This window comes from Rhodococcus sp. NPDC079359 (assembly GCF_040702585.1).
Taxonomy (GTDB): domain Bacteria; phylum Actinomycetota; class Actinomycetes; order Mycobacteriales; family Mycobacteriaceae; genus Rhodococcoides.
In genome coordinates this window covers 168113-224758 of the sequence record NZ_JBFBLH010000003.1, presented here as the reverse complement: position 1 = coordinate 224758, position 56646 = coordinate 168113, and the positions used below count along the sequence as shown (strand labels likewise).

At 64.5% G+C, this 56646-nt stretch carries 60 protein-coding genes (2 of these 60 only partly in view); 37 read left to right on the top strand and 23 right to left on the bottom strand.

The features are described from left to right. From AB0362_RS09310 to AB0362_RS09290, 5 genes are all read right to left on the bottom strand, one after another. Positions 1-746, bottom strand: partial view of an AAA family ATPase gene (locus AB0362_RS09310; RefSeq protein WP_366235498.1) — the 5' end (the start) only. The gene continues 1429 nt to the left of window position 1, outside the view; the window shows 746 of its 2175 coding nt (coding positions 1-746); the start codon lies at positions 744-746; its stop codon lies off the left edge, out of view. A 33-nt stretch (positions 747-779) separates the two neighbouring features. Beyond that, on the bottom strand, positions 780-1634 hold the full coding sequence (gene pssA / locus AB0362_RS09305) for a CDP-diacylglycerol--serine O-phosphatidyltransferase (RefSeq protein ID WP_068048120.1): 855 nt from the start codon (positions 1632-1634) through the stop codon (positions 780-782). An 8-nt stretch (positions 1635-1642) separates the two neighbouring features. Next, a complete protein-coding gene (locus AB0362_RS09300; protein WP_300522710.1) occupies positions 1643-2359 on the bottom strand; it encodes a phosphatidylserine decarboxylase in 717 nt (238 codons plus the stop codon). 132 nt (positions 2360-2491) lie between these two features. Beyond that, complete coding sequence (locus tag AB0362_RS09295; RefSeq protein ID WP_068048126.1) at positions 2492-2758, bottom strand: GlsB/YeaQ/YmgE family stress response membrane protein; 267 nt, start codon at positions 2756-2758, stop codon at positions 2492-2494. 88 nt (positions 2759-2846) lie between these two features. Further along, positions 2847-3311 carry an SRPBCC family protein gene (locus tag AB0362_RS09290; protein ID WP_068048129.1) on the bottom strand — a complete coding sequence of 155 codons (465 nt, stop codon included), beginning with the start codon at positions 3309-3311 and terminating at the stop codon, positions 2847-2849. A gap of 169 nt (positions 3312-3480) precedes the next feature. Between AB0362_RS09290 and AB0362_RS09285 the strand changes: the two genes are divergently transcribed. Then, on the top strand, positions 3481-3876 hold the full coding sequence (locus AB0362_RS09285; RefSeq protein ID WP_366235497.1) for a hypothetical protein: 396 nt from the start codon (positions 3481-3483) through the stop codon (positions 3874-3876). Beyond that, positions 3873-4067: a helix-turn-helix transcriptional regulator gene (locus AB0362_RS09280; RefSeq protein WP_068048135.1), complete on the top strand. Its 195-nt coding sequence runs from the start codon at positions 3873-3875 to the stop codon at positions 4065-4067. The genes AB0362_RS09285 and AB0362_RS09280 overlap by 4 nt, the downstream gene beginning before the upstream one ends. A gap of 87 nt (positions 4068-4154) precedes the next feature. On the opposite strand, the gene AB0362_RS09275 is transcribed toward AB0362_RS09280, so the two are convergent. Beyond that, a complete protein-coding gene (locus AB0362_RS09275; protein WP_149406577.1) occupies positions 4155-4952 on the bottom strand; it encodes a DUF1206 domain-containing protein in 798 nt (265 codons plus the stop codon). Between the two features lie 424 nt (positions 4953-5376). On the opposite strand from AB0362_RS09275, the gene AB0362_RS09270 reads away from it, so the two are divergent. The 6 genes from AB0362_RS09270 to AB0362_RS09245 are packed head-to-tail and all read left to right on the top strand — an operon-like array spanning position 5377 to position 10543. Further along, positions 5377-7032 (top strand): FAD-dependent oxidoreductase, encoded by a 1656-nt coding sequence (locus AB0362_RS09270; protein ID WP_300522721.1) that lies wholly within the window; start codon positions 5377-5379, stop codon positions 7030-7032. Beyond that, on the top strand, positions 7029-8489 hold the full coding sequence (locus AB0362_RS09265) for an ATP-binding protein (protein ID WP_366235496.1): 1461 nt from the start codon (positions 7029-7031) through the stop codon (positions 8487-8489). Before AB0362_RS09270 ends, AB0362_RS09265 begins: the two co-directional genes overlap by 4 nt. Then, entirely contained in the window at positions 8486-8830 is a 345-nt protein-coding gene (locus tag AB0362_RS09260; protein WP_094641005.1) for a UBP-type zinc finger domain-containing protein, read from the top strand. Before AB0362_RS09265 ends, AB0362_RS09260 begins: the two co-directional genes overlap by 4 nt. Further along, entirely contained in the window at positions 8827-9246 is a 420-nt protein-coding gene (locus AB0362_RS09255) for a DUF1801 domain-containing protein (protein ID WP_269595072.1), read from the top strand. Before AB0362_RS09260 ends, AB0362_RS09255 begins: the two co-directional genes overlap by 4 nt. After that, the gene (locus AB0362_RS09250) at positions 9243-9929 is read left to right on the top strand and encodes a GPP34 family phosphoprotein (protein ID WP_366235495.1); all 687 of its coding nucleotides are present in this window, start codon (positions 9243-9245) and stop codon (positions 9927-9929) included. The genes AB0362_RS09255 and AB0362_RS09250 overlap by 4 nt, the downstream gene beginning before the upstream one ends. Positions 9930-9937: 8 nt before the next feature. Then, positions 9938-10543, top strand: a complete 606-nt coding sequence (locus tag AB0362_RS09245) for a DJ-1/PfpI family protein (RefSeq protein WP_068048154.1) — start codon at positions 9938-9940, stop codon at positions 10541-10543. Here AB0362_RS09245 and AB0362_RS09240 read toward each other — a convergent pair. Continuing rightward, positions 10523-10870, bottom strand: a complete 348-nt coding sequence (locus AB0362_RS09240; protein WP_366235494.1) for a DoxX family protein — start codon at positions 10868-10870, stop codon at positions 10523-10525. The two genes, AB0362_RS09245 and AB0362_RS09240, sit on opposite strands and share 21 nt — an antisense overlap. A gap of 79 nt (positions 10871-10949) precedes the next feature. On the opposite strand from AB0362_RS09240, the gene AB0362_RS09235 reads away from it, so the two are divergent. After that, the gene (locus tag AB0362_RS09235) at positions 10950-11279 is read left to right on the top strand and encodes a helix-turn-helix domain-containing protein (protein ID WP_094641009.1); all 330 of its coding nucleotides are present in this window, start codon (positions 10950-10952) and stop codon (positions 11277-11279) included. Between the two features lie 43 nt (positions 11280-11322). Here the strand turns inward: AB0362_RS09235 and AB0362_RS09230 are convergent, their stop codons facing one another. Further along, the gene (locus AB0362_RS09230; RefSeq protein WP_317810897.1) at positions 11323-13185 is read right to left on the bottom strand and encodes a BCCT family transporter; all 1863 of its coding nucleotides are present in this window, start codon (positions 13183-13185) and stop codon (positions 11323-11325) included. A gap of 289 nt (positions 13186-13474) precedes the next feature. On the opposite strand from AB0362_RS09230, the gene AB0362_RS09225 reads away from it, so the two are divergent. Genes AB0362_RS09225 through AB0362_RS09215 form a run of 3 tightly spaced genes read left to right on the top strand, consistent with a single transcriptional unit; the run spans position 13475 to position 15160 of the window. Further along, entirely contained in the window at positions 13475-14389 is a 915-nt protein-coding gene (locus AB0362_RS09225; RefSeq protein WP_094687872.1) for a serine/threonine-protein kinase, read from the top strand. A 46-nt stretch (positions 14390-14435) separates the two neighbouring features. Next, the gene (locus AB0362_RS09220) at positions 14436-14810 is read left to right on the top strand and encodes a helix-turn-helix domain-containing protein (protein ID WP_366235492.1); all 375 of its coding nucleotides are present in this window, start codon (positions 14436-14438) and stop codon (positions 14808-14810) included. After that, a complete protein-coding gene (locus AB0362_RS09215) occupies positions 14807-15160 on the top strand; it encodes a PH domain-containing protein (protein ID WP_068048169.1) in 354 nt (117 codons plus the stop codon). The genes AB0362_RS09220 and AB0362_RS09215 overlap by 4 nt, the downstream gene beginning before the upstream one ends. Positions 15161-15197: 37 nt before the next feature. Here AB0362_RS09215 and AB0362_RS09210 read toward each other — a convergent pair whose 3' ends face one another. Then, entirely contained in the window at positions 15198-16673 is a 1476-nt protein-coding gene (locus AB0362_RS09210) for an amino acid permease (RefSeq protein WP_366235491.1), read from the bottom strand. A 416-nt stretch (positions 16674-17089) separates the two neighbouring features. Here AB0362_RS09210 and groL point away from each other — a divergent pair, with 416 nt between their 5' ends. Together groL and AB0362_RS09200 are read left to right on the top strand one after the other, a co-directional pair. Continuing rightward, positions 17090-18715: a chaperonin GroEL gene (groL, locus tag AB0362_RS09205; protein ID WP_094641012.1), complete on the top strand. Its 1626-nt coding sequence runs from the start codon at positions 17090-17092 to the stop codon at positions 18713-18715. A gap of 140 nt (positions 18716-18855) precedes the next feature. Next, complete coding sequence (locus tag AB0362_RS09200) at positions 18856-19758, top strand: alpha/beta hydrolase (protein ID WP_317810893.1); 903 nt, start codon at positions 18856-18858, stop codon at positions 19756-19758. Here the strand turns inward: AB0362_RS09200 and AB0362_RS09195 are convergent. Genes AB0362_RS09195 through AB0362_RS09180 form a run of 4 tightly spaced genes read right to left on the bottom strand, consistent with a single transcriptional unit; the run spans position 19755 to position 22983 of the window. After that, positions 19755-20078, bottom strand: coding sequence for a putative quinol monooxygenase (locus tag AB0362_RS09195; protein ID WP_149406589.1), 324 nt, complete (start codon positions 20076-20078; stop codon positions 19755-19757). The genes AB0362_RS09200 and AB0362_RS09195 overlap by 4 nt on opposite strands. 46 nt (positions 20079-20124) lie before the next feature. After that, positions 20125-21150, bottom strand: coding sequence for an NAD(P)-dependent alcohol dehydrogenase (locus AB0362_RS09190; protein ID WP_317810904.1), 1026 nt, complete (start codon positions 21148-21150; stop codon positions 20125-20127). A 5-nt stretch (positions 21151-21155) separates the two neighbouring features. Continuing rightward, the gene (locus tag AB0362_RS09185; protein ID WP_366235490.1) at positions 21156-21938 is read right to left on the bottom strand and encodes an iron-sulfur cluster assembly protein; all 783 of its coding nucleotides are present in this window, start codon (positions 21936-21938) and stop codon (positions 21156-21158) included. A 1-nt stretch (position 21939) separates the two neighbouring features. Then, positions 21940-22983 carry an amidohydrolase family protein gene (locus AB0362_RS09180; RefSeq protein ID WP_366235489.1) on the bottom strand — a complete coding sequence of 348 codons (1044 nt, stop codon included), beginning with the start codon at positions 22981-22983 and terminating at the stop codon, positions 21940-21942. Positions 22984-23136: 153 nt separating this feature from the next. Here AB0362_RS09180 and AB0362_RS09175 point away from each other — a divergent pair, with 153 nt between their 5' ends. Together AB0362_RS09175 and ligD are read left to right on the top strand one after the other, a co-directional pair. Next, positions 23137-24597, top strand: coding sequence for a helix-turn-helix domain-containing protein (locus AB0362_RS09175; protein WP_366235488.1), 1461 nt, complete (start codon positions 23137-23139; stop codon positions 24595-24597). An 18-nt stretch (positions 24598-24615) separates the two neighbouring features. Next, positions 24616-25572, top strand: coding sequence for a non-homologous end-joining DNA ligase (gene ligD, locus AB0362_RS09170; RefSeq protein WP_366235487.1), 957 nt, complete (start codon positions 24616-24618; stop codon positions 25570-25572). A gap of 72 nt (positions 25573-25644) precedes the next feature. Here the strand turns inward: ligD and argG are convergent, their stop codons facing one another. Both argG and AB0362_RS09160 read right to left on the bottom strand, forming a co-directional pair. Beyond that, positions 25645-27060, bottom strand: coding sequence for an argininosuccinate synthase (gene argG / locus AB0362_RS09165; RefSeq protein WP_366235486.1), 1416 nt, complete (start codon positions 27058-27060; stop codon positions 25645-25647). A gap of 53 nt (positions 27061-27113) precedes the next feature. Further along, on the bottom strand, positions 27114-27821 hold the full coding sequence (locus tag AB0362_RS09160) for a FadR/GntR family transcriptional regulator (protein ID WP_068048192.1): 708 nt from the start codon (positions 27819-27821) through the stop codon (positions 27114-27116). A 99-nt stretch (positions 27822-27920) separates the two neighbouring features. Between AB0362_RS09160 and aspA the strand changes: the two genes are divergently transcribed. From aspA to AB0362_RS09145, 3 genes are read left to right on the top strand one after another with little or no spacing between them, the layout of a single operon-like run. After that, entirely contained in the window at positions 27921-29360 is a 1440-nt protein-coding gene (aspA, locus tag AB0362_RS09155; protein WP_149406593.1) for an aspartate ammonia-lyase, read from the top strand. A 4-nt stretch (positions 29361-29364) separates the two neighbouring features. Continuing rightward, positions 29365-30804, top strand: coding sequence for an amino acid permease (locus AB0362_RS09150; protein WP_269595087.1), 1440 nt, complete (start codon positions 29365-29367; stop codon positions 30802-30804). Further along, positions 30797-31720, top strand: a complete 924-nt coding sequence (locus AB0362_RS09145) for an asparaginase (protein ID WP_366235484.1) — start codon at positions 30797-30799, stop codon at positions 31718-31720. Before AB0362_RS09150 ends, AB0362_RS09145 begins: the two co-directional genes overlap by 8 nt. 192 nt (positions 31721-31912) lie before the next feature. Here the strand turns inward: AB0362_RS09145 and AB0362_RS09140 are convergent, their stop codons facing one another. After that, positions 31913-32719: an MOSC N-terminal beta barrel domain-containing protein gene (locus AB0362_RS09140; RefSeq protein WP_366235483.1), complete on the bottom strand. Its 807-nt coding sequence runs from the start codon at positions 32717-32719 to the stop codon at positions 31913-31915. A 21-nt stretch (positions 32720-32740) separates the two neighbouring features. Here AB0362_RS09140 and AB0362_RS09135 point away from each other — a divergent pair, with 21 nt between their 5' ends. Beyond that, entirely contained in the window at positions 32741-33313 is a 573-nt protein-coding gene (locus AB0362_RS09135; protein ID WP_366235482.1) for an isochorismatase family protein, read from the top strand. Here AB0362_RS09135 and AB0362_RS09130 read toward each other — a convergent pair. The 3 genes from AB0362_RS09130 to AB0362_RS09120 form a co-directional block, all read right to left on the bottom strand. Beyond that, positions 33310-33645, bottom strand: coding sequence for a cupin domain-containing protein (locus AB0362_RS09130; RefSeq protein ID WP_366235481.1), 336 nt, complete (start codon positions 33643-33645; stop codon positions 33310-33312). The two genes, AB0362_RS09135 and AB0362_RS09130, sit on opposite strands and share 4 nt — an antisense overlap. Further along, a complete protein-coding gene (locus AB0362_RS09125) occupies positions 33642-34883 on the bottom strand; it encodes a globin domain-containing protein (protein WP_366235480.1) in 1242 nt (413 codons plus the stop codon). The genes AB0362_RS09130 and AB0362_RS09125 overlap by 4 nt, the downstream gene beginning before the upstream one ends. Positions 34884-34966: 83 nt before the next feature. Continuing rightward, positions 34967-35569: a hypothetical protein gene (locus AB0362_RS09120; RefSeq protein WP_366235479.1), complete on the bottom strand. Its 603-nt coding sequence runs from the start codon at positions 35567-35569 to the stop codon at positions 34967-34969. 49 nt (positions 35570-35618) lie between these two features. Here AB0362_RS09120 and AB0362_RS09115 point away from each other — a divergent pair, with 49 nt between their 5' ends. Together AB0362_RS09115 and AB0362_RS09110 are read left to right on the top strand one after the other, a co-directional pair. After that, positions 35619-37031, top strand: a complete 1413-nt coding sequence (locus tag AB0362_RS09115; RefSeq protein ID WP_317548348.1) for a glucose-6-phosphate dehydrogenase (NADP(+)) — start codon at positions 35619-35621, stop codon at positions 37029-37031. Between the two features lie 146 nt (positions 37032-37177). Continuing rightward, complete coding sequence (locus AB0362_RS09110; RefSeq protein ID WP_156516122.1) at positions 37178-37324, top strand: hypothetical protein; 147 nt, start codon at positions 37178-37180, stop codon at positions 37322-37324. A gap of 68 nt (positions 37325-37392) precedes the next feature. On the opposite strand, the gene AB0362_RS09105 is transcribed toward AB0362_RS09110, so the two are convergent. Further along, complete coding sequence (locus AB0362_RS09105; protein WP_269595093.1) at positions 37393-37599, bottom strand: PspC domain-containing protein; 207 nt, start codon at positions 37597-37599, stop codon at positions 37393-37395. A gap of 283 nt (positions 37600-37882) precedes the next feature. On the opposite strand from AB0362_RS09105, the gene ppk2 reads away from it, so the two are divergent. From ppk2 to AB0362_RS09090, 3 genes are all read left to right on the top strand, one after another. Further along, positions 37883-38827, top strand: coding sequence for a polyphosphate kinase 2 (gene ppk2 / locus AB0362_RS09100; RefSeq protein WP_283347786.1), 945 nt, complete (start codon positions 37883-37885; stop codon positions 38825-38827). A 957-nt stretch (positions 38828-39784) separates the two neighbouring features. Continuing rightward, positions 39785-40618 carry an alpha/beta fold hydrolase gene (locus tag AB0362_RS09095; protein ID WP_366235478.1) on the top strand — a complete coding sequence of 278 codons (834 nt, stop codon included), beginning with the start codon at positions 39785-39787 and terminating at the stop codon, positions 40616-40618. Positions 40619-40739: 121 nt separating this feature from the next. Beyond that, positions 40740-41810: an alpha/beta hydrolase family protein gene (locus AB0362_RS09090; RefSeq protein WP_366235477.1), complete on the top strand. Its 1071-nt coding sequence runs from the start codon at positions 40740-40742 to the stop codon at positions 41808-41810. A gap of 3 nt (positions 41811-41813) precedes the next feature. On the opposite strand, the gene AB0362_RS09085 is transcribed toward AB0362_RS09090, so the two are convergent. Further along, entirely contained in the window at positions 41814-43847 is a 2034-nt protein-coding gene (locus AB0362_RS09085) for a prolyl oligopeptidase family serine peptidase (protein ID WP_366235476.1), read from the bottom strand. 115 nt (positions 43848-43962) lie between these two features. On the opposite strand from AB0362_RS09085, the gene lpdA reads away from it, so the two are divergent. From lpdA to AB0362_RS09030, 11 genes are all read left to right on the top strand, one after another. After that, positions 43963-45378 (top strand): dihydrolipoyl dehydrogenase, encoded by a 1416-nt coding sequence (lpdA, locus tag AB0362_RS09080; RefSeq protein ID WP_366235475.1) that lies wholly within the window; start codon positions 43963-43965, stop codon positions 45376-45378. 224 nt (positions 45379-45602) lie between these two features. After that, on the top strand, positions 45603-46418 hold the full coding sequence (locus AB0362_RS09075; protein WP_366235626.1) for an ABC transporter permease: 816 nt from the start codon (positions 45603-45605) through the stop codon (positions 46416-46418). A 94-nt stretch (positions 46419-46512) separates the two neighbouring features. Then, positions 46513-47292 (top strand): ABC transporter permease, encoded by a 780-nt coding sequence (locus AB0362_RS09070; protein WP_366235625.1) that lies wholly within the window; start codon positions 46513-46515, stop codon positions 47290-47292. Between the two features lie 2 nt (positions 47293-47294). Then, positions 47295-48332 (top strand): MlaD family protein, encoded by a 1038-nt coding sequence (locus AB0362_RS09065; protein ID WP_300521118.1) that lies wholly within the window; start codon positions 47295-47297, stop codon positions 48330-48332. Further along, the gene (locus AB0362_RS09060; protein ID WP_068048013.1) at positions 48329-49336 is read left to right on the top strand and encodes an MlaD family protein; all 1008 of its coding nucleotides are present in this window, start codon (positions 48329-48331) and stop codon (positions 49334-49336) included. Before AB0362_RS09065 ends, AB0362_RS09060 begins: the two co-directional genes overlap by 4 nt. Further along, a complete protein-coding gene (locus AB0362_RS09055; RefSeq protein ID WP_366235474.1) occupies positions 49333-50343 on the top strand; it encodes an MlaD family protein in 1011 nt (336 codons plus the stop codon). The genes AB0362_RS09060 and AB0362_RS09055 overlap by 4 nt, the downstream gene beginning before the upstream one ends. Next, complete coding sequence (locus AB0362_RS09050; RefSeq protein WP_366235473.1) at positions 50343-50954, top strand: MlaD family protein; 612 nt, start codon at positions 50343-50345, stop codon at positions 50952-50954. The genes AB0362_RS09055 and AB0362_RS09050 overlap by 1 nt, the downstream gene beginning before the upstream one ends. Next, on the top strand, positions 50942-51451 hold the full coding sequence (locus AB0362_RS09045; protein ID WP_366235472.1) for a hypothetical protein: 510 nt from the start codon (positions 50942-50944) through the stop codon (positions 51449-51451). Before AB0362_RS09050 ends, AB0362_RS09045 begins: the two co-directional genes overlap by 13 nt. Next, positions 51442-52476, top strand: coding sequence for an MlaD family protein (locus AB0362_RS09040; protein ID WP_366235471.1), 1035 nt, complete (start codon positions 51442-51444; stop codon positions 52474-52476). The genes AB0362_RS09045 and AB0362_RS09040 overlap by 10 nt, the downstream gene beginning before the upstream one ends. After that, positions 52473-53417: an MlaD family protein gene (locus AB0362_RS09035; protein ID WP_366235470.1), complete on the top strand. Its 945-nt coding sequence runs from the start codon at positions 52473-52475 to the stop codon at positions 53415-53417. The genes AB0362_RS09040 and AB0362_RS09035 overlap by 4 nt, the downstream gene beginning before the upstream one ends. Before the next feature lie 16 nt (positions 53418-53433). Then, complete coding sequence (locus AB0362_RS09030) at positions 53434-54012, top strand: hypothetical protein (protein ID WP_366235469.1); 579 nt, start codon at positions 53434-53436, stop codon at positions 54010-54012. On the opposite strand, the gene AB0362_RS09025 is transcribed toward AB0362_RS09030, so the two are convergent. Both AB0362_RS09025 and AB0362_RS09020 read right to left on the bottom strand, forming a co-directional pair. Then, positions 54009-55142, bottom strand: a complete 1134-nt coding sequence (locus AB0362_RS09025; RefSeq protein WP_366235468.1) for a DUF4873 domain-containing protein — start codon at positions 55140-55142, stop codon at positions 54009-54011. The genes AB0362_RS09030 and AB0362_RS09025 overlap by 4 nt on opposite strands. Next, positions 55139-55921, bottom strand: coding sequence for a TetR/AcrR family transcriptional regulator (locus AB0362_RS09020; protein ID WP_366235467.1), 783 nt, complete (start codon positions 55919-55921; stop codon positions 55139-55141). The genes AB0362_RS09025 and AB0362_RS09020 overlap by 4 nt, the downstream gene beginning before the upstream one ends. Before the next feature lie 165 nt (positions 55922-56086). Between AB0362_RS09020 and AB0362_RS09015 the strand changes: the two genes are divergently transcribed. After that, positions 56087-56646 carry the 5' portion of a diiron oxygenase gene (locus AB0362_RS09015; protein WP_366235624.1) on the top strand. It continues 373 nt past the right edge of the window, so only the first 560 of its 933 coding nucleotides appear in the window; it begins with the start codon at positions 56087-56089; its stop codon lies beyond the right edge, outside the window.

The window sequence follows — 56646 nt, the reverse complement described above, 5'->3', positions numbered from 1 at the left end:
GGCGATGCGCCGAGCGTCGCCAACAATTCCGACTCGTCCAACGCCAGCCGCAGCCACTCGGTCAGCTTGGCCGCCTGCGCGCTCACTCCCACCAGATCGGCTGCGCTCACTCTCGGTATCGTGGCTTTCGGTGGCGCTGACACAGGTGCGGATGCCGAGGCAGCGACGGTGCCGGAGCCCCACCCGACCGCCGAATTGGGTTGCACACTCACCGGCCCACCCGACGGGTCGACGGCTGAGACCGTCAACAGCTCGGTGGTCCACGCGACCCCGAATGTCCTCGACAGCGCCTGCGTCGCAGATGTCGTCGAGGTTCCGGGGCCGAGATCACGGGGGAGAAGTGAGACGGTGTCGCCCACCGTCAGTACCTTGCCGAGCAACGCCTGTCGCAGGGTCGCGTCGGAGATGGAACCGGTGGCGAGTGCGGAGCCGGTCACGGTCACGGCCTTGGCCCCGTAGACGGTGACGGGTCCGACTGCGACAGAAGCATTTTCGCGAAGGCCGGTGTTGGAGAGAGTCACGTCGTCCAGCAGTGCGGTGCCCTGAGGTGATCCCTCGGGAGCCACGGCGACGACGGCGGCTGTACGACGAGAACCGATGAGCGACACCGCATCCCACTCACGCAGGCCCAGAGCCGCGAGGACTTCCGGATGCAGGCGCACGACGCCGCGTCGGGCATCGGCCGCCGAGGTGTTGAGGCGGGCAGTGAGAACGAGCTCAGGCGTCGTCGAGCGAGATTCGGTCACCACAGCCACACTAACGGGTCGGCTGCGCGCGGATCAGCTGCGAGGCCGACGCAGTCCCAGACGAGCCTGCGATCGGCGCGCATTTCCCGGAGCTCGTCGGATGGCCCGACGCTCGGCGCGGCGCTCGGCCGGCTTGGCGTCCCAGGTGTACGGACGTGCGGCGGTCCACCGCTGCGAGCGCACCGCGAACGGGATGTGCACCAGGTAGGCCAGTACCAGGCCCATCAGCAGGATCAGCGGGAAGGTGATGAGCGCGGCTGCGAGCAGTGCGACGAGCACCAGCAGGATCGCGGCCAGTCGCGGCGGCACCGAGACCGTCTTGAGCGCGAGCGTGGGGATGCGGCTGACGATGAGACCGGCGGTGAGGATCGCCCATCCGGCGACGACGTAGAACGAGGCCCACCAGCCGTCGCCGAACTGCTCGAAACCCGCGATCGGTGCCATGGCGATGAGCGCCCCGGCCGGTGCGGGAACACCGGTGAAGTACTCGCGCGCGTAGGCAGGAGTGTCGTCCTCGTCGAGCAGAGTGTTGAAACGCGCGAGGCGGAGCACGATGCTCACCGCGTAGACCAGCGCCACGATCCAGCCGCCGCTGCTGCCCTCGAGCAGTGTCACGTACAGCACCAGCGCCGGGGCGACACCGAACGAGATGGCGTCGGACAGCGAATCCAGTTCGGCGCCGATCTTGCTGGTGGCGTCGAGCAGTCGGGCGATGCGACCGTCCAACGCGTCGAGGATCGCAGCGGCACCGATCATGGCGAGCGCGGTGCCGAGCTGGCCGTCGAGGGCGAACTTGACCGCGGACAGGCCGGAGCACAGCGCGAGAATCGTGACGACGGACGGGAGCAGACGAATGGCAGCAGGTGGCTTGGCGCGTCTGGTGATCATGTCGGTTTCTACTGCGAAAGCTCGGCGAGCACTGTTTCGGCACCGACGGCCCGCTGGCCGCGTTCGACCAGCAGGGTGGTGCCCGCCGGGAAGTAGGTGTCCACGCGGGAACCGAATCGGATCAGTCCGTAGGTGTCGCCGATCGACAAGGTGTCGCCGACCTTGGCGTTGTTGATGATGCGTCGCGCAATGAGGCCGGCGATCTGCACGACGGCGACATCCTGACCGGAAGCGGTTCTGATGTGCATGCTGTTGCGCTCGTTGACCTCGCTGGCCTCGGCGAGGTCGGCGGATTTGAACTGACCGCGACGGTGCACCACTTCCACGACTTTTCCGCCGACGGGAACACGCTGTACGTGGACGTCGAGGACGGAGAGGAAGATGCTGACGCGCGGGACCGGCTCGGAGCCGAGAGCGAGCTCGGCCGGAGGAACGGCAGTGTCGACGAGTGTGACCAGGCCGTCGGCGGGAGCGACGACGACGCCGGGGCGATTCGGCGGCACTCGCGACGGGTGGCGGAAGAAGGTGGCGCAGGCTCCGGCGGCAACGAGGCCGGCGTTGCGGACCCACTTGGAGCGTCGACCGAGAACGGCGACGGCCAGCGGACCGCCGACGAACGGCAGCCCTGCGGGGTGTAGCGGTGGAATCGTTTCACGGACCAAGTCGACGATGTGAGCCGCTCCGGTGCGGGGCGGTTGACCAATCGGGGCGGGACGGCGTGCCACGGTCTCCTCTAACTTTTGTCGGACAGGTGTCGGCAGGTCGTGGTGCTGCGAGCGAATCGTGCGTCAACACGCGACTGCCGGAGCCATCACAGCGTACGTGAGGGCCCCGGCAGTCGAGAGGTGCGAGTGAGATCAGACGCGGCTGCGGCCCGTCACGAGCTTGACCAGGAACAGCAGGATGCACGCGCCGAGCAGGCAGGTGATGAAGCTGAAGATGATTCCGCCGCCCTCGACGTCGAGGAACGTGCTGAGCAGGAATCCGCCCAGGAGGCCGCCGACGATGCCGACGACGATGTTCAGGATGATGCCCATCTGAGCATCCGTCTTCATGATCTTGCTACCGATCCAGCCGGCGAGTCCGCCGATGATGATCCAGCCTACAAATCCGAGTCCCAACATAGGGTGCCCCCACTTTCCGTTCGTGTTTGTTGCTTGTCGAAACGACGGATGCCCGCGGGAAACAAACCTGAAACATTCCTGAGAAAAGTTATTTCTGGCTGGACTTCTCGCTCTCGGCCTTGATTCGACGCAGGGTCTTGTTCATGCCCTCGACGAGTTCGACGTCGAACTCGTCGATGCCCCCGAGGATGCGCTTGACCAGCAGTGACGACACTGCCGTGGTGCCCGTCGGTGCCTCCCGCTTCTCGACGACGGTCGTTCCGGTCGCGGTGGGAGTGAGCGTGTAGGACCAGATCGTCTTGTTCTCCACGACGCGGAACGCGAGTTCGCGGTTGGGTTCGAAGGTGACGACCTTGGCGGTGGTCGGCCAGACGAGCATCCCCTTGCGGTTGACGTTGAGCGTCTTGGTGCCCTTGCCGACCGGTCCGCCGAAGACCTTCATCTTCTTGCACTGCGGGCTCCACTCGCCCATGCGCTGCAGGTCGGAGACGATCGACCAGACGGTCTCGGGGCTCGCGGCGATGTCGATCGTGGCTTCGAGAGTCTTGCTCAACGTGGGCCTCCAGGTACGTGTGACTGAACGTTACGACAAATCGGTCACAGCATATGTGTGTCCGAGCTCATAGCGAAACGAGACGAAGGGGAATGTAAGAGAAGTTTGACATCGGAATCGAGTGGGGGTGAGATATGTCAAAGAACTCGTACACGCACGGGAGGTTGTCATGAGGGTCGCACTGTCACGAGTCCCCGCAGTAGTTCTCGGAATTGCCCTCGCCGCCGGTGTCGGGATCGTCGCCGCATCGGTGAGAGAAGACGGCGGGTGGCAGGTAGGTCTGGTGTTCGCCGCGGCGGTGGCCCCTGCCCTCGTCGGAGCGACGTGGACATTGGTTCCGCAACGATCACCGAAGATGCCGGAGAATCCGGAGGATTCCGTCGAGTTCCAGTGGTTGCAGCACGCGTCGTCCGGTGCCTTCTTCGACCTGATGATCGCACTAGGCCTCGCGTCGGCTGCCTCGGCGATACTCGACACGGAGTTGGTTCCGGTAGTCGCGTTTCTGGTGTTGGCCATGGTCGACGTGGCCGTGCGGTACCTGGTCGTCTCGCGTACGCAGCGGTGACTTCGAACCACGTGCACCGGCTGCGCACTGCTGCCGGTTTGTCACAACAGCAGTGCGCCGACGCGGTCGGCGTCAGCAGGCAGACGATCATCTCGATCGAGAAGGGCCACTTCGACCCGCGGCTCTCTCTCGCGTTCCGCCTGGCCCGGCTGTTCGAGGTCAGCGTCGACGAGTTGTTCGATCCACGGTGATCGAGCAACCCCGCACAGGTGAACGGAAACTCGTAGCAGGCTACGAACTACTGCTCACCTGGGTCGTTCCGCAGGCTCCACTCCCGCTCACATGCGAGCGAAGCGAGCCAACACGAAGGCATAGAGCCCGTAGAGCGCGATGCCCACGCCGGCGAGGATCAGCAGGACCTGACCGTACGGCTGCGAGCCGAGAGTCTTGAGAGCACCGTCGATGCCGGTGGCCTTGGACGGATCGGACTGCAGAACTGCCACCACGACGAGGAGTCCGGCTCCGACGAGTGCAGCGCCCTTGGCGGCGTATCCGGCGATGCCGAGTTTGACGACGGCCCCGCTCTGGTGTCCTTCGAGATCGTCGAGGAAGTTCTTCGAAACGCCCTTGTAGACGTGGTATCCGCCGACTCCGATGACGACCAGCGCGACGGCGATGAGCACGAGCTTGCCGCCGCCGGATTCCATCAGTCGCGCGGACCAGCCGGCGTTCTGTTGTCCGCTGGACTTGCCCGAGCCGGTGGCGAAGCCGTAGGTCGAGAAGGCGAACGCGATGTAGACGACGGCCAGCGCGCCTGCTTTGAGACGGTCCATGGCACTCCCGGCGCCGGCATCGGATTTCTTGCCGACGATCGCTTCGACGATGCGCCACAGCGCCAGCGCCACGAAAGCCACCACCGCGACCCAGAGCGCGATCTTTCCGCCGGGCTTCTCGGCCAGCTCGGCGAGTGCACCGGACTGGTCTGCGTTGCCGGCCTGGCCGAAGGCCAACCGGACGGCGATGTATCCGATCAGAATGTGCAGCACTCCGCTGACGAAGTGACCGGCTCGCGCTGCTTTCTCGAATGCTCCGTTGTTCTGCACGGAACTGGCCACAGAATTTCCCGACGTGTTCACGAACGTTCCCCGATCAGTTGATTTGGGCAGCCGTTTACCCCGACCGTAAGCGCAGGAAACTGTCTCGAGCTGCGAAACGCCGCACGAGATCCCACCGAGGCGTTAACACCGGGCGGACACTGATCGATGTAGCAAGCGGAGTGTCGGGACCAACGAAGAAATTGTTCGGAGTGATCCACCGTGAAATTACAGTCGATAATGCGTCGTACCAGCAGTGATCTCCCTCTGTTGAAAACCGCCAGGATGAGCGGCAGCCCGCGTACGTGGCCCGCCGAGAAGCTCGAACGGCTCCTCACCCCGCAGGAACTCGACCTGATTCGACGCGGCCGAATCTGACCCCGCTCTTTCCAGGCCCGCTTGCCTCCCATTCGGGGTGACGCGGTGGCATGCTCATGTCGTTGATGAGCACCAGTTCTGGAGGGTCATGAAACCGGTCATTCTCAGCGTCGACGACGACCCAGGAGTGTCGAGATCGGTCGCCCGCGACCTACGTCGGCGCTACGGGGAGCAGTACCGCATCGTGCGGGCGGAGTCCGGTGCAGGCGCTCTCGACGCGTTGAAAGAACTCGCGCTGCGCGGTACTCCCGTCGCCATTCTGTTGGCCGACTACCGCATGCCGCAGATGAGCGGCATGGAATTTCTCGAGCAGGCCATGGACATCTTTCCGACGGCCCGTCGCATTCTTCTCACCGCATACGCGGACACCGACGCCGCGATCGACGCGATCAACGTCGTCGATCTCGACTACTACCTGCTCAAGCCGTGGGATCCGCCCGAGGAAAAGCTCTACCCCGTGCTCGACGCCCAGCTCGAGGCCTGGTGTGCGTACGACCACCGAGCCGTCGAGGACACCAAGATCGTCGGCCACCGCTGGTCGGCGCGTTCGTCGGAGATCCGCGAGTTCCTCGCTCGCAACCAGCTGCCGTATCGCTGGTACATGTCCGACGAGGCCGAGGGGGCGCGGCTGTTGGCCGCGGCAGGTGTGGACGACGGACGGTTGCCGGTGGTCATCACCACCGAGGGTGCCGCGTTGATCGAGCCGTCCGATGCCGAACTCGGTGATCGGCTCGGTCTGACCGTCTCGCCGTCGGAGGAGTTCTACGATCTGGTCGTCATCGGGGGCGGTCCGGCCGGACTCGGAGCCGCGCTGTACGGCGCGTCCGAAGGCCTGCGGACCACCCTGATCGAGCGGACCGCGACGGGCGGTCAGGCCGGACAGAGTTCACGGATCGAGAACTACCTGGGTTTTCCCGACGGGGTCTCGGGAGCTCAGCTCGCCGAGCGGGCTCGTCGTCAGGCACTGAAGTTCGGTGCCGAGGTGGTCACCACCCAGGACGTCGTCGGCCTCGAAGCCAACGGTGCCGCGCGAACAGTGCGATTCGCCGACGGCCGCAGCATCAGCGCGCAGACGATCATCCTGTCCACCGGTGTCGCCTACAGGCGTTTGGACGCACCCGGAATCGACGACTTCACCGGACGCGGCGTGTTCTACGGATCGGCGATGACGGAGGCCGCGCGCTGCGCCGAGCAAGACGTCTACATCGTGGGAGGGGCGAACTCGGCCGGTCAGGCGGCGGTGTATCTCTCGCGCGGGGCAAAGTCGGTCACCATTCTGATCCGGGCCACCTCGCTCGAAGCGTCGATGTCGTACTACCTGATCAAGCAGATCGAGGAGAACCCGAAGATCAGCGTGCGGCCGTGCACCGAGGTCGTCGGCGTATCGGGAGACGGTCACCTCGAGTCGATCACGCTGCACAACCGAGCGACCGAGGAGACGACGACGGTCGACGCGCAGTACCTGTTCCTGTTCATCGGCGCGGCACCGCGCACCGAGTGGCTCGACGGGGTCCTCGTGCGGGACGAGCATGGATTCGTGGTCACCGGGCCGGATCTCGTCGTCGACGGGCGCGGGCCTGCCGGGTGGACGCCCGCCCGTCTCCCACACCACCTCGAAACGAGTGTGCCCGGTGTGTTCGCTGCCGGTGACGTGCGATCCGACTCGGCCAAACGCGTCGCGTCGGCGGTGGGAGAGGGAGCGATGGCCGTGATGTTGGTGCACAGATATCTGGCGAACCCATGACCGAGCAGACGCAGAACACGCCCGCGTGTGATCCGGAAGAGTTACGGACGCTGTTCCTGTTCGAGCAACTCACCGACGCGCAGCTGGCGGAGCTGTGCCGAGACGGGCGCATCGAAACGATCGAGCCGGGGCCGGTGTACGCGGAAGGCGAGCCGGCGACGTGCTTCTACGTTCTGATGGAGGGGGCCGTCGTGCTCTCGAAACTTTCCGGTGGCGAGGACCTGGTGGTCAATCGCACCTCGCAACGCGGGGTGTACGCGGGTGCGTGGCAGGCGTACCTGGGCGATCGGGTGCCGCAGACGTACCAGGGTTCGATGCGGGTGACCGAGCCCTCCCGGTTCTTCGTGCTCGACGCCGAGTGCTTCGCGTCCATCGTGCGGGAGTGGTTCCCGATGGCGTTGCATCTGCTCGAGGGACTGTTCTTCGGCAATCAGAACACCAAGCAGATAGTGGAGCAGCGAGAACGCCTGTTGGCGTTGGGTTCTCTGTCGGCCGGGCTGACGCACGAACTGAACAATCCGGCGGCGGCTGCGGTGCGGGCGACGTCGGCGTTGCGAAATCGGGTGGCGCACATGCGGCAGAAGTTGGCGATGATCGCCGGCGGCACTCTCGATCGCGGCAGCTTGGCGCATCTGGTCGGACTGCAGAACGAGGCCGTGGAACTGGTCGCCAAGGCTCCGAAGCTGACCGCGATGGAGGCGTCGGACCGCGAGGACGAACTGGGAGAGTGGTTCGAGGACAAGGGCATCGGTGACGGCTGGGATCTGGCTCCGACGTTCGTCTCGGCCGGTCTCGACGTGCCGTGGCTCGATCGGGTTTCCGCGACGGTCGACGATCCAGCGTTGCTCGAGGGCGCAATTCGGTGGCTCAACTACACCGTCGAAACCGAGTTGCTGATGAACGAGATCTCGGATTCGACCACGCGCATCTCCACGCTCGTCGGTGCAGCGAAGCAGTATTCGCAGATGGATCGTGCGCCGTATCGAACGGTGGATGTGCGCGAACTGCTGGACAGCACCCTGATCATGTTGGGCCGCAAGATCGGTGACGACATCACGGTGGTCAAGGACTACGACCCCGCGGTGCCGCCGATCCCGGCCTACGCAGCCGAACTCAACCAGGTGTGGACCAATCTGATCGACAATGCCGTGCAGGCGATGGCGGCTACCCCCGAGGAGAAGGGGGTGCTGACGGTGCGGACGTCGTTGGACGAGGATCAGGTCCAAATCGAGATCTGCGACACCGGAACCGGTGTGCCGCAGGAGATTCGGTCGCGCATTTTCGAGCCTTTCTTCACCACCAAGCCGGTCGGCGAGGGCACGGGGCTCGGCCTGGACATCTCGTGGCGCATCGTGGTGAACAAGCATCAGGGTGAGCTGCGGTTGGTGTCCGAACCCGGTGACACACGATTCGTCGTGCGGTTGCCCGTCGACCCTGCAATCGAGGAGGAACCATGACCATCGAAGGCATCGACCCGAAGATTCCGCCGTCGGGACCGGGTTGTGTGGAGTGCACGCAGACGCAGGGGTGGTGGGTACATCTGCGGCGGTGCGCGCAGTGCGGGCACATCGGATGTTGCGATTCCTCGCCGTCGCAGCATGCCAGTAAACATGCAGAGTCCACCCGGCACCAGTTCGTGCGAAGCTACGAGCCCGGCGAGGAATGGTTCTACAACTACGAGGACGAGCAGATGTACGACGGGCCGGAACTGGCTCCGCCGCAACATCGTCCACTCGATCAGACGGTTCCCGGTCCGCGCGAGCGGGTGCCGTCGAACTGGCAGGCCCTGATCAATTGAACGAGAATCTGACGCGACCCACCGACGTATCGGCCGAGGATTTCCTGGCGGCTGTGGAGCACCCGGTTCGCCGTGCGGACGGGTTCGCGCTCGCCGAGATCATGGGCCGCGTCACCGGGCAACCGGCGGTGATGTGGGGTCCGACGATGGTGGGTTTCGGAAGCTATCGATACACGACGGGCAGTGGCCGCCGGGGAGAGTATTTCGTCGTCGGGTTCTCCCCACGCAAGGCGAATCTGTCGGTGTACGGCGCCACGTACGCCCCGGAGTCGGAGAGCTTGCTCGAACGGCTGGGAAAGCACAAGCGAGGAGCGGGTTGCCTGTACGTGAACAAGCTCGCCGATGTGGACATAGCGATTCTCGAACAACTGCTGGCATACAACTACCCGTACATTCTGAGTAGCCTCGCGTCATGACCTTGATCGCGGAGGACCTGCTGTTGCTGTTGCTCGACGACGGCTCGGGCAAGCCGCTCGCCGACAGCACGAAGTTGCCACGGGTACTGGCAGGTGCGCTGGTCGTCGAGCTCGCCATGATCGGGTCGCTGCGCATCACCGGCCCGGACGAGCAGATCAAGAAGGATCACGTGGTCGTCGCAGGCTCCACGACCGAAGCGCCGAGTGACCCGGCGTTGCGTCGAGTGTTCGATCTGGTCGCGTCGGCGTCGCGGCCGATGAAGCCACAGAAGGTGATCGAGAAGTCGCAGAAGAATCTGGCGAAGGAACTGGCTGCGCGACTCGTCGCACAGGGTTTCGTCACGGAGAAGAAGGACAAGGTGTGGGGGTTGTTCCCGACGACGACGTGGCCTGCCCAGGACACCTCGCGTGAGAAGGTGCTGCGAGACGCGCTACGCAGCGCGCTGGTGGACGGGACGACGCCGTCGCCGCACACGGCTGCGTTGATCTCGTTGATCTCGGCGGTGGATCTGACACACAAGGTGATCGAGGATGCGGACAAGAAGCTGCTGAAGCGGCGCGCGAAGGAGATCGCCGAGGGGGAGTGGGCCGGCGCGGCTGTGCGCAAGGCCGTCTCGGACGTCAATGCCGCAGTGATGGCCGCGGTCATGGTGCCCGTCATCGTCTCCACCACGAGCAGTTGAGGAAGAAAATGACCAGAAGCATTGCCATTCTGTTGTTCGACGATGTCGAGGTACTCGACGCGTGCGGCCCGTTCGAGGTGTTCTCGGTGGCCAACCGGGTGGCCGAACGTGCAGGCAGCGCAGCGCCGTTCGAGGTGACGCTCGTCGGGATCGACGACAGGGCAGCTGTTGCTCGGGGCGGAATGAGAATCGGCGTCGACACCACGATCGACGACCCACGGCCCTACGACCTCGTCCTGGTACCCGGTGGCGTCGTGGACGCAGTCGAGGCGAACGGCAGCGTTCTGCAGTGGCTGCAGGGTCTTCGGCCCACCGCCGAGTTGGTCGCGTCGGTGTGCACCGGTGCGTTCGTGCTCGCGGCTGCGGGACTGCTCGACGGTCGTCCGGTCACCACGCACTGGGAGGACTTGGAACTGCTGCGCGAACGGTGGCCCGCGCTCGTCGTTCACGAGGGTGTTCGGTACATCGATCACGGCGACCTGGCGACGTCGGCTGGTATCAGTGCCGGTCTGGATCTGGCGCTGCATCTGGTCGCGCGGTGGTCGGGAGCCGATCATGCTCTCGCCACCGCGGGCCAGATGGATTACGACTGGTCAGGCGCTGAGCACCCGTAGAACCAGCGCGACGACGGAGAACATGGCCAGTCCGGCGGCGGGTGCGAAGTCTTTGTCCCCGGCGCGCAGGTGCGCGACGACGGCTCCGACGAAGTAGAGGATGACGCCGACGGCGGCAGCGACGCCGATCGGCCAGACGACCAAGCCGACCAGGAGGCCGACGGCACCGAGGATCTCGAGGTAGGCGAGCCACGGGATCTTGTCGGCGGGAACCCCGACCTGCTCGAGCATCGGGACGACGGAGGGATTCTTCGTCAGTTTTCCGATCGCGGAGAACGTGAGTGCGACAGCGAGCAGAACCGAGACGACGAGGGTTGCGATGAACATGTGCCCTGCTTTCATTTCTGAGGCCACTAGTAATTGCGAAGTAGCAAGGCGGACTCTAGCACCTCGGTAGGGTGGAGGCATGGTCTCGAACGAGCAGCCTCACGACCCTCGTGCCTGTGATGGAGCGCTGACCAAAGCATTCGGCTTTCTCGGCAAGAGATGGAACGGCCTGCTGCTGGCGACTCTGATGAACGGGCCGATGGGATTCTCGGACCTCCGCCGCGCCGTCGGCGGGATCAGTGACTCGGTGCTGTCCGAGCGCCTCGGTGAGCTGGGCAGAGCAGGGCTGGTGGCACGGGCCGTCACGGAGGGGCCGCCCATCTCGGTGGAATACAGCCTGACGCCGTCGGGAGAGGCACTGCTGCCGTCGCTGGAGGCTCTCACCGACTGGGCTTCGAAAAACCTCTGACCCCCGCGAAAGTTCGCGAGGGTCAGAGAGTGGTGAAAACGGCTCAGCTGGGGTTGTTCTGGTTCTGCCCCTCGGCCGATTCGGCGAACTCCTGAGTGTCGAAGACCTCTCCACCCAGGGGGTCGACCGGAGCGTTGTCGCTCGAGTACTCGACGGCTCCCGTCTCGGGATGGACTTCGAGCTGCTCGGTGGAGACCTCGTGCACTGCGAGTACGACGGTTCCGCCGGAAGCAGCCGAGGTCAGCCCCTCCTGTGATGGCGTCAGGCCGGAGAACGTGCTCGAGATACCCGACGTCGCCTTCTTGCGTGGAGTCGGCCGAGCGGGGGCGTCCGTGTCGTCCCCGGTGACCTCCGAGGTGGTGGTCACCCGCACGTACCGCGGAGTGGTGGCGACGTCGTAGCGGAACGCCTTGAGCATCGACACACACGCCAGCGCCAACACCACGGAGAACGGCACGGCCGTGGCTATCGACATCGTCTGCAACGCCGTCAGAGAGCTGGTCCCGCCGACGAGCAGCAGCACCGCTGCGGCGATGCCCTGCAGCACGGCCCAGTAGACGCGGGTGATCTTCGGGGTTTCCAGTTGGCCACCCGTCGAGAGAATGTCGATCACCAGCGAGCCCGAGTCCGAGGACGTCACGAAGAAGAACACGATGACCGCGATGGCGATGACACTGGTGATCGCGGCGATCGGGAGGCCGTCGAGCACCTGGAACAGGCTGGTGTTGGTGTTCACTGCCCCTTCGGCGTCGAGCAGGTCTCCCTCGTTGCGCTGCCGCAGGATGCCGGTGTCACCGAAGATGGTGAACCACAGCGACCCGACGATGGTCGGAGCCAGCAGCACGCCGAACACGAATTCACGGATGGTGCGGCCACGGGAGATACGCGCGATGAACATGCCGACGAACGGTGCCCAGCTCATCCACCAGCCCCAGTAGAAGATGGTCCAGCCGCCGGCCCAGCCGTCGTCGGAGAACGGCGAGGTGCGCAGCGCCAGCTCGGGCAGAGCCTGGACGTAGCCGCCGAGGTTCTGCACCCAGGACTGCATCAGGAACAGTGTCGGTCCCAGGAGCAGCACGAACAGGGCGAGCGAAGCCGCCAGCCCCATGTTGATGTTCGAGAGCCACTTGAGTCCCTTGGAAACTCCACTGACCACCGAGAAGGTGGCGATACCGGTGATCACGGCGATGAGCACGATCACGAACAAGTTGGTGGTCTCGACCCAACCGAGGTAGTCGAGGCCGGCCGAGATCTGCTGAACGCCGAAGCCGAGCGAGGTCGCGACACCGAACAGGGTGCCCACGATTGCGACGGTGTCGATGGCGTGGCCGATCGGACCTTCGATGCGCTTGCGGCCGAGCAGCGGCTCGAGCAGCCAGCGGACGGTCAGCGGGCGACCCTTGCGGTAGGTCATGTACGCCATGCCGAGTCCGACGACGACGTAGATGGCCCAGGCGTGCAGGCCCCAGTGGAAGAGGGTGAGCTCCATCGCCTGGCGAGCAGCGGGGTCGGTGCTACCGGGAACGCCGCCCGCCTCGGGTGGCGTCACGTAGTGCGAGAGCGGCTCGGCGACGCCGTAGAACACCAGGCCGATGCCCATGCCGGCGCTGAACAGCATGGCGAACCAGGACAGGACGCCGAACTCGGGCTTCTCGTCGTCGCGGCCGAGGCGGATGTTGCCCACTCGGCTCAGGCCGCAGTACAGGGCGAACAGCACGAAGCCGGTCGCGGCCAGGATGTACCACCAGCCGACGCCTGCGGTGATGGCTTCGTTGAGCGTCTCGAACGAATCCGCCGCTGTGCTCGCATAGACCACGGAGAAGGCGATCATCACGAAGATGATGATCGATGCGGGGATGAAAACCGGCTTGAGCAGGCCACCCCAGGCTTCTTTTATTGCTTTCACTTAACTTGACTTCCTTACAACTCGAGTCACCGTAATCGGCTGACCACTATCGGCTTGCCGTTCTTTTTCTCTTGTTTCGGTCAAGTACCGGTAATCACCATAAACGACATCGGCCCAGGTGGCGAAACGTGCGAGGGCGGCCGAACTGGGAAATGGGCGTGGGTGCGCACTCTGTCGAGTCGCCTCGAACAGTCGAACGGACTACAGTTCTGCCGATGCTGCGGACGTGTCCGATTGTGTCACCCCTCGTATTTTGCGGCGTGAAAAATGTTGTGCAGCAGGTGATTCGGTGACCAGTCGATTGCAGCCGGGTTCGGAGTTCGCCGGATTCCGGGTCCAGCGCCGCCTCGGGGTCGGCGGTATGAGCGAGGTGTATCTGGTTCTCGGACGGGGCCACGATCGGTACGAGGCCCTCAAGATTCTGGACCGGGAGGCGTCGCGATCTCCGAGGTTGCGCAACAAGTTTCGGATGGAAGCGGCCGTCGCCGCACAGTTGGTGCACCCGAACATCGTGTCGGTGCACGAGCACGGTGAGTTCGAGCACCAGCTGTGGATGTCCATGCACTACGTGGACGGCTACAGTGCTGCGCGGCTCGTCGCCCGCGGACAGATCGCCCTCGACGTCTCTCGGGTGGCGCGCATCGTCGCCGAGGTGGCCAAGGGACTCGACTACGCCCACTCGCAGGGCGTCGTGCATCGGGACGTCAAGCCCGCCAACATTCTCATCTCCACCGAGCGATTCGACGGATACGAGCAGGTATTGTTGTCGGACTGGGGAATTGCGCGCCTGCTGGATGATTCCACGCCGCTGGTGGCAGGCGGGACGGTGATGGCATCCATCCCGTACGCGGCACCGGAACTGCTTCGCGGGGGAGTGCTGAGCGCGCAGACCGACGTCTACGGCCTGGGGGCGACGCTCGTCGAACTGGCGACCGGCCGCACTCCGTATCCACTGGCCACGCCGTTGGCCATCACCGCCGCGCATCTCACGGCCGAGCCGCCGTCGGTGACCCGTCGTCGACGGTCGTTGCCGCGGGGGCTCGACGCGGTGGTTGCGAGGGCGTTGGCGAAGGATCCATCGGACCGTTTCCGAACCTGCGTAGAGCTCAGCGACGCCGTCGCGGCTGCAGTGGAAGCAGGGGTTCCGGAACCGCCGCCGCGACGCTCGCCGTTCACGAGGTCGCGGTGGCTCAAGTTTTCTTGACCGATCGTTCTTGACCGATCGGTCATCAATCTGCCATGCTCGGTGCATGGGACGAACCAGAAGCTTCGACGAGGCGACCGTCGTCGCGTCGGCCGCCGAGCAGTTTCGATCCAGCGGCTACGAAGGAACGTCCCTGGACGATCTGCTGCGCGTCACGGGACTGCATCGCGGCAGCCTCTACCAGGCGTTCGGCAGCAAGCGAGGATTGTTTCTCGCTGCGTTGACCAGTACTCGATGGGACGTGGATCTGCTGCTGGTGGCGTTGTTGGAACTTGCGCCGTTCGACGATCATGTCCGCGAAATCTGCGCGAGCAGCCTTGCTTCCGGTGCCACCGAGGACGTCGCGCGCGCCCTCGGCGAACGGTTACTGGTGCGCGCCGGTATCGACTCGACCATTGCTATCGAAGGAGAACTCAGATGAATTCCGTGACCGTCGTCGACGGCACCCTGGTGGTGGAGCCGCAGGGGCTGGACAAGGTGTGGTCGTTCACTCGGAAGCTCGAGATCCCGCTGAGCAGCGTACGCGGAGCTACCCACGATCCGGGAGCAAGCAAGGAGCCCAAAGGAATTCGAGCACCGGGGCTCGGTCTGCCGGGAAAGACCGCTGGCACGTTTCACCGCGACGGCGTCAAGACGTTCTACAACGTCACCGGCAGTGCCGACACGATCGTCATAGAGCTCGAGCAGCAGGAGTATCAGCGGCTGATTCTGACGGTGGAGGATCCGCGTGCGGTGGTGCAGCTGATCAACAACGCCGCCGCGGCCGCGTGACGGGGCACCGGTCTTCGGGCCCCGTCACGCGAATCGGCTACTCCTCCGGTTCGGTCGGGCGGTTGGCCACCACCGGGTACTGGCCGGTGTAGCCGAGGCGTTCCTCTGCCACCGCGAGCACCTTGGTGCGCACCAGGAACCAACCACCGATCAGTGCGGGGACGATGACCACAAGAGTGGCGATGGTCCAGCTGCCGATCGGGGCGTCGAAGGCCATCAGCACCAGCACTCCGAACAGGAACACCAGGGTCGCGTAGCTGGTGTACGGCGCTCCGAACAGCTGGAACTTGGGCCGCTCCACGATGCCCTTCTGGGACCAGCGGAACAGCTGGATCTGGCACAGCACGATGGTGGCCCAGCTGGCGATGATGCCCAGTGCCGACATGTTCAGCACGATCTCGAAGGCCTCGCCGGGGGCGATGGCGTTGAGCGCGACACCGAACAGCGTGATGAAGCAGGTGAGCAGAATGCCGCCGAACGGAACGCCGCCCTTGGTCATCTTCTTGGTGAACTCCGGCGCACTACCGTTCATCGCCATCGACCGCAGGACGCACCCGTACAAGCCGGCATTGAGGCTCGACAGTGCCGCGGTGAGCACGACGATGTTCATGATGGTGCCCGCGCCGCCGAGGCCGATGCTCGAGAAGAACGTCACGAACGGCGACGTCCCGGACTGGTACGCGGTGTACGGCATCAGTAGGGCGAGCAGCACCAGCGAGCCGACGTAGAACAGTGCGATACGGGCGATGACCGAGTTGATCGCCCGCGGCATGATCTTCTCCGGGTTCTCGGTCTCACCGGCTGCGGTACCCACCAATTCGACTGCTGCATAGGCGAACACGACACCCGAGATGACGATGACCAGCGGCCATGCTCCGGATGGGAACAAGCCGCCGTTGTCGGTGATGAGACTGATGCCCGGCATCTGGGTGCCGACGGGGATTCGGCCCGCGAGGAACACCACGCCCACGATCAGGAACGTCACCAACGCGATGACCTTGATGATGGCGGCCCAGAATTCCATCTCACCGAACCACTTGACCGACACGAGATTCAGGCTCATGACGATGACCAGCGCGATCAACGCGATGACCCACTGCGGAATCACCTCGAAACTGCCCCAGTAGTGCATGTACGTCGCAATGGCGGTGACGTCCACGATGGCCGTCATCGCCCAGTTCAGGAAGTACATCCAGCCCGCGACGAAAGCGGCCTTCTCGCCGAAGAACTCGCGCGCGTACGAGACGAAGCTGCCCGACGACGGACGGTGCAGCACCAGTTCGCCGAGGGCCCGCAGGATGAAGAATACGAAGATTCCGCAGAGCGCGTAGGCAAGGAACAGGCCGGGTCCGGCGCTGGCGAGGCGTCCACCCGCGCCGAGGAACAGGCCGGTGCCGATCGCGCCGCCGATCGCGATCATCTGCAACTGCCGAGGTTTCAGGCCCTTGTGGTAGCCCTCCTCCTCGTGGTCCATCGCCGAGTTGTCGTACGAGGTGTCGACCGTATCGGACATGTTTCGATCCTTCTTGTCGTTTTTGTAGGGTTTTGTCCGAATTTTTGGCGTCGAAGCTGTTGTCGCTCAACGGTATTAGCGCCGATGGTTCGATGCACAGTATTCGGATGTTAACAACGCGTACAGATGTGAACAGTGCGTGAAGGACCCTCGCGAAGGTGAGCATCCGCTCGCGGCTGTCGCCGCGCGGTGGCGTCGGGCATGGGGGTGGCGGTGGTTCGCCCCTCGGCTTGCATGAATGGTCGACCTTGCACTCGCCATGGTCGAGTGCTAGAAATGCAGTTGGCACTCTCGATACGTGAGTGCCAGGTCGGGACACGGTGAGGCCGGGGAATCAACGACACCCCTGGTCGTCCGTCGCGGGCACCGAGCTCGGCCAGCAATGTGTCACCCCCAATCCGGAGGATCACTTCGCAATGGCCAAGATCATCGCGTTCGACGAAGAGGCACGCCGTGGCCTCGAGCGAGGCCTCAATGCCCTCGCCGACGCAGTAAAGGTGACGTTGGGCCCCAAGGGTCGCAACGTCGTACTCGAGAAGAAGTGGGGAGCTCCCACGATCACCAACGATGGTGTTTCCATCGCCAAGGAGATCGAGCTCGAAGATCCCTACGAGAAGATCGGCGCCGAGCTCGTCAAGGAGGTCGCCAAGAAGACCGACGACGTCGCAGGCGACGGCACCACCACCGCTACCGTTCTCGCTCAGGCACTCGTCCGTGAAGGCCTGCGCAACGTCGCAGCCGGCGCGAACCCGCTCGGCCTCAAGCGCGGCATCGAGAAGGCTGTTGCAGCCGTCACCGAAGCCCTGCTCGCGTCCGCCAAGGAGATCGACACCAAGGAGCAGATCGCTGCTACCGCTGGCATCTCCGCAGGCGACCCGTCCATCGGCGAGCTCATCGCCGAGGCAATGGACAAGGTCGGCAAGGAAGGCGTCATCACGGTCGAGGAGTCCAACACCTTCGGCCTGCAGCTCGAGCTCACCGAGGGCATGCGCTTCGACAAGGGCTACATCTCGGCGTACTTCGCCACCGATGCAGAGCGCCAGGAAGCCGTCCTCGAAGACGCGTACATCCTGCTCGTCAGCTCCAAGATCAGCACCGTCAAGGACCTGCTGCCGCTGCTGGAGAAGGTCATCCAGTCCGGCAAGCCGCTCGTCATCATCGCCGAGGACGTCGAGGGCGAAGCTCTCTCCACCCTCGTGGTGAACAAGATCCGTGGCACCTTCAAGTCCGTCGCCGTCAAGGCTCCCGGATTCGGTGACCGTCGCAAGGCGCAGCTCGCCGACATCGCCATCCTCACGGGCGGCGAGGTCATCAGCGAAGAGGTCGGCCTCTCCCTGGAGACCGCCGGACTCGAGCTGCTCGGTCAGGCACGCAAGGTCGTCATCACCAAGGACGAGACCACCATCGTCGAGGGCTCGGGAGATTCCGACGCCATCGCCGGTCGCGTCAACCAGATCCGCGCCGAGATCGAGAACTCCGATTCCGACTACGACCGCGAGAAGCTGCAGGAGCGCCTGGCCAAGCTGGCCGGTGGCGTTGCAGTCATCAAGGCCGGAGCGGCTACCGAGGTCGAGCTCAAGGAGCGCAAGCACCGCATCGAAGATGCCGTGCGCAACGCGAAGGCAGCCGTCGAAGAAGGCATCGTCGCCGGTGGCGGCGTGGCACTGCTCCAGGCAGCGCCCGCACTCGACAACCTCAAGCTCGATGGTGACGAGGCAACCGGCGTGAACATCGTTCGCGTCGCACTGTCCGCCCCGCTCAAGCAGATCGCATTCAACGCAGGCCTCGAGCCCGGCGTCGTTGCGGACAAGGTCTCCAACCTGCCCGCAGGCCACGGCCTCAACGCCGCGACCAACGAGTACGAGGACCTGCTCGCTGCAGGCATCAACGACCCGGTCAAGGTCACCCGCTCGGCACTGCAGAACGCAGCGTCCATCGCGGCTCTGTTCCTCACCACCGAGGCCGTCGTCGCCGACAAGCCCGAGAAGGCCGGAGCGCCCGCAGGCGATCCGACCGGTGGCATGGGCGGCATGGACTTCTGAGTCCAGCCCCTCGCTGAAAAAGCCCGGCACCTCTCGAGGTGCCGGGCTTTTTCGTGCTGCGGGGCTTCGAATCGGGTGCAATGGGCCGCGCTCAGCGCGGTCGGCTGCACCCGATTCGCAGTCGTGTAAGCATGGACTTCATGATGATTCGCGCAGGTGTGTTGGACGTAGTGTTCGACCGCCACGGTGATCCGTCCGGACGTTCGGTGGTGCTGCTGCACGGGTTTCCGTACGACCCGCGCTGCTACGACGACGTCGCGAGGCTGCTCGCCGATTCCGGTTACGACGTGGTGGTGCCCTACCTGCGCGGTTTCGGTCCTACCCGGTTCGTCGACGCGGCCACGATGCGCTCCGGTGAGCAGGCTGCGATCGGCCATGATCTCCGTGAGCTGATCCTCGCCCTGGAGCTGAACGAGCCCATCGTCGCCGGTTACGACTGGGGTGGGCGAGCGGCCTGCGTCGTTGCCGCGATGTGGCCGGAGCTGGTGTCGGGCTTGGTGAGCGTCTCCGGCTATCTGATCCAGGACATCGCCGCGGCGGTGTCGACGCCGGTGGCCCCGCACCTGGAGAAGCGGTACTGGTATCAGTACTACCTGCACTCCGAGCGGGGTCGGGCCGGGCTCGCGGAGTACCGCGCAGAGATCGCACAGACACTGTGGACGGACTGGTCGCCCACCTGGCGGTTCGGGGACTCCGAATTCGCGGCCACCGCACCGTCGTTCGACAACCCCGACTTCGTCGACGTCTCCGTGCATTCCTACCGGCACCGCTACGGCATCGAGGCGGGGGACGCGGCCTATGCCGCGACCCAGGAGTTGCTGACACAGCAACCGAGGATCACGGTGCCCACGATCGTGATCGATCCGACCGAGGACACCGTCGCCTCGCTGTACGGGCGCCCGGACCACGCGGCGCACTTCGACGATCTGATCGACGTTCGTCAGGTCGATTGTGGCCACAACCCGCCTCAGGAACTACCCGGGCAGTTCGCCGACGCCATCGTGACGCTGGGCCAGGTGGTCCGGGATCGCGGCTCGAACTAGTCGACCGCGAGCTCGCCCAGTTCGTTCCAGCCGGTGCCGTCCACTTCCTGGCTGATGATCTTCGGCGTCTCCTGCAGGTACGGCGGGAGATCCTTCTGTGCCTGCTTGAAGTGATCCGAATTCACGTGCGTGGCACCGGCATCGGGGTCCTTGAAGGCCTCCACCAGGACGTACTCGGTGGGGTCGTCGAGAGTGCGCGACCAGAAGTACCAGAGGCACCCTTCCTCGGCCTGGCACGCTTCGGTGAAGTCGCGTGAGATCTCGGGCCAGTTGTCGGCGTGCTCGGGCTTGATCTTGAACTTGGCGGTGATGAAGATCAACGGTGCTCCTCGTGGTCGAAGTGATGGTTCTTGCTATTACCCGTTTCTACGGTACGAGAATCGCGCGTCCGCGAACACGTCCGTTGTCGAGGTCGTCGATGGCGCTCTGGAAGTCGTCCAACGCATAGGTCTGCGTATGCAGGTTCACCGCGCCTCGCGCGGCGAGCGACATCAGATCGCACAGGTCGTTGTACGGCCCGACGAGGTTGCCGACGATGTTCTTCTCCTCGGAGATCAGGTCGATCGTCGGTACATCGATGTTCTCGCCGTATCCGACGACGTGGTAGTCGCCGGCCCGTCTTGTCATCGCCAATCCTTCTGCGGTGGAACCACCTTCGCCGACGAAGTCGAGCACCACCTCGGCACCGAACCCGCCGGTGAGCTCCATGATCTGGTCCACCTGACTGCCGTCGGCGACCACCGCGTGGTCGGCACCCAAGGTGAGAGCAAGTTTCACGGCATCGGCGTTGCGGTCGATGACGATCAGTTCAGCGGGGGAGAGCGCCTCGAGAACCTGGATGCCGATGTGGCCGAGGCCGCCTGCACCGATGACGACACACTTGTCGCGTGGTGTCAGCCGTCGGGCCGCCTTTGCCGCCGCGTGATAGGCGGTCAGGCCGGCGTCGGCGAGTGCGGCCACCGCGGACGGCTCGAGCGAGTCGTCGATCTTCACCACTGTCCTGGCGTTGGTCCGCAGGTAATCCGCGTACCCACCGTTGGTGTCGATTCCCGGGAAATCGCTTGTCTCGCAGTGCACGTCGTCGCCGGATCGGCAGGCGCGGCACAGTCCACACGTGACCAGCGGATGCAGAATCACCTTGTCGCCCTCGGTGACGTTGGTGACGGCCGATCCCACCGCATGCACCCAGCCAGCGTTCTCGTGGCCGATCGTGTACGGCAATGTGACACCGGACTTTTCGGCCCACTGGCCTTCGAGAATGTGCAGATCGGTGCGGCACACGCCTGCTCCGCCGATCTTCACGATCACGTCCAGGGGACCCTGCACTTCGGGAATCGGGACCTCGGTCATCTCCAGCTTCCGGTGGTAGCCGACAACCTGGACGGCGCGCATCGTGCTCATCGTGAATGCTCCTGTGTAGTGCGTTGTGGGACAGCGACAGTGGTCAGGGGAATGAATGCGCCCTCTGCGCGTGGGACTTGCTGTTCCTCGGCACCGGGGTATCGGGTCTGCAGCAGTCCGCGGCAGAAGTGCGCGTTGCCGTCGATCGACACGCGGGTGGCGCGGGCTCGCCGCATCACCATCGTCAGGTCCCCGGTGTGCGGGCGGCCGGCGTGATCGACCAGAGCCGAGGCGGCCGGATCCGTGCGAAGTCCGAGTGCCTCACGGCGGCGGAGCAATGCGTTCGACGTTCGGTCGTCCGCAAGATCCCCGAGCACGACCGTCGACAGATCGTTCTCGGTCGCATCGGGATTCGCCCGCAACCATGCTTTGAGCGAGCGTTCCATCGCAGCTACGTACGCTTTGCGGCGGAACGTCGCTCGTAGCTCGTCGAGGTTCTCCTCGGCTTCGTGTCCGAAAGTGCCGCGGTAGCCGGCGTCGGCGGCAAGGCCGGCGTTGATCTTGTCCGAGTCGTGGTGATCGTCGAGTTCGACCAGCACTCGCTCGGTCCACGGCAATGCCGTCAGCACGTCCTTGGCGTCTCCCGCCATCAGATACGCGAAGTTCGGTGAACAGAACGACGTCGGCAGCCGGAGATGAACATGCACGACGCCGTCGTCGACCTCGAGGGATCGGACGAACCCGAGATCGGTGATGGGCTCGTCCAATTCGGGATCGAGGACGAGTCCGAGAGCGGCGAACGCCTCGTCGTTCCTCGACAGGGTTGCAACTACCGACACGTCACACCCCCGCGAGGTCGGCGCGTTCGGGTTGACGCGGTCCGGTCTCGGTTTCGTCAGCGTCGGGCAGCTGCAGCTCGGCGGGCACCGGGATGTCGTACATCTTCGCGGCGTTGAGCCCGAGCACCTTCTTCTTCTGCTCGATCGTGATGGGCGCGTATTCGTCGAGGGACTCGTGGATCTGGAAATCGACGAATCCTTCGACCAACCACTTGGGCGTCCACAGCGCGTAGTCGGAGGAGAAGAAGATGCGGTCCTCGCCCAGCCAGTACAGCAGCTCGCCCATGATTTGCCCGAAGTACTTCGGACGCGTGTGCATGAACGGAATGGCCACGGCAAGTCCGGCATACACGTTCGGTTCCTGGGTGGCGATCCAGCAGAAGTCTTCGAGCCGCGGCAGTCCGCAGTGCTCGACGACGAAGTTCAGGTCCGTGAAATCGGTGGCCACGTGGTCGACGTCCGCGACGTCGAACGCATCTCTGTCGAGCGGGCGGATGGTCGGGCCCTTGTGTACGTGGATGTTCTTGATGCCGACCTCGCGGCACACTTCGAGGTAGCGCCGCGTCCAGTCGTCGTCGAGCTTGTAGCCGCGGGAATCGCCGTTCCACTCGGCTGTGTAGAGCTTGACGCCTTTCAGCCCGAATCGTTCTGCGTCCGCGCGTAGCTGGTCGAGGCCACGCTCGCCGTTGCGAGGATCGAAGTGGTGGTTGTAGGTCAGCTTGTCCGGGTTGGCCGCAGCCAGTGCCGATGCTTCGTCGGTCTGGCCGAAGCCGCGGTAATAGAACTCGCCGAGGTGGGCCGGCTGGAAGATGGCGTGATCGACGTAGCCGATCTCGAACAGGTCGTGCATCAGCCGCTCACCGCCCTGGTAGAGGTACTCCTCGTAGCTCCACAGCTCGGATTCGGGGGACAGGTTGCGGTGGTAGTCGTAGAAGCAGTCGATGAACTGCTTGCCGTGGATGTTGCGCTGGTTCTCCGCGCGCGCATCCCACAGGGCGATGTGGGCGTCGACGATGAAGTAGTTCTCGCCGTTTTTCGTGTACATGCGATGGGCCTCCCGAATTGCAGTGCGTGACGTGGGTCACGTTGATCTGTGCACGACGGTAGGGCTGTGGGGCCGCCTCGAGGGCCCCGCGACGTCTCAATTCGAGACGATCGGCGGGGTGAGATTGCGACATGCGAATGTAACGTGGGTCACATGGCTGAACCGGAGGGTCTCGTGCGAGCCCGACTCCACTCCGAGCCCCTCGCTGCCGTCTCCCACCGCCTTCTGGCGTCGTGGCATCGCAGCCAGCGGTACGGGGTCTCGCTCGACGAGGTTGCTCCCGTCTTCTCCGGAACGTACGACGGCGAATCCCTGTTCTATCGCTGCGGCCGGGAGGTGCTCGACGGTCTGCGCGACACGCTGGCGAACGAGCCGGTATCGATGATGCTGACCGACGCCGACGGTCTCGTACTGGATCGCGTCAGCGCGGACCGCGAGTTGCTGGCCGCGCTCGATCGCGTTCACCTGGCACCCGGGTCCTCCTACGCCGAGGATCAGACCGGCACCAACGGACTCGCACTCGCGCTGGCGGATCGGGTACCTGCGGTGGTGAAGGCGGACGAACACTACTCGCTCTCGTTGGCCGGGTACACGTGTGCGGCCGCTCCCGTTCTCGATCCACTGACCGGCCGGGTGGAGGGGTGTGTGAATCTCACGACGTGGTCGCAGTCGTCGTCGGATCTGCTTCTGGCCCTTGCTCAATCGGCGGCCGGAAACACCTCGGCGATGATGCTCGCACGGTCGCAGGGCCAGCAGCCCAGGCCCGCACCGCGCGGTGAGGTCTTCCGGGTCGAGACCGCGCACAGCGGAGCAGGATCCGGCATCGTCGACGACCTCTCGCCGGCCTGGCGCAGTGCACTGGGCTCGGCGACATCGGCGCTGGCCGATCACGGTTCGGTGCTGATGGTCGGCGAGGCGGGATCAGGACGAGCTACCGTCCTGGCCCGAGCGCTGCGGACATCTCGACCCCGCGGCCGCATCCTCAGCGCCGGTGCGCCCGCTGCCCGTGACGTCGAGGCCTGGCTCGACCTGTGGACCCCCGAATTGCCGAAACCCGATACCGCCGTGGTCATCCGCGACGTCGACAGGCTGCCCGCCCGTGCGGCAGACACGTTGGCGGAACTGCTTCGTCGTGCAGGGGCAGGTGTGCCGGTGACCGTCACGGCATCGAACTACGACGACGTTCCGCATGCACTCGCCGGATTGCTGCGCACAGTCGTCGAATTGCCTTCCCTGCGACATCGGCCCGACGACATCGCGCCGCTCGCCCTGCACCTCGCGGGCCGGGTACGCGGCCGGGCCGTCAGGCTGACCACCGCCGCCGAGCGGGCGCTGCGGGAGTACGCCTGGCCGGGAAACGTCGCGGAACTGGCGACGGTCATGCATCGGGCCGCGATCCGCGCAGACGTCATCGGCATCGAACACCTGCCGCCGGAGGTGCTGTCGCACACCACCCATCGACTCACCCGCATCGAGACATTCGAGCGCGACGAGATGATTCGCGTGCTCTCGCAACCCGGCATCACGATGAACGACGCGGCCGAGGAACTCGGCATGAGCCGAGCGACCATCTACCGCAAGCGAGACCGATACGGCATCACGCTGCGTTCGTGATCGCCTACGCTCGATCTCATGGCCAGTAGCTCACCGTCGATCGAGTTGCCGGTCGGCGACCGCAGCGTCCGCATCTCCAATCCCGATCGGGTGTATTTCCCCGAGAGCGGTGCCACCAAGCTGGATTTGGTGAACTACTACCTGAGCGTGGGCGACGGCATCGTGCGGGCACTGAGGGAGCGGCCCTGCATGATGCACCGCTTCCCCAAGGGTCTCGCCGGAGACAAGGTGCACCAGAAGCGCGTACCCAACGGAGCGCCGCCGTGGCTCGAGACGGTGCAGGTGACCTTCCCCCGCTACAACCGCACTGCCGACGAGCTGTGCGTGACCGAACTTGCGCACGTGGCCTGGGCAGTGCAGATGTCGACCGTCGAGTTCCATCCGTGGAACAGCCGCCGCGCCGACGTGGAGATGCCCGACGAGTGGCGCATCGACCTCGACCCGATGCCCGACTGCCCCTTCGACCGAGTGCGACGCGTCGCCGGGGTCGTTCAGGAGGTGTTGGAAGACCTCGGAGCCGTCGGCTGGCCCAAGACCTCCGGCGGTCATGGACTGCACATCTACGTGCGCATCGACCCGGCCTACGGATTCAAGGATTTACGAAGGGCAGCACTGGCTTTCGCGCGTGAGGTCGAGCGTCGCGCACCCGAAGACGTGACCACGACGTGGTGGCGCAAGGACCGCGACCCGTCGAAACTGTTCGTCGACTACAACCAGAATGCCCGCGATCACACCATCGCCAGCGCGTATTCGGTGCGCGGAAATCAGCAGGCGACGGTGTCGACGCCGATCTCCTGGGACGAGGTCGCGAGCGTCGACCCGCGCGAGTTCACGATGTTCACGGTGCCTGCCAGATTCGCCGAGTTGGGTGACCTGCACGCCGGCATCGACGACGCGGTGTTCGCCATCGATGAGCTACTCGAGTGGGCGGAGCGGGACGAGCATCAGGGCTTGGTCGAGCCTGCAGAAGACTGACCCCGCCGAACTCGCAGTTATGCAAGGAAATGCACGGAAATCCGTGCATAACTGCGAGTTGCGCAAGCAGTTCTAGTCGGTGCCGGACTCGATGGCGGCGTGGTCGAGTGCCGAGGAGTCGACGGAGCTGTCGGGGCCGCTTGCTGCGATGGCGTCGGCTCCGCCTGCGGGCAGTTCGCCGATCAGGTCGCCCCAAGCGGTGAGTTGATTCTGCGCGGCGTATTGCTCGAGTTTGCTGCGTGAATCGGCGATGTCGAGGTTGCGCATGGTGAGCTGGCCGATGCGGTCGCCGGGGAAGAATGCCTGGCCCTGGCTGCGTTCCATCGACAGCTTCTCGGGGTGGTAGCTGAAGTTGCTGCCCTGGGTGTCGACGATGGTGAAGTCCTGGCCGCGGCGCAGTCGCAGTGTCACGCTGCCGCTGACGACGTTGCCGACCCACCGCTGCAGGCCCTCACGGAGCATCAGCGCCTGCGGATCGAACCAGCGTCCCTCGTACAGCAGACGCCCGAGTCGACGGCCCTCGTTGTGGTACGACGCGACGGTGTCCTCGTTGTGGACGGCGTTGACGAGTCGCTCGTAGGTGATGTGCAGCAGCGCCATGCCGGGGGCCTCGTAGATGCCGCGACTCTTGGCTTCGATGATGCGGTTCTCGATCTGGTCGCTCATGCCGAGACCATGGCGACCGCCGATGGAGTTGGCCTCCATGACGAGGTCGACAGCGCTGTCGAAGGACTTGCCGTTGATGCGGACCGGGCGGCCGCGTTCGAACTCGACGGTGACCTCCTCGGCGGCGATCTCCACCTCGGGGTCCCAGAACTTCACGCCCATGATGGGGTTGACGATCTCGAGCGAGGTGTCGAGGTATTCGAGGCTCTTGGCCTCGTGGGTGGCACCCCAGATGTTGGCGTCGGTGGAGTACGCCTTCTCGGCGGAGTCGCGGTAGGGGAGCGTGCGCTGGCTGAGCCACTGCGACATCTCGTGCCGGCCGCCGAGCTCGGCGACGAATGCCTCGTCGAGCCAGGGCTTGTAGATCCGCAGCTGCGGATTGGCGAGCAGGCCGTAGCGGTAGAACCGCTCGATGTCGTTGCCCTTGTACGTCGATCCGTCGCCCCAGATCGAGACGCCGTCTTCCTGCATGGCGCGGACCAGCATCGTGCCGGTGACCGCGCGGCCGAGCGGGGTGGTGTTGAAGTACGTCTGCAGCGACGAACGAATATGGAATGCGCCGCAGGTCAGTGCAGCCAGGCCCTCCTCGACGAGCGGCTCGCGGCAGTCGATGAGCCGCGCCTGCTCGGCCCCGTAGGCCAGGCCGCGCTCGGGCACATCGGACAGATCCGGCTCGTCGTACTGACCGATGTCGGCGGTGTAGGCGTACGGCACTGCGCCGTGCTCGCGCATCCATGCCACGGCCACCGAGGTGTCGAGACCGCCGGAGAATGCAATGCCGATTCGTTCACCGACCGGGAGAGAGTTCAATACCTTCGTCACGGCAGCAGCCTAGTAGGGGTCGTTCCGCAGGCTCCACTCCCGGCCTAGTCGTACTACTGATCCGGCCGATCGGCGAGCGACTCCACTGCACCCCGGACCGCATCGAGATGCACGGTCATGGCGCGGGCTGCCGCGTCGTATTCGCCGGATCTGATGCCATCGACTATCGCGTCGTGTTCGACGTTGGATTGCTGCTGCCGATGTGCGACGAGGTTGAGGGTCTCCGACTGCCGCGTCAACGCATCCCGAATATCGACGATGATCGCCTCGAATACGCGGTTCTTGCTCGCTCGCGCGATCGCCGTATGGAACTGCGCGTCGAGCAGTACCCAGGCCTCGTGGTCGTCCTCGGAGCGCATCTCGTCGGCCAGACCGGCGAGCACCGTCAACTCCTCGTCGGTGCGACGCTCCGCGGCCCAGCCAGCAGCGGGAATCTCCACGTGGGGGCGGGCCTCCATGAGCTCGCGGGCGGCGTAGTTGCCGATGTCGAGGTCGTTTCCGACGCGGTCGCGAACGACGAAAGTGCCCAGGCCCGTTTTGGTTTCGGTCAGGCCGAGGGCATGGCAGGAACGCAGCGCCTCACGGATGACCGAGCGGCTGACGCTGTGCCGGGTGGCGAGCGCGGCCTCGGAAGGCAACTTCTGCCCGACGGGGAGATCGCCCGACGCGATCGCCGAGCGGAGGTCGGCGAACACCGCCTCGGCTGCGCTCATTCGGGCATTCGTGGGCGCACTGACTGCCCAGCTGTCCGACAGGTTCATGACGCAATCCTAGCCTGGGGTTGACCGATGAGGTGTTCTGCGCCACACTCTACCTGTCAGACAGCCGGACAGCTGGACACCCCATCAAGGAGCGCAACCGTGGCCGATACCCGCATCGAGAAGGATCTTCTCGGCGAACGCGACATCCCGACGACTGCGTACTGGGGGATCCACACCCTGCGCGCTCTCGAGAACTTCCCCATCACCGGGCGTCCGATCTCCACCAACGCGCACCTCGTTCGCGGACTCGCAGCGGTGAAGTGGGCGGCTGCGTCGGCCAATCAGGATCTCGGAATTCTCGACGCCACCCGCGGGGAAGCGATTCGCACAGCGTGCCAGGAAATTCTCGACGGCCAGTGGCACGAGGAGTTCGTCGTCGACGTCATCCAGGGCGGTGCGGGCACCTCGACCAACATGAACGCCAACGAGGTCATCGCCAACCGTGCGCTGGAAATCCTCGGGCACGCCCACGGCGAGTACAGCATGCTGCACCCCAACGAGCACGTGAACGCGTCGCAGTCCACCAACGACGTGTACCCGACGTCGGTGAACATCGCGACCATCTTCGCGGTGCACGAGCTCATCGCCTCGATGAAGGTGCTGCGAGATTCGTTCGGCCGCAAAGCAAGCGAATTCGCCACCGTCGTCAAGATGGGCCGCACACAGCTGCAGGACGCGGTGCCGATGACTCTCGGTCAGGAGTTCGGCACCTACGCGATCATGATCGACGAGGACTGCTCGCGGCTCGAGGAAGCAGCACTGCTGGTGCACGAGATCAACCTCGGAGCCACCGCCATCGGCACCGGACTCAACGCTCCTGCCGGATACACCGAATCGGCCGTCGCACATCTGCGGACCATCACCGGTCTGCCGCTGGTGACGGCAACGGACCTGATCGAGGCAACGCAGGACGTCGGTCAGTTCGTGCACCTGTCCGGTGTGCTCAAGCGGGTTGCGGTGAAACTGTCGAAGATCTGCAACGATCTGCGGCTGCTGTCGTCCGGTCCGCGGGCGGGCTTCAACGAGATCAATCTGCCTCCGATGCAGGCGGGTTCGTCGATCATGCCCGGAAAGGTCAACCCCGTCATCCCCGAGGTGCTCAATCAGGTCGCCTACGAGGTGATCGGGCACGACGTCACGATCACGATGGCGGCCGAGGCCGGACAGTTGCAGCTCAACGCATTCGAGCCGATCATCGTCAAGTCCCTGTCCGACGGTATGGCGCATCTGAGTGCCGCATGCCGCACCGTCGCGCATCGCTGTGTCGACGGCATCACCGCCAACGTCGATCTGCTGCGCGAGCGCGTCGAGAACTCCATCGGCCTGATCACCGCGCTGAGCCCGTATCTCGGATACGTGGAATCGACTGCGATTGCCCAGGAAGCGTTGGTCAGTGGGCGCAATGTGGTCGACCTCGTACTCGAGAAGGGGCTGCTGGCCCGGGACGAGCTCGATCGGCTCCTGAGTCCCGAGCACCTCGCCAACCTTCGAGTGGCGCCGGTCGAGCATGCAGATGCTCCCGAGACGTCGACGAGGTGACGCGATGAGCACCGAGAACAGGAGTGTCGATACCCGCAAGGCCTTCACCGAAGAAGATCCCGGTTATCGAAAAGAGCTGGCCCCACGTCAGATTCAGATGATCGCCATCGGCGGTGCCATCGGGACCGGGCTGTTCATGGGAGCCGGTGGCCGCCTCCGCGACGCAGGTCCGGCGCTGGTACTGGTGTATGCGCTGTGCGGATTCTTCGCCTTCCTGATCCTGCGCGCTCTGGGCGAACTGGTGATGCACCGGCCGACCTCGGGCTCGTTCGTCTCGTACTCGCGCGAATTCTTCGGCGAGAAGGTCGCTTTCGCGGCCGGCTGGCTGTACTGGATGAACTGGGCGATGACGGCGGTCGTCGACGTGACGGCCGTGGCGTTGTACATGAACTTCTTCAAGAAGTACTGGGCCCCGCTCGGCGACATCGACCAGTGGGTGTTCGCACTCGGGGGCCTGCTGCTCGTTCTCGGTCTGAACCTGGTGTCGGTGAAGGTGTTCGGTGAGCTCGAGTTCTGGTTCGCGCTCATCAAAGTCGTTGCACTGGTGACGTTCCTGTTGATCGGTACCTACTTCGTCATCTTCGGAACGCCCATCGACGGGCAGGAGCCGGGGTTGAGCGTGCTCACCGACAACGGCGGACTGATCCCCAACGGGCTGTTGCCTGCAATCGTGGTGATCCAGGGCGTGGTGTTCGCGTACGCCTCGATCGAGCTGGTCGGCACCGCTGCCGGGGAGACGCAGAACCCCGAGAAGGTCATTCCCAAGGCGATCAACACCGTCATCATCCGTATCGTCGTGTTCTACGTAGGCTCGGTGCTGCTGCTCTCGTTGTTGTTGCCGTACACCAGTTATCAGGCCGGTGAGAGTCCGTTCGTGACGTTCTTCGGAGCCATCGACGTCGAGGGTGCCGACGCGATCATGAACCTCGTGGTCCTCACTGCGGCACTGTCCTCGCTCAACGCCGGCCTCTACTCCACCGGACGCATCCTGCATTCGATGGCGATCGCCGGTTCGGCTCCCGCATTCGCTGCGCGGATGAACAAATCGGGTGTGCCGTACGGCGGAATTGCACTGACGTCGGTGGTGACGCTGCTCGGCGTCGTGCTCAACGCAGTGGTCCCGGCGCAGGCATTCGAGATCGTCCTCAACCTCGCCGCTCTCGGCATCATCAGCGCCTGGGCCGTCATCGTGGCGTGTCAGCTGAAGTTCTGGTCGCTGTCCAAGACCGGTGCGGTCACTCGACCTGCGTTCCGATTGTTCGGTGCCCCGTACACCGGATACGCAACGCTAGGCTTCTTGGCGTGTGTACTCGTGCTGATGGCCTTCGACAAACCGGTCGGTACCTGGACGGTGGCGTCGATCCTGCTCATCGCGCCGATGCTCGTCGGTGGTTGGTTCCTGTGCCGCAAACGAATTCGAGAGGTGGCGGCGCGCAGTGACTGAGGAGTGGAGCCTGCAGGAACGACCCGACAGAACTGACCATGTCGCATTGTTGACTACCGGCGGCACCATCGCCAGTAGTCGCGACGAGCACGGGGTTTCTCGTCCGGTCGCCGGTGTCGGGGTGGATGTCGACGGTGTCGCGGTGCGTGAAGTGATGTCGAAGGACAGCTCGGCCTTGGACTTCGCGGATCTCGACACCATCCGGACGGCGGTGGCGGACGCGCTCGCCGAGGACGGATGCGTCGGAGTGGTGGTGCTGCACGGGACCGACACCATGGAGGAGTCGGCGTTGTACGTCGATCTGTTCCACGACGACGAGCGTCCGGTGGTGTTCACCGGCGCTCAGCGCACTGCCGATCATGCCGATCCGGACGGCCCCGGCAACATTGCTGCGGCAGTGGCAGCAGCGCAGTCCGAGCGCGGTGTACTGATCGCCTTCGGTGGGCGCTTGCTGCCGGCGCGCGGTGCGATCAAGAAACACACCACCGAGCTCGACGCGTTCCGCTCCGCCGCATTGTCGCGACCGAAACCCCTGCCGTGGAAGCCCATTGCCGGGATCCGCGTGGACATCGTCGCGCTGTATCCCGGTGCCGACGGCCTGCAGATCGATGCGTGCCGTCAGGCGGGGGCGCCGGGCATCGTGCTTCAGGCTCTCGGCTCGGGCAACACCAACGCCGGCGTGGTGCATGCGGTGAAAGAAGCAGTGGCTGCTGGGGTGCACGTGGTCGTCACGACGCGGGTGCCGTTCGGTGAGACCTCGCCGACGTACGGCGGCGGCGGCGGGGGTGGACACGATCTGGTCGATGCGGGTGCGGTGTTCTCCCGGGAACTGCGGGCGGGGCAGGCGCGGATCCAGTTGGCGGCGCTGATTGCGTCGGACGCCACTGACGTGGTTGTCCACAATTCCTTTTCGTAGGCGGGAAACCGTGTGCGGAGCAGAATAGTGGTCACTCAGCGCACCACACCCGCGCTATACCGTTACTCTAGCTTTCATCCGGTACCGCGGCACGAACGCTGCGCTGGGAACCGGCCGGAGAACGGTGACTGTGCAAACGGGACAACAGGTTTCGATGCGCGCAACGGCTGGGAAAATCACATGCCGTTCGAGCTACAGCTCCGACTCGCCCCAACTCTCGACGCGTAGTTCGTCGCCGACGGTCACCGTGCCGTTCTGCAGCACGGAGAATTTCGATCCGAAAGCGACACCCTTCTGTCGGCCGCGGCGGTAGTCACCCAGGGTGCGCAGCGGCTCGGGCCCGATGCGCTCACCGGTTGTCTGCTCGACGGTGGTGACGGCGCACCGGATCGCCAGCTTGGTGTACGCGAGACGTGTGGATCCGATGGTCACTTCCCGCACCTCGTCTTCCCGATGCGGTTCGTCCCAGCCGTCGACGACGATATTGGGGCGAAAGCGATCCATCGGCAAGGCGACGTCGAGTCGGGAATTGAGCCCGGCGAGCGTGGCGGTCGAGAGTATGTGGACTGCCGCACTGTCGGCGAATTGTGCTGAGCCGGGCGATATTCCGTCGGTGATCCGGCCGAGGTCGCGCGGCGCGGAGACCAGCCTCGACGGTTCTCCGATCACCTCGGTCAGCCAGCCCGCAACCTCGTCGCCCTGATCGATGCCCCGCATCGGCGCGCGGAACATGGTGATGTCACGCGACTCGGAATCGCGGTCGATGGCCACGGTCACCGAACCGATCGATGCGTGGTCGAGCGTCAGCGACCCGTCCGTCACCGAGCATCGAACGACGGCGAGGCCGGGGTCGCTACGTTGACTGCGGAATGCGCCGTCGGCGTCGACGATCATGAATGCGCGATCGTGCTCGAGGCCGGTAGCGCTCACGTGGGCAGAATCCAACGCCGCACCTGCGCATCCCTTGACTGGGTAGGTCAGCAGAGACGACACGCGCACCCGTCGAGGATACTGGGATTCATGACTCGTGCGCTGTTGGTTGTGGATGTGCAGAACGATTTCACCGAGGGTGGCGCGCTGGCGGTGGCCGGCGGGGCGGAGGTCGCTCGCAGGATCAGTGCGTACTTGGCGCGCCAGGGCGACGACTACGACCTCGTGGTGTCCTCGCGGGATTGGCACGACGCGGAGGGCGACAACGGCGGGCATTTCGCCACCGATGCCGCCCCGGATTTCGTCACCACGTGGCCGGTGCATTGCGTGGCAGGCACGGTCGGTGCCGAGTACCACCCCGATTACGCGACCGGTTCGGTGGACGTGCACGTCTACAAGGGGCAGGGCAAGCCGTCGTACTCGGCGTTCGAGGGCGTCACCGAGGACGGGACACCCCTGGCCGAGATACTCACCGCCAACGAGGTCACCGACATCGACGTCGTCGGGCTTGCGACCGACTACTGCGTGCTGGCCTCGGCCAAGGATGCCGTCGCCGAGAAATTCGACGTCCGCGTCCTCACCGACCTCGTCGCCGGGGTTGCCCCCGAGACCTCCGCCGCGGCCCTCGACGAGCTGAGAGCATCCGGCGCTTCGGTGGACTAGGCCGACGCGACCACCGTCGTCAACAGCACGGCTGCGTCGGTCATGGCTCGCAAGGAGTGCGGTGCTTCGGGGACGATCAAGAAATCTCCGGACATTCCGCACCACACATTGCTGCCGCTGACCAATTCGACCCGACCGGACAGGACATGCACGGTGGCCTCTCCTGGGTTGTTGTGCTCGGACAGTTCGGCACCGGCAGCGAGTGCGATCAGTGTTTGTCGGAGAGCGAGGTCGTGGCCCCCGTACACCGCCACCGCCGCCCGACGCGACGAGGCGGCGGTGGCTGCCGCGATCTGCGTGCCGACGAGTGCGTCGAGCGAAACCTTCTTCATTCGGTCACGGTGACGGGAGACCACAGGTCCGGCCCGAACACCTCGTAGGAGATGCGCTCCGGCGGTACGCCGCGCTGAAGGGCCGCGAGCCGGACGGCGCGCAGGAACGGCAACGGTCCGCAGCTGAGCACGTGGGTGTCCGCGGTGAAGGCGATCCGGTCGAAATTCATCAATCCGGTGAACGACGTCGAATCGTCCGCGTCGACTGTCTCGTACCAGGCGTGATCGACGACGTCGTCGAGTGCTTCGGCCGCAGTGGCGATCGCCTGTCGCAATGCGTGGTCGGCGCGGCTGCGGTCCGCGTGGGCCAGTATCAGCTTGCGGCCGGGCTGGGTTCGAGCGAGATGCTCGACGAGCGGCAGCACGGTGGTGATTCCGGCACCGGCCGTGGCGATCAGCAGCGGTCCTTCGCCGGTAGGTACTCCGAAATCACCTGCAGGACCGCTCACTTCGAGAATGTCGCCGACGTCGACGGCCTCTTGGAGGTGGGTCGAGACCTGCCCGGGCGGACCGTTCCGTACCTGTGCCACCGTGATCTGCAGGCGGGTGTCGGAGGCGATGGACGAGACGCTGTACTGACGCGGCTGCCGGGTGCCGACGGCGAGGTCGACGAACACCGTGACGTACTGGCCGGCCGCGAGTGCGGGAAGGGGAGCGCCGTCCGCGGGTTCGAGGACGAGCGAGACCGTGCCGGGGCTTTCCTGCGTGCGCCGCATCACGCGATACGGGCGCAGCGGATTGTGGGGGTCGATGTCTGCCGCTGCGTAGAGGCGCGCTTCGGTGGCGATGAGTTGCGTGGCGAACAGCCAGTAGACCTCGTCCCACGCGGCAGCGACGGCGGGAGTGACGGCAGCGCCGAGGATGTCGGCCACGGCACTGAGCAGGTGTCGGCCGACGAGGGTGTACTGCTCCGGGGTGATACCGAGGGTGATGTGCTTGCCGGCGATGCGGCGCAACACCGGCTCGAACGACGGTGCGTCCGGGTCGATCAGTTGCACGGCGTAGCCGACCACCGACGCGGCCAGTGCCCGACTCTGCTCTCCGGTTTCCTGATTAGCTCGATTGAACAGACGCCACAGCTCGGGGCGTTCGCCGAGCATCGACTCGTAGAAGCGGGCGCTGATCGTTTCGGAGTGTTCCGCGACCACACCGGCAGTGGCTCGGACGACGGCCTCGGCAGCGGGAGACAGAGCGGGGTGGGTGTCGGACGAGGGGCGGGGTGGTGCAGTGAGGGTCACGTCACCACCCTGGCCGCTGCGCTGCCGTCGCAGCAGCCCTTTACGTCCTGACGTCGAAGGACCTTCGTCCCTCGGGTGGCTTTCTAACTGTCGATCGTCGTGGTGATGGAGGTGACCGACGGTGCCGCCGGGGTGCTGCCGAATCCGAATGTCACCGGGGGAGTGACCGGGGTGAGCGATCCGAGGTCCTCGCCCTGCCACGACGCGGAGACGTCGGTGACGCGATGTTGGTGCCTGGCACCGTAGTACTCGCGTCGGCCCCCGCCTGCGCTGCCGCGGGTGCGCACTCCGCGCAGGACGACTCGGGCGATGGGGTCACTGATCGCGCAGAACCACGGTGCCGTCGACACCGCGTCGGGGACGAGGCTCAATGCGCGACCGAGCACGGTCGGCCCGGCGACGCGGATCCTGACCGACAGGTCACCGGCCTTCACCGATCGCCATCCATTCGGCTCCGCTGCGAAGGTCACCGGAACCAGTTCGGTGGAGTCGAATGTGTATGTGGCGGTGACGAATTCGCGTACGTCCTCGTTGGGGGCGATCAGCAGGCGCTGTCCGTCCGCGAACTGGACCATGACGTCGGTGAATTCCCCGAGCGGCGAGCGCGTCCAATGTCCGACGACGATCCGCACCCCGGACGTCGTACCTACCCCGTAGATCTCACCGTGAAACCGTGATCTGGTCATCACACCGACTGTAGCCATGCTCGGCCCGGGTCGGTGCATAGTGGAGGTCATGGCGTCCTCGCAACCCACTGTATTCGTCCTGTTCGGCGCAACCGGAGACCTCGCGAAGCGAATGGTCCTGCCGTCGTTCTACCAACTCCATATCGAGGGCCTGCTGCCCGAGAAATGGGTCCTGATCGGCAACGGCCGCAAGGACACCTCCGACGACGAGTTCCGCGATCACGTCCGCAGCGTCCTCGACGAGTTCGCCGAGAACGTGGACGACGGCGATTGGTCCGAATTCTCCGAGCGAATCCGCTTCGCGGGCAACGGCTTCACCGTCGACGATCCCGGTAAGTTGCCCGAGGTCGTCGCCGAGGTCAAGAAGGACATCGGCGACGATGCCCAGCTGGTGCACTACATCGCTCTGCCGCCGAGCACCTTCGTCGATTACACGAAGGCCCTGGGTGCACACGATCTCGCCGAGGGTTCCCGGGTGGTCTACGAGAAGCCGTTCGGCACCTCTCAGAGCAATTTCGAGGAACTCGACAAAGCCGTTCACGAGGTCGTCGAGGAAGAGCAGGTCTATCGAATCGACCACTTCCTGGGCAAGGAAGCGACCCAGAATCTGCACGTGCTGCGGTTCGCGAACGGCATGATCAGCGGCATCTGGAACTCCGAGCACGTTGCGCAGGTGCAGATCGACGTCCCCGAGACCCTCGACATCGACGACCGCGCCGAGTTCTACGACGAGACCGGTGCCGTGCTGGACATGCTCGTCACGCACCTGTTCCAGGTCGCGGCCGAGGTGGCGATGGAACCGCCGGCGTCACTGAAGGCGGAGGATCTGCAATCGGCTCGGGAGACGGTGATCGGGCAGTTCCGGGCGTTGGACACCGACGAGGTGGTTCTCGGTCAGTACGACGGTTACCGCGACGTCGAGGGAGTCGACGACAATTCCGAGGTCGACACGTTCGTGGCGGCCAAGCTGTGGGTCGACACCGACCGCTGGCGTGGAGTGCCGTTCCTGCTGCGCACCGGAAAGATGCTGGGTGTCGGAGCGCAGCGGGTGTCGTTGGTGTTCCGCAAGCCCGCCGACAGTCCGCTCACCGAGCTGCCCGAGGACGGGGCGGTGCTGTCCTTCGACCTGTCCGGAGACGGCAGCATCGACATCGCCATGACGGTGAAGGAGCCGGGCCCGGATTTCGATCTGTCGGTCGGGCATCTGGCGTTACCGCTGAAGTCGGTGCCCGACGCCGAGCCGCTCAGCCCCTACGCGCGCCTGATCCTCGATGTGCTCAGCGGAGACCGATCGTTGTTCACCAGGCCGGACGGTCTGGCGCACGTGTGGGATGTCGCGGCTCCCTTGCTGAGCAACCCGCCCGAGGTGAAGAGCTACGAGCCCGGTTCGATGGGACCCGCCGAGGCGGACGCGCTCGCCGCACCCTGTGGCTGGTTGATCACCGGGAAGACCGAGGGCTGAGTCTGCATCGCGTTTCGGGGCCCGAAACAGTCGGTGGGTCCTTTTTGTCCGAAACGATGGACTGTACCGAGTTGCCGACGATATGTTTCTGACGCTCTTACATCACCCGTCAGACCCCCTCGACGTTTCTCGAAAGGCCTTTACCCATGTTCTTGGACCTCATCACCGATCTCCTGCCCATCCTCGGTGGCGGCGAGGAAGGTGGCCTCGGCGACCTCATCACCGGCGGACTGCTCGACGGCTTGCTCGAGGGACTCCTCGGAGACAGCACCGGTAGCTTCGGCTCCAGCTAAATTCGGTACAGATCGGCCCCGCGTCTCTGATCAGAGGCGGCGGGGCCTTTTCTGTGTCCGTCGCCGGGTCACGCCCGGAGCGGCATCAACATCAACCCCGCGAGGTAGATCAGCACGACGGTGCCGCCGGTCAGGACCGTGCCGGCAACGGTGGCGAGTCGAACGATGTTGACGTCCCAGCCGAAATATTCGGCAACGCCGCCGCATACACCTCCGATCATCTTCTGCGAACTGGACCGGGTGAATTCTCTGGGGGAACCGCTCTCGAATGTCATGGTGAAAAGTCTGCGTCATCAATGCCTTTCGGCGCATCGGGGATTTCACCCATATCGACCCCGACAATCGAACGGTCCGAAAGCCGCGCTCGAACAAGATCGTCGACTTTTCTGACTCGAGCGCTGGACCTGGTTGTTCCTCGGTGGCTACGGTCGGTGTTCGACGCCGCCGATTCCGTTCCGTCCCCCTTGCGGAGCGGTATCGGGGGCGCTGAAACCGGATGCATCGGGTGTTCACCGAATCGCCATCGGTCGGTCACCGATGAGCACTAACTTTCGGCACATGACCGACAATGATCTGCGCAACGGTGAGGCTCCACGCACGAACCTGAGCGACTTGCTCGACATCACCAAGGCGGTAGATCTTGCCGACACCTCGGGCTTCGCCGTCGACGACTCCGATGACGACGATCCGATACTGCTGACCGTCCCCGACGGCCACGTCGTCGACACCTGGCGCGAGAACTACCCGTACGACGAGCGCATGACGCGCGCCGAGTACGAGCTCGAGAAGCGTCTGCTGCAGATCGAACTCCTGAAGTTGCAGATGTGGACCAAGGAGACCGGGCGACGGCACGTCATCGTCTTCGAGGGCCGAGATGCCGCCGGTAAGGGCGGCACGATCAAGCGATTCATGGAACACCTCAACCCGCGCGGTGCGCGTGTGGTTGCGCTGGAGAAGCCGTCGGCGCGCGAGTCGACCGAGTGGTACTTCCAGCGTTACATCGCACACCTGCCCGCGGCCGGGGAGATCGTCCTGTTCGACCGGTCCTGGTACAACCGGGCGGGCGTCGAGCGTGTCATGGGTTTCTGCACCGACGAGCAGCACGCCCACTTCGTTCGCCAGGCACCGCTGTTCGAGCAGATGCTCGTGGACGACGGCATCAGTCTGACCAAGTTCTGGTTCTCGGTGTCGCAGCACGAGCAGCGCACCCGTTTCGCAATACGGCAGGTCGACCCGGTGCGGCAGTGGAAGCTCTCGCCCATGGACCTCGCCTCGCTGGACAAGTGGGATGCGTACACCGCGGCGAAGGAAGAGAATTTTCGCGCCACCGACACCGATCTCGCACCGTGGACGGTCGTCAAGAGCAACGACAAGAAGCGGGCTCGCATCAACGCGATGCGTTTTGTGCTCAACAAGTTCGACTATGCCAACAAGGATCCCGAGATAGTCGGGGAAACAGACCCGTTGCTCGTGGGCCGCGCGAAAGACGTGATCGGCGAATAGTTTTCACTGCATAACCGGTGAGATTTCCGGTGAACCGTTGCGGCACCATCTTTCCGGGGTCTCGAGTTGATACCGGGTGCTGCGCCAAACCTTAGCGTGCGGTAAGAACGAGGGAGGTCGTATTACCTACGGCTGTACGTACACGCGAGCATCAGGAGTTCTCATGGGTTCAGCAGCACAGTTCATTTCCGACATCGCTTCGGGCGTCTACGACGGCATCGTCGACGCGATCGTCGATCAGATTGTCGGCGTGCTGACGTCGGGTAGCGCCGCTTAATCGTCCGTAGCGCGTCGCGGTCGCAGTCGGGGGCGGCCGCGACGTCTCGGCACCGTCACCGTTTTGTGATGTCACACCAAGATTTTCGACTTTTACTGTCATTTCCGTGTACAGAGCGTGACCTTCTGAGGTAGAAATCTTCTTGCAGAGATCATCGCGTGACACAAGTCACAGCAGATCTGCATACCCCCTCGATGAAGGAGCAGTTCCATGTCCGCTGAACTCGGTGACCTTTTCGCGATCCTCCTCCAGCTGTTCTCCGGTATCAGTTCCTCTTCGGACTGACGTACCTCGGTTCCGTACCGTCGGCCTCGGTTTCGTGAGCACCCGGTCGGAGCCTCCAGCAAGGTCCACCCGCGACATCGGCGCGGTATTCGTGATGCCGGTTCGGCATCGAATCCCACTCTCTTCAAGGAGAATTCATGGAATTGCTCGCGATCTTGCTTCAGCTGCTCGCGCTGGGTAGCTCGGAAGGTAGCGGCTCGGGCACCGTCGAGATCCCCGGTCCGTCCATCTGACCCACGACCATGAGCCGGGCTCGACACGACGTCGAGCCCGGCTTTCGTGGTTCGAAGTAGTTCGATCGGTCGAGAAGTCCTGCAAGACTCGATGATTCGGTAGCGGTTCGGTCCCCAGGGGCGTCGGGGCGGGCCGGTGAGTCCTCGGCATAGGGTTGCCCGATGCAGACGGTTCCGATTCAGATGCCCGACGGTTCGACGGTGCCGGTCTCACTGTTCCCCGGTGAAGGCCGCGACGATGGACCCGTCATCGTCGTTCTTCCCGGCCTCGGCATTCCCGGTGGTTACTATCGACTGTTCGCCGAGGCGCTCGTCGCACGCGGCTTCCACGCCGCGATCGGCGACCTGCGCGGCCAGGGAGACAGTGTGCCCAAGCCGAGTTCGGCGAGTCGGTACGGGTATCAGGAGCTGGTATCGGTCGACTTACCGGCGATCTTCGAGGTGGTTCGCGAGCAGTTCCCGGAGGCGACGCCGTACTTGCTCGGGCACAGCATGGGTGGGCAGCTCGGCTCGATGTACGCCGCGCGCATCAGGGGCAGGCTCGGCGGATTGATCCTGGTGGCGTCGGGCTCGCCGTATCACCGCGGTTTCGGTACGACCCGCGGTGTACCGCTGTACGTGGGCGCGGCGGCGATGGCGATCACCAGCAACATCGCCGGGTTCTGGCCGGGGGATCGCATCGGCATCGGCGGATTCGGTCGGCAGTCGCGGGTTCTGATCGACGATTGGTCCCGGTTCGCGCGCAGTGGGTCGATCGAGCCTGCAGGGGCCGACATGGACTACGAGGAACGGATGGGCCGTCTGACGCTGCCGGTGCTGGCGGTGACCATCGAGGGCGACGACCTCGCGCCTCGCGGCTCGATGGACAACCTCGTACGCAAGCTCGCCCGCGCCGACGTCACCTCGGTGCACGTCGACGAGCCACTCGGGCACAACGGTTGGATCCGTAACCCCACGGCGGTCGCCGACCTCGTTGCGGAGTGGATGCACAGGTAATTCGCTCGAATGTTTTTTGGTCGTTTCACACGCTATTCGTCATTTCTACCTACTTTCGGTTCGTTTTGGTGTAGAAAGTTTTTGAACCAGCAATTGTTCGACGACGATAGTGAGCACGACTATGAACGGCCAGGGGGATTCGGTAGCTCGAATCGGTGGTGGGGAGCGGTGTCGCCGATCGCGTGCGCTGCGCAGAGTCGTCGTCCTGTGCGTGGTGGCATGCGTCGCGGCAGTAGCGCACCCACACGCCTCCGCGGCCCCGGCCGACTCGGTGGCCGGTCCGACGGAGTCGTACGTGGTGCGCACCGAGGTGGCCGACGACACCGCCATGACGGCGTTCGTCCACTCCGCCGCGATGAACCGAACGATCCCACTCAAGATCCTGCGATCTCCCGATCGGACGACTCCGAGCCCCACTCTGTACCTGCTCAACGGCGCGGGCGGCGGACTCGACGGAATGGACTGGTACACCCAGACCGACGTCGTGTCGTTCTTCGCCGACAAGAACGTCAACGTGGTGACTCCCGTCGGCGGGGCCTACTCCTACTACACGGACTGGCAGCACGACGATCCGAGGCTCGGACGCAATCAGTGGGAAACGTTCCTCACAGCCGAACTGCCGCCGCTCGTCGACGATCTGTTGGATACCAACGGCCGCAACGCGATTGCCGGTATCTCGATGGCTGCGACCTCGGTCCTGAACCTCGCCGCTCACCACCAGGGGCTGTATCGAGCCGTCGGTTCCTACAGCGGATGCGCGTCGACCACCGACCCGTTGGGGCGGGCATACGTCAAGACCGTCGTGTCCATGGCGCTCGGCGCGAACGTGACGAACATGTGGGGGCCGGACGACCATCAGGACTGGGTACGCAACGATGCGGTGGTCAACGCCGAAAAGCTGCGTGGCACAGCGTTGTACGTCTCCAACGGCAGCGGACTGGCCGGGGCATCGGACACCCTCGACGGCACCAATCCCAACGGGCCCGGCTTCGTGTTGCTCAACCAGATGGTCGTGGGCGGTGCCATCGAGGTGGCGACCGGAGACTGCACTCGGAGGCTGAAGACGGCCCTCGAGCAGCTCGACATCCCGGCCCACTTCGAGTTGCGTGAGCGCGGCACCCACTCGTGGGGCTACTGGCAGGACGACCTGCACGATTCCTGGCCGATGTTCGAGGACGCGCTCGCCGGCTGAGCGTCAGCTGCGAGCGAGGTGCCGCCACAGAAATTCGTAGGTCAATGCCGTCTTGAACGCCAACTGCGCATTGTCCGACGCCCCGCCGTGCCCACCTTCGATGTTCTCGTAGTAGCTCACGTCCTGACCGAGTTCGGCCAACCGAGCGGCCATCTTGCGTGCGTGTCCCGGATGGACGCGATCGTCGCGGGTGGACGTGGCGATCAGAATCGGCGGATACCGACGCTCGGATGAGGCGACGACGTTCTGGTACGGGGAGTACTGCGAGATGAACTCCCACTCGTCCGGGTCGTCGGGGTTGCCGTACTCGGCCACCCAGGACGCGCCCGCGAGCAGCAGGTGGTACCGCTTCATGTCCAGTAGTGGGACCTGACATACCAACGCGCCGAACAGTTCCGGGTACTTCGTCACCATGATGCCCATCAGCAGGCCGCCGTTGCTGCCGCCCTGCGCGGCCAACTGTTCGGTGGTGGTGATGCGTCGGGTGACGAGGTCGCGTGCGACTGCGGCGAAGTCCTCGTGCACCAGATGGCGTCCGGCGCGCAGTACCTGGGTGTGCCACGACGGGCCATACTCGCCGCCGCCGCGGATGTTGGCGACGACGTAGGTGCCACCACGTTCGAGCCACGCGCGTCCGGTTGCACCGCTGTAACCGGGCGTCATCGAGATCTCGAAGCCGCCGTAGCCGTAGAGCAATGTCGGTCCGGGTCCGGAATCCGCGCGTCGGACGACGAAGTACGGGATGTCGGTACCGTCGTCGGACCGGGCGAAGAACTGCTCCACCGTCAGGCCGTCGGCGTCGAAGAACGCCGGAGCCTGTTTGAGGACTTCGAGCTCGCCGCCCACCGTGCCGACCAGCAGTGTCGCCGGTGTCAGGTAGCCGGACGACGAGAGGAAGTACTCGTCACCGTTCTCCTCGGCGTCGGTGCCGACGATCTCGGTGGACGTCAGGTCGGACAGCCCGTCGATCGTGCTGACGTCCCACTCCTTCGCGCCGGGGGTCAGCACGTGCAATTTCGTCCGTACGTCCTGCAGCGTCACCAGCAGCAGGTGATTCTCGGTCCACGCGTACTGGTGCAGTGACGTGTGCGCGTCCGGGGCGAAGAGGACCGTGAGAGCGATTGTGCCGGAGACGAACTCGTCGAAATCCGCAGCGAGCAGCGCGCCGGCCGGATAGGTTCGGTCGCCGACCGTCCACGGCGTCATCGTGCGGATCAGCAACCAGTTCTCGTGCACCGAGGTCGACGCGTCCGTCGGCGTCGCGATCCGGGTCAGGGCAGAACCGTCCAACACGTAGGTCTCGGAGTTGTAGAAGTCGGTGGCACGCTGGACGAAGTCGCGCTCGAAGCCGGGGGTCCGGTCGTGCCAGGCGGAGATCGAGATGTCCTGTGCTGCACCCTCGTACACGGTCTCGGCGTCGGCGAGTGGGGTGCCGCGATGCCACCGCTTGGTGATACGCGGATAGCCCGACTCGGTCAGCGAACCGGGTCCGAAATCCGTTCCCACGAAGACGGTGTCGGCGTCGATCCAACCGATGTCGGTCTTGGCCTCCGGTAGGGCGAATCCGCCGTCCTCCGGGGCGCGAAAGGTGCGGGAGTCGAGATCGAACTCACGGACCACCGTCGCGTCGGCCCCGCCGCGGGAGAGCGTCACCAGTGCCAGTCGTTGATCGGGACGCAGCACCTGCGCGCCACCCCACACCCAGTTCTCGTCCTCGCTGCCGGCCAGAGCATCGAGGTCGAGCAGCACGTCCCACACCGGATTCTCGGTTCGGTACTCGTCCATCGTCGTTCGACGCCACAGGCCGCGGACGTGTTCGGCGTCGCGCCAGAAGTTGTACAGGAACTGCCCACGGCGACGGGCGTACGGAATGCGGGCGTCGGTGTCGAGTACCTCGCGGATGCGGGACTCGGTGGCATCGAACGCGTCTCCGGCCAGTTCCTCGACGGTCACCCCGTTACGAGTGCGGACCCAATCGAGAGCCTCCTCGCCGGTGACGTCTTCGAGCCAGAGGTACGGGTCGTCCGAGATTGCCATTCCACAGTTCTAGCAGCAGATGCGCCGTCGGGTCGGTCGGCGCTCGCGTGGCTACCGGCTGGTAACGAAGACCAGGTCGAGACAGCGTCGGAGGTCACGACTACGCTGGGGACTCGTGACCTCACACTATGACGTCGTTGTCCTCGGAGCCGGTCCCGGTGGGTACGTCGCTGCTATCCGCGCGGCACAACTCGGACTCAGCACTGCCATCATCGAGAAGAAGTACTGGGGCGGTGTCTGCCTGAACGTCGGCTGCATCCCCTCGAAGGCACTTCTCCGTAACGCCGAGCTGGCGCACCTCTTCACCAAAGAGGCGAAGCTGTTCGGCATTTCGGGTGAAGCGTCCTTCGACTTCGGCGCAGCGTTCGATCGCAGCCGCAAGGTCGCCGACGGCCGCGTCAAGGGCATTCACTTCCTGATGAAGAAGAACAAGATCCCCGAGTACGACGGCAAGGGCACGTTCACCGATGCCAACACCATCGAGGTCGAGCTGACCAAGGGTGGCACCGAGACGATCACGTTCGACAACGCGATCATCTCGACCGGCAGCACCACCAAGCTGCTGCCAGGTACAGAGCTGAGCAAGAACGTCGTCACGTACGAAGAGCAGATCATGACGAGGGAGCTCCCGGGCTCGATCCTCATCGTCGGTGCCGGTGCGATCGGCATGGAGTTCGGCTACGTGCTCAAAAACTACGGAGTCGACGTCACCATCGTCGAGTACCTCGATCGCGCGCTCCCCAACGAGGACAAGGACGTCTCGAAGGAAATCGAGAAGCAGTACAAGAAGCTGGGCGTCAAGGTCATCACCGGCGCAGGTGTGCAGAGCATCGACGACGACGGCTCCAAGGTCACCGTCGAGATCAAGCACAACAAGTCCGGTGAGAGCGAGACCTTCACCGTCGACAAGGTGATGCAGTCCGTCGGCTTCGCGCCCCGAGTCGAGGGATTCGGCCTCGAGAAGACCGGCGTGGAGCTCACCGATCGCGGTGCCATCGGCATCACGAACACCATGCAGACCAACGTCCCGCACATCTACGCCATCGGCGACGTCACGGCCAAGCTCCAGCTGGCCCACGTTGCGGAGGCGCAGGCTGTCGTCGCGGCCGAAACCATCGGCGGCGCAGAGACATTGCCGATCGACGACTACCGCATGATGCCGCGTGCGACGTTCTGTCAGCCGCAGGTCGCGAGTTTCGGACTCACCGAGGACCAGGCCCGCGAAGAGGCGCAGGCCCGCGGTTCCGACATCAAGGTCGCGAACTTCCCGTTCGCCGCCAACGGCAAGGCACACGGACTGGGCGACGCCACCGGCTTCGTCAAGCTCATCGCCGACACCGAGCACGGCGAACTGCTCGGCGGACACCTCATCGGACCGGACGTCTCCGAGCTGCTGCCCGAGCTGACCCTGGCCCAGAAGTGGGACCTCACGGTCAACGAGCTGGCCCGCAACGTCCACACGCACCCGACGCTGTCGGAAGCACTGCAGGAAGCGATCCACGGCCTCGCGGGGCACATGATCAACTTCTGATCTTCACCTCGAGAACCAACGGCGGCGACCACTTCGGTGGTCGCCGCCGTTGTCGTCGGTGCCCCTCGGCCCGGTCGCTTCTCGGAACCTTCACGCGGCCCGGCGAAGTCTGTGACTTGTCATAGCTCGGTAAGTGAGGAAAACGTCACTTGGTCGACGGTCGGCTGGTAATTTCCGTTCCTGCGCGGGGGAGTCGCGCCGAACAGGAAGCCGGGGGTGGGGGATTGTCGTCGCCGACATCGACGCTCGCACGCGTCAGCGACGGAGTTGCCAGTGGATTCCGGACTTTCGGGCGAACTCTGGAGCTGGGCGTACTGGCCTCCGTCCACCTCGTCCGCGACATCCTCACACTGCGACATCCCTGGCGCGACACCATCGATCAGGCCTGGTTCGTCGTCACCGTCACGGTGGTGCCGGCAATACTGGTATCCATTCCGTTCGGCGTCATCGTGTCCGTTCAGGTCGGCAGTCTCACCGATCAGATCGGTGCGACGTCCATCGCCGGAGCCGCGGGTGGCCTCGGGGTAATCCGCCAGGGCGCACCGATCGTCGCGGCAATGCTGTTGGGCGGTGCGGCAGGCGCAGCAGTGGCAGCCGATCTGGGTGCGCGCACCATCCGGGACGAGATCGACGCGATGTCGACCATGGGAATCGACCCGGTTCGCCGGCTGGTCACACCACGGCTGGCGGCCATCCTCCTGGTGGCACCGTTCCTGTGCATCCTCATCATCTTCATGGGCCTGGCCGCGGGCTATGCGATCAACGTCGGTTTTCAGAGTGGGACGCCCGGCAGCTACATCAGCTCGTTCGCGTCCTTCGCCTCGGTGACGGATCTGGTCGTCGCCCTGGTGAAGACCGAGATATTCGGGGTCATCGTCATCATCGTGGCCTGCCAGCGAGGGTTGTCCGCCGCCCACGGACCGCGCGGGGTAGCCAACGCGGTCAACGCGTCCGTCGTGCTCGGTGTGGTGTCCGCATTCACCGTCAACGTCGTGATCACGCAGTTGGTTGCGATGTTCATGCCACAGAAGTTGGGCTGAGATGGCAACTCCTTCGCGCTACACCGTGCACGGCACCGCTCACCTCACCCGTGGGGTGAGATACCTCGGGCGCAGGCCGTTCGACGTACTCGAAATGCTGGGCCATCAACTGACGTTCTGCGTCAAGGTTCTCGCCGCGATACCCCATACCGTCCGCTCCTATCGGCGTCAGATGCTGCTGATCCTCAGCGACATCACCTGGGGCAGTGGCAAATTGATCGTCGGTGGCGGAACCGTGTCGGTTCTGGTCGTGCTGGGTGTCGCGGTGGGTGCGTCCGTCGGGATCGAAGGATTCAACTCCCTCGGCATGGTGGGGATGGAGCCGTTGACCGGATTCATCTCCGCGTACGCGAGCACCCGCGAGCTGGCCCCGATGATCGCGGCCATCGGATTCGCGACGCAGGCGGGCTGCCGGATGACGGCCGAGATCGGGGCGATGCGCATCTCGGAAGAGATCGACGCCCTCGAAGCTCAAGGGATTCAGTCGATGCCCTTCGTCGTGACCACCAGGGTGATCGCGGGAATCGTCACGATCGTGCCGCTCTACCTGCTGACCCTCATTCTGAGCTACCTGTCGTGTGCCGTGGTGGTTCGCGTTGTCGGCGGACAGTCCTCGGGCACCTACGACCACTACTTCAGTGCTTTCCTGCAGCCGGTCGACGTGCTGTTCTCACTCCTGAAAGCTGCGGTGTTCGTCGTGACGATCATCCTGATCCACGGCTATCAGGGGTACTACGCCTCGGGCGGCCCGGAGGGAGTCGGGCGCGCCTCGGGCCGCGCCATCAGGGCCAGCCTCGTTTGCGTGGTGGTACTGGACATGATCATGACGCTCGTCCTGTGGGGATTCGACTCGGGCATAGGGATTTCGGGGTAGAGATGGCAGTTTTCGACGATCTGACGGGACGATCGGCCGGGCCGGCCACGCTACGCCTGCGCGGGCTGGCGGTGGCCGTTGCCGTGGCAGTGTTCGCCGGCGGCCTCACCGCCTACGCACGCGGGGCCTTCGATTCACCCTTCGAGCTGACACTCGACGCAGCATCGGTCGGGGACGGTCTGACGCCCGGTTCGGAGGTGAAGTTCCGTGGTCTGTCCATCGGCACGGTCGACAACATCGAGACCGTCGGCTTCGGACGGCAGCGGCTGCAACTGGAGATCGATCCGAGCCAGGCGGGCGAGCTCACCGACACCATGCAGGCCCAATTCTCGTCGTCGAACGTATTCGGTTCCACTGCAATAGAATTGGTCTCCGACGGCACGGGTGCACCCCTGGCCGACAACTCGACCCTCGAAGTGTCGAAAGACCTGCGAGGCGCAACGGTGACCGGAGTCTTCCGGCGAGTCGCCGACCTCACCGAGGTTCTCGACACCGAGCAGGTGGACCACCTCCTGGACCTCATCGCGAACACTTCCGTCGAGGTGAGTCGAAACCTGAAGCCGTACTTCGACACTGCTCAGATGATGGCGAACAACCAGATCGACCCGCTGGCCTGGAAGCTGCATCGCGGTGCCGAACTGGGCGAAGGAATCGGCAACCTGGTTCCGCCCTTGCTCGATCTGGTGGTGGGAGTGGTGGACAAGAGCGTGTACGTCGAGGCACCCGCCGACCGAGCGCGAACCATCGCCGCCAACGACGGTCTGAGCGATCAGCTGATGATTCCGGTGGGCGACTTGCTGAAGGCGAACAATCCGAACCTGTCCAAGCTGCTGTCCACCGTGCTGGACCTGCTGGTGCCCATCACCGCGTCGATCGGCACATTGGCACCCAGCTACGACCGAGTGCCGCAGGTGCTCGACGGTATCTCCGACGCATTTCCCGTCGTCGACGGGAAGCCTCAGCTGCAACTCGATCTGATAGTCGAAACCATGCCCAATCTGGCCGGAGCCGTTGCCGCACACGAGGAGGCGAACGGATGAAGAAGGTAGCGGGCCCAGCGGTCAAACTGCTCGTCTTCTTCACGGTGACCGCGGTGTGTGCGGTGATCATCGTCGCTGCTCTTCGCACCCCGGTCGGCGGACCGCTGTCGTCCTACGGCGCGGAGTTCGACGACGTGTCGGGCTTGTACGTGGGCGACGACGTGCGCATGTCCGGGGTGCAGATCGGCAAGGTGTCGTCGGTCGAACTCGACGGTGCCCTCGCGCGGGTCGAGTTCGAGATCGAAGACCGACGGCCGATTTTCGCCAACACCCAGGCTGCGGTTCGGTATCAGAATCTTCTGGGGCAGCGGTACGTCGAACTCGTGCAGAAGGATTCGGCGACCGGAGCCCCGTTGGCGGTCGGGGCAACCATCTCCAAGGATCGAACGATTCCGTCCTTCGACATCTCGAAGCTGTTCAACGGTTTCGAGCCGATCTTCGACACCCTCGACACCGCACAGCTCAATCAGTTCACCGAGAACATTCTCCGGATGGTTCAGGGTGACGGGTCCGGACTCGGTCCGGTCCTGCGCGACGTGGATCGCATCACCCAATTCGCAGTACAGCGTGAATCGATCATCGGGCTGCTGATCGAGAACCTCGGCCAGATCTCGGACTCGATCGGCGGCCAATCCGCCTCGGTCGCAGACCTTCTCGAACAACTGCACGGTCTGGTCTCGAAGCTCAGCACCCAGATGGACGGCGTGCTCGCGTCGCTGGATCAGGCCAATTACGGGCTGCGACCGTTCGTGGGACTGATGGAGGGTCTCGAGCGGGCATACGACAACAGCTACGCGCCGGTCGACGGGGCACTGCGTCGAATGCTTCCGCAGACCGAACAGGTGACCGAGATGTTGGCACTCGCGCCGGGATTGCTGACCGGACTCAATGCGAGCATTCCGGACCCGGGCGCACAGACGTACTCCTGCAGTCGCGGACAGCAGGACATCCCGGGGATCGGGCAGATCGTGCTCGGCGGACAGAATTTGGTGGTGTGCCGATGACCCGCGTACTACTCAAGGGCGTTCGTGACGAGCAATCGGAGAACAAAGCGCACTTCTTCTGGGGCGCGGTCGGTGTCGCGGCCTCTCTGGTCCTGCTCCTGATCGCGGCGGCGTTGTACACGATTCCGTTCGGCGAGCGGACCTACACCGCGGAGTTCGGCTCGGCAGCCGGGGTGAAGCCGGGCGACGAAGTGAGGATCGCCGGTATCGCGGTCGGGTCGGTGCGCTCGGTCGAGCTGGCCGGTGCTCATGTCGACGTCGAATTCAGCGTTCGCTCCGATGTTTTCGTCGGCGATGCGTCGACCGTCACGGTGAAGTTGTTGACCCCGATCGGCGGTCACTACGTGATGCTCACCTCGCACGGTGACGGCGAGCTCGGTTCGGCACCGATTCCGCCGGAGCGGGTGGAGCTGCCCTACGAACTGTCCGACGCGATCGAGTCGGCAACACCGCTGGTTCGCGACATCGACGGTTCGACGCTGCGGGAGACCGTGGCCGAGTTGGACAAGGCCGTCAGCGAACAGCCGCAGTCCACTCGCGCGATCGTGGACAACCTGTCTGCGCTCACCGACACGCTCGCCACGCGGTCCGATCAACTCGAGCGCGGGCTCGTCGTATCCGACGAGTACGTCGGTGCGTTGGCCGCCGATCGGGTCATGCTCACCGAACTCGTACGCGAGCTCGGCACTCTGACCAAAGGATTCGGCGACAAGCGCGTCGAGGTCGTCAGTGCTTTCGACCTGCTCGGGAGAATGTTCGAGCTCTTCCACCGTCCCGTGGTCGCATTCGAGAAGGGGCTCGAGCCGTCGATCGTCCAACTCGAGGAGATCACGCAGAAGCTCTTCGCACAGTTGGGTGACGTGGACGGGGCGATCACGACCATGAAGGAAAGCTCGGACGGTCTCGCCGCTCTGATCGGCGGCGGGCAGGGTCCCGTGATCGACCAGTCGCAGGACACGGTCGTCGGTGTCGGCGTGTGCATTCCGTTGCCGGGGAGGGTGTGCTGATGAGATGCAGATCGGTACGCATCGCCGTGGCGGCAGCAGTCGTCGTCACGCTCGTCGGTTCGGTTGCGTCCGCCACATCGGTCATCGACCGCGGTGCGGGCAACTCCTCGCTGTGTGCCGAGTTCACCGACACGGTGGGGTTGTACGAGGGTAATTCGGTCATGATGCTCGGTGTGGTCGTCGGAACGGTGACACGCATCGAGAACAGCGACGCCGCGGTGGTGGTCACCATGGATATCGACGACAGCCTCAGGCTGCCCGCCGAGGTGGGGGCCGTGACACTGTCGAATTCGATCGTCACCGACCGGCACGTGGAACTCACACAGCCCTACATCGACGGTCCCGAGTTCGACCGGTCGAGTTGTATTCCGTTGGATCGCACCAGAACTCCACTGGGAATCAGCGACACACTCGACGCCGTGTCGGGTCTGGCGTCGGATCTGCTCGGTCCGGCCGACGCCGAGGCAACCACGACGAGATCCTCGGCGACACCTTGCGTTCGGCCGACGATTCGCTCCGCGGCTCCGGTGCCCAGCTCAACGACAGTCTTCGGCAACTGGCGCAGCTGGTCGGCGATCCTGCCGACAAGGACACCACCGTGCGGCGTCTGATCGACAACCTCGACGGCCTGATCGACACGTTCGTGGTGAGCTGGCCCGAGGTGGCGAAGCTGCTCGACAATCTGAAGCGGGGGATGATCACGCTGTCGGAGTTCACCCAGTCCTTCGGCACCACGGTCGCTCTGACCACCGAATTCATTCCGCCGCTTGCGCGCAACGTCGCGAAGTACGACGAGAAGGTCTACGCATTTCTCGACCAAGCGGTGCCGGTGGTCGACGTACTACTCGGGCGGGTGGGCGATATCAAGGACATCCTGGCGCAGGTGCCGACCGTAGGCGAGAACTTGATGACGATGTACGACAACGATTCCAGGAGCGGTCGGGTGATCTACCACCCGCCGCAGTTCGAGATCGACACCAATTCTCCCAACGAGGTCTGCGCTCTGCTCAACAAGTACAGACCGACGTGTTCGGCGGACCAGCAACGAGGCGATGTCATCGATGTCGGTTTGGTGCAGCTGATACTGGGTTCGGCGGGATGGCGATGAGGCGCGCGATCACCGGGTTGTGCTGTGTCGCCCTGCTGTCGGGGTGCAGCGTCGACCCGGCCGACCTGCCGATTCCCGGCAGCTACGTGGCAGGCGACAAGTACTCCCTGCGAATCGAATTCGCGAGCGTGCTCAATCTTCCGGAAAAAGCGAAGGTGATAGTCGAAGGCGTCGACGCGGGTGTCCTCGACACCGTCGAGCTGGTGGGGTCGACCGCCGCGGCAACGGTGGACCTGTCCGCCGATGTGCAGCTGCCGTCCGACACCGTCGCCGAGCTTCGGCAGTCATCGATTCTGGGCGAAATCTATATCTCGCTGCAGCCGCCGGCGGATTCGACTCGCGCCGGAGGGAGCGACGCCGGGCCGTACCTTCGAGACGGCGATGTCATTCCGGTCGAACGGACGGTTCCGGCCGACAACGTCGAGGACGTGCTGCGAGGAGTGTCGAATCTGGTGACCGGTGGTCACTACGTTCAGCTGCAGGAGGCGGTGAACAACGTCAACGCCGCGATTCCTCCCGATCCGGCGGAGATCGACAAGGTCAACAACGCGGCGCGGATCGCACTGACTGACATCGGCGACAACACCCCCGAGATCGATCGAATCCTCGGAGCGGCGGAGAAGGTGTCGAACACCGTCGTGACACAGCGAGACGGCGTCGAACGCGTCCTCGAACTCGGTCCGAGACGATCGGACGGACTGGCCGATGTGCTGTTCAGCGTCGTGCACATGATCTTCACGCTGGGGTACATGTCGCAGAACATCGGTGACGTCCTCGCCGGTCCGTACCCGGAACTCGCGGGCGCGGTCGAGACGATCTCACCGGCACTGATCGCGATCGCCAATTCCGACTCCTCGGTACCGATGAACATGGAGAAGGCGAACACCCTGTTGCGCGAGCGGTTGATTCCCTACTTCGAGTCGACACCGAACATCGCAGTGCGCTCGGTCTCGACCGATGGCGGAGCCAGTGCCCTGGCGGACGACATGATCGGGATCCTGCGCGGGATAGGAATAGTGCGATGAGGCCGGGCACAGTCGTTTCACTCCTCGCATTGATGGCCATGACGGTTGTCGGTGTCGTCTACCTGACGGTCGGCGTCCTGGACATGAACCCCACGCGGAGTACCAACCGCGTTGTGGTGCACATGGATACCTCGGGCGGTTTGATGGACACCTCGCAGGTGACCTCGCGCGGAATCCACGTCGGTCGGGTCGAGAGCATCGCGGTGGTTCCGGGCGGGCTCGACGTCACTCTCGCCCTCGACGCCGACCATCGAATTCCCGCGGACTCGGAGGTGGTCGTCGCGAATCTGTCCGCTGCCGGGGAGCAGTACCTGGATCTGCGCCCGCGAGGAACCGGGGGTCCCGACCTGACGGACGGGGACGAGATCGGCAACGAGCAGGTCCGCGCGTCGATCACCGTCAGCGAGGCACTGAGTCTCGGTGATTCCCTTGCCGCACAGCTCGATACGAACGCAGTGAGGGGGCTGACCGAGACCGCGTCGGCAGTGGTCGACGGTCGCGAAGGCGATGTCGATCGCCTGGTGGAGGCCTTCCGATACCTGTCGGCGACGCTGCGTGACAAGAGCGGTGAGATTCGAAGGCTCTACGACAACGCTCAACAGGGCGGACGCAACGCCTACGGTTACGGCCCGGTCATGACCGACGCGGCGCCGTGGGTCGGTGCGACGGGTTCGGGTGTGGCCAATCTGCTCGAGGGCTTCAACGACTACTCGTACGTCGGCGCGGACGTATGGGACGATCCACTCGGCAAGATAGGTCCGAAGATAGATCAGTATCTGACGCCCATGTCACCCGACCTTGCCCTCATCGCAACGCTTCTGAAGCCGTACACCGCGCCCATCAAGCCGATGCGAGTGGACGCCGGTTCCATCGTCGACATGTTGCAGGCCGTCTTCCCTCCGGGCGGACCGGCCAAGCTGTCCGTCCAGATTCCGAACTGATTGGAGTGACCCCCTCATGGTCGAAGTAGATGCATCCGAAAAGAAGACAGAAGCAGTACCCGAGGACAAGACAGCGACTGCGCCCGAGAACCCCGAGCGGCGACGCCGTATCCGGTGGTCCGTCGTGGGTGCGGCCGTACCGGGGGCAGTGCTGGCGGTGGTGTTCGGCGTGCTGTGGCATTCTGCGGCAGGTGATCTGGCAGCCGAACGTGCACACGAGCAGGACCGGCAGATGGCGCTGAACACGGCCACCGAGTACACCGCACGGTCGTTGACGTACGACTACCGCAACCTCGACGCCTTCTTCGAAGGAGTCGACCAAGGGGCGTCGCAGTCACTGCAGGACAGGTACGACGGTGTCCGGGAAGCACTCACCGCGATCATGAACGAGTCCCAGGTGGTGGCGACCGGTGAGGTTCTTTCAGCGGCAATCGATTCCGAATCCGGTGGAGAGTACAAGGTGGCGGTGTTCGCCCAGCAGACGACACAGAACGTACAGCAGCCCGACCCCGGCAACGTTCCCAATCTCCTGCTGGTGACGGTCACCGACCAGGACGGTCAGTGGATCGTCAGCGACTACGGTCCCAAGACCTAGATCCGCTCCGTTGCGCGGGCATTGGTAGCGCTGACGAACTGCGCGAGGCCGCGTACCTCCTGCTCGATCTCGGTCATGCCGCCGGCCGAGAAGATCGACGTGAACTGGTCCTTCTCGAACATGCGCACGCCGAGACGCCCCGATACGGCACCGAGCACCGACTTGACCGGGGCGGCGCTGCGGCCGTAGCTGGTCATGATCGCGATGCGGCCGCCCGGTCGCAGAACACGGACGAGTTCCTCGACCACGTCGAGCGGTTGCGGGATCAGATACAGTGCGGCAAAGCAACATACGGCGTCGAACGTGTTGTCTGCGAACGGCAGCGTTCGTGCGTCTCCCCGCACGTAGGCGGCATGAGGCCCGCGGTTGTCTCGAACGGCGCGGCGGATCATCTGTTCGGAAATGTCGAACCCGACGGCGACACCCTCTCCGCTGAGGTGGTTCGAGAGGTACCTGGTGAAATTTCCTGGCCCCGAGGCGACGTCCAGCACTCTCATGTCTCCGGACAGTCGCAGGTCCGCCGCGGCCTTGGCGCGGTCGGCGGACATCGAGATGCCGCCGACCCCCATCATGGCGACACCGGCGGGCCGCCACAGCTTTTCGTAGATGGACGCGACCACCGGGTTGTTCATGGCTCGACTCGCAGCAGTCGGCGAGGGTGCGGGCGTGCCGCCCAGCAGCTCCACGTAGCCGTCGGTCGTGTCGGCGGTGCCGCGCAACTCGGCAGGTTCGATCAGTGCCAGAGCACGTTGCAGAGCCAGGGATTCGGGAGAGGGCGTACCCGCATCGATGGCACCGACGTCGCTGTTCGGGTCGGTCTCGGGCTCGACGGGATACGGCGGCATTCCTGTGCCTTGCAGGCGATATCGGCCCCAGAAGTCCACGTCGCTCACCAGTACGGACGCCTCGCCGCTGTCGGTGCTGAGCCGGCCCTTGCGGCTGCTGCCTGCAGCGTCCATGAACTCTCGCAGCTCTTGGTGCGGCCGGACGCGGCCGTACCAACGAAAGATGCCGTCGATGGGTTGAGAGTGCCCGCGTAGATCGATCTGCACCTCGAACTCGGCTGCTGGGGTGTCGAACGCCAGCACTGCCGGGCCTCGGTAGTCGGGCTTTCCGGAAAGGTCGCTCACAGGTTCTCGTTTCCTTCCTCGCGAACGAACGCATCGTGCAGGGGTCGATCGGTTCGGATGTCGATGCCGGTGAGTGCACACGAGGACTCGACGAGACCGCGCACGATGGCGGCCAGATGTGTGGTGAATGCGTCGATGGACATGGCGGGCCGATGGTCGTCCGAACCTCCGAGCCACCAGTCCGTCGCAGTTGCCACGGCACCGAACGTCGAGTACGAGATCATCTCCACCGTCGCGGTGTCGACGCCCGGTCCTCGGACGGCGTCGGCAAGGGCTCGCGCCACGCTGTCGGATGCGGCACGCGCGGACTCCAACGCCGGGTCCGACGACGACGCCTCCGACTTTCGGCCGCTCGTGCGGGCCAGAAAGTGGCCGTGGACGAGGAACCGAAACAGGTTGGGGTGGTCTGCGACCACCGAGGCATAGCCGGCGGCACTGCGATCGATGAGCTCGGTGACCGAATCCTCGAGCAGGTCCACCGTGCTCATGGTGGTCTCCCACAGCATTGTCTGGACGTGCTCGACTATTGCGGCGTAGAGATCGGACCGGTCGGCGAAATGCCGATACAGCTTGGGCTTGGCGGTGCCCGCAGCCTTCGCGATGTCGCCCATGCTGACGTTCGGACCGTGCTGATCGATGGCGACCAGAGCGGCGGCGACGAACTCTCGTCGCACCGCGAGCCGGTGCTCACGCCAGCGTTCGGTGCGCGCATCGATCTTCTTGCACGGTGTCGAGCGCCGCCCCTTCTCGGGGTTGACACGTCCGGTGACTTGAACCACACTTCGTACATTACCTACTACCGCCGGTACTGGCTACCGTGAGTTTCGGATAGATGTGGTCTCGGGGGAGTCGTCGATCGCGAGGGGGGATCGGTTGTGAAGCGTGCACTGTTCGGTGACGGAGTGGATGGCTCGGGGTTTGCGGCGGCAAGGCCGTCGACCAGGTTGGCGACCGAGGACTTGTCTGCGGCGCGGGCGCGGACGGTGGGACCACGGGACAAGACCGCGCGTCGGCTGCTGAAGTCGACTGCCAACAAGTTCTACGACGCCGAAGTCGACATCGACTGGGATTCTCCGGTGGTCGAAGGCCTTCGATGGATGCCCGAGCACCGCATCTCGCTCTACCGAACCAGGTTGTGGGACAAGCTGACCGAAGAGCAGCGTCGCGAACTGGGCCGGCACGAGATCGTCAGCATTCTCTCGTTCGGGATCTACGCCGAAGGGATGCTCAGTGCGAACCTGCTGCGAGTCTTCGGCAGAGGCACGTTCTCCGATCATTCGTTGTATTCGATAGCCGAGATCGGCGAGGAATCCCGCCATTCGATCATGTTCGGGAAGCTGATCGAGAAGACCGGGCTGACTCCGTATCTGATGCCCAAACCCGCCCTGCTCATGGGCAAGTTGGGGCAATTTCTGCCGCTGGGACCGGCAACCTACGGTGGAGTGCTGCTCATCGAAGAGGTGCTCGATCGGGCGCAGCGGGAAGCCCAGAACGATCCCGAGAT

Bases quoted from the DNA above. Each gene is read 5' to 3' on its own strand.
- pssA (WP_068048120.1), bottom strand. From the start codon at position 1,634: ATGATCACCAGACGCGCCAAGCCACCTGCTGCCATTCGTCTGCTCCCG.
- AB0362_RS09295 (WP_068048126.1), bottom strand. From the start codon at position 2,758: ATGTTGGGACTCGGATTTGTAGGCTGGATCATCATCGGCGGACTCGCC.
- AB0362_RS09285 (WP_366235497.1), top strand. From the start codon at position 3,481: ATGAGGGTCGCACTGTCACGAGTCCCCGCAGTAGTTCTCGGAATTGCC.
- AB0362_RS09270 (WP_300522721.1), top strand. From the start codon at position 5,377: ATGAAACCGGTCATTCTCAGCGTCGACGACGACCCAGGAGTGTCGAGA.
- AB0362_RS09265 (WP_366235496.1), top strand. From the start codon at position 7,029: ATGACCGAGCAGACGCAGAACACGCCCGCGTGTGATCCGGAAGAGTTA.
- AB0362_RS09260 (WP_094641005.1), top strand. From the start codon at position 8,486: ATGACCATCGAAGGCATCGACCCGAAGATTCCGCCGTCGGGACCGGGT.
- AB0362_RS09250 (WP_366235495.1), top strand. From the start codon at position 9,243: ATGACCTTGATCGCGGAGGACCTGCTGTTGCTGTTGCTCGACGACGGC.
- AB0362_RS09245 (WP_068048154.1), top strand. From the start codon at position 9,938: ATGACCAGAAGCATTGCCATTCTGTTGTTCGACGATGTCGAGGTACTC.
- AB0362_RS09240 (WP_366235494.1), bottom strand. From the start codon at position 10,870: ATGTTCATCGCAACCCTCGTCGTCTCGGTTCTGCTCGCTGTCGCACTC.
- AB0362_RS09235 (WP_094641009.1), top strand. From the start codon at position 10,950: ATGGTCTCGAACGAGCAGCCTCACGACCCTCGTGCCTGTGATGGAGCG.
- AB0362_RS09220 (WP_366235492.1), top strand. From the start codon at position 14,436: ATGGGACGAACCAGAAGCTTCGACGAGGCGACCGTCGTCGCGTCGGCC.
- AB0362_RS09215 (WP_068048169.1), top strand. From the start codon at position 14,807: ATGAATTCCGTGACCGTCGTCGACGGCACCCTGGTGGTGGAGCCGCAG.
- AB0362_RS09210 (WP_366235491.1), bottom strand. From the start codon at position 16,673: ATGTCCGATACGGTCGACACCTCGTACGACAACTCGGCGATGGACCAC.
- groL (WP_094641012.1), top strand. From the start codon at position 17,090: ATGGCCAAGATCATCGCGTTCGACGAAGAGGCACGCCGTGGCCTCGAG.
- AB0362_RS09200 (WP_317810893.1), top strand. From the start codon at position 18,856: ATGATGATTCGCGCAGGTGTGTTGGACGTAGTGTTCGACCGCCACGGT.
- AB0362_RS09190 (WP_317810904.1), bottom strand. From the start codon at position 21,150: ATGCGCGCCGTCCAGGTTGTCGGCTACCACCGGAAGCTGGAGATGACC.
- AB0362_RS09180 (WP_366235489.1), bottom strand. From the start codon at position 22,983: ATGTACACGAAAAACGGCGAGAACTACTTCATCGTCGACGCCCACATC.
- AB0362_RS09175 (WP_366235488.1), top strand. From the start codon at position 23,137: ATGGCTGAACCGGAGGGTCTCGTGCGAGCCCGACTCCACTCCGAGCCC.
- ligD (WP_366235487.1), top strand. From the start codon at position 24,616: ATGGCCAGTAGCTCACCGTCGATCGAGTTGCCGGTCGGCGACCGCAGC.
- AB0362_RS09160 (WP_068048192.1), bottom strand. From the start codon at position 27,821: ATGAACCTGTCGGACAGCTGGGCAGTCAGTGCGCCCACGAATGCCCGA.
- AB0362_RS09150 (WP_269595087.1), top strand. From the start codon at position 29,365: ATGAGCACCGAGAACAGGAGTGTCGATACCCGCAAGGCCTTCACCGAA.
- AB0362_RS09135 (WP_366235482.1), top strand. From the start codon at position 32,741: ATGACTCGTGCGCTGTTGGTTGTGGATGTGCAGAACGATTTCACCGAG.
- AB0362_RS09130 (WP_366235481.1), bottom strand. From the start codon at position 33,645: ATGAAGAAGGTTTCGCTCGACGCACTCGTCGGCACGCAGATCGCGGCA.
- AB0362_RS09120 (WP_366235479.1), bottom strand. From the start codon at position 35,569: ATGACCAGATCACGGTTTCACGGTGAGATCTACGGGGTAGGTACGACG.
- AB0362_RS09115 (WP_317548348.1), top strand. From the start codon at position 35,619: ATGGCGTCCTCGCAACCCACTGTATTCGTCCTGTTCGGCGCAACCGGA.
- AB0362_RS09110 (WP_156516122.1), top strand. From the start codon at position 37,178: ATGTTCTTGGACCTCATCACCGATCTCCTGCCCATCCTCGGTGGCGGC.
- AB0362_RS09105 (WP_269595093.1), bottom strand. From the start codon at position 37,599: ATGACATTCGAGAGCGGTTCCCCCAGAGAATTCACCCGGTCCAGTTCG.
- ppk2 (WP_283347786.1), top strand. From the start codon at position 37,883: ATGACCGACAATGATCTGCGCAACGGTGAGGCTCCACGCACGAACCTG.
- AB0362_RS09095 (WP_366235478.1), top strand. From the start codon at position 39,785: ATGCAGACGGTTCCGATTCAGATGCCCGACGGTTCGACGGTGCCGGTC.
- AB0362_RS09090 (WP_366235477.1), top strand. From the start codon at position 40,740: ATGAACGGCCAGGGGGATTCGGTAGCTCGAATCGGTGGTGGGGAGCGG.
- AB0362_RS09085 (WP_366235476.1), bottom strand. From the start codon at position 43,847: ATGGCAATCTCGGACGACCCGTACCTCTGGCTCGAAGACGTCACCGGC.
- AB0362_RS09070 (WP_366235625.1), top strand. From the start codon at position 46,513: ATGCTGGGCCATCAACTGACGTTCTGCGTCAAGGTTCTCGCCGCGATA.
- AB0362_RS09065 (WP_300521118.1), top strand. From the start codon at position 47,295: ATGGCAGTTTTCGACGATCTGACGGGACGATCGGCCGGGCCGGCCACG.
- AB0362_RS09060 (WP_068048013.1), top strand. From the start codon at position 48,329: ATGAAGAAGGTAGCGGGCCCAGCGGTCAAACTGCTCGTCTTCTTCACG.
- AB0362_RS09055 (WP_366235474.1), top strand. From the start codon at position 49,333: ATGACCCGCGTACTACTCAAGGGCGTTCGTGACGAGCAATCGGAGAAC.
- AB0362_RS09050 (WP_366235473.1), top strand. From the start codon at position 50,343: ATGAGATGCAGATCGGTACGCATCGCCGTGGCGGCAGCAGTCGTCGTC.
- AB0362_RS09040 (WP_366235471.1), top strand. From the start codon at position 51,442: ATGGCGATGAGGCGCGCGATCACCGGGTTGTGCTGTGTCGCCCTGCTG.
- AB0362_RS09035 (WP_366235470.1), top strand. From the start codon at position 52,473: ATGAGGCCGGGCACAGTCGTTTCACTCCTCGCATTGATGGCCATGACG.
- AB0362_RS09030 (WP_366235469.1), top strand. From the start codon at position 53,434: ATGGTCGAAGTAGATGCATCCGAAAAGAAGACAGAAGCAGTACCCGAG.